The sequence below is a fragment of the Bacillus cereus group sp. MYBK79-1 genome (assembly GCF_051915365.1).
In the GTDB taxonomy this organism is placed as follows: Bacteria; Bacillota; Bacilli; order Bacillales; family Bacillaceae_G; genus Bacillus_A.
Genome location: NZ_JBQAEO010000025.1, coordinates 1 through 56886, shown reverse-complemented (window position 1 = coordinate 56886; position 56886 = coordinate 1). Strand labels below are relative to the sequence as shown.

Here is a 56886-nt window from a genome sequence, read left to right as displayed (position 1 = left end):
AATAAAAAACGGATAAAGGCAAAATTAAAAATGAGCCCGGTGCAATACCGGACTCGTTTGGATCAAGTAGCCTAATGAAATAACCGTGTCTAACTTTTAGGGGTCACTTCAGAAGATTGGCTTTTTTTATTATTGATAAATCTCTTTATATTTCTTATACTCTGCTTCAGAACATAATACGAAATGTCCTGGGCGAATTTCACGCATTGTTGGTGCTTCACTACCATAATCATGTTGAGATGGATCGTATACGATACGTTTACGATTGCGTTCATAATCTGGATCTGGAAGCGGAATTGCTGATAATAGTGATTTCGTATATGGATGAATTGGATTCGCATATAACTCTTCACTTGTTGTTAGCTCAACGATTTGACCACGGTACATTACGCCGATGCGATCACTAATGTATTTTACCATTGATAAATCATGGGCAATGAATAAGTATGTTAAACCTTTTTCTTTTTGTAACTTTTTCAGTAAGTTTACAACTTGCGCCTGGATTGAAACATCAAGTGCTGAGATTGGCTCATCTGCAATGATAAATTCAGGTTCTACAGCAAGTGCGCGAGCGATACCGATACGTTGACGTTGTCCACCTGAGAATTCATGAGGGAAACGGTTTGCGTGCTCTTTATTTAAACCAACTGTGTTTAATAATTCATGAACACGGTCCATACGCTCTTTTTTTCCTTTTGCTAGTCCGTGAATATCAATACCTTCTGCAATAATATCCCCTACTGTCATACGAGGATTTAATGATGCATATGGATCCTGGAAAATCATTTGCATTTTACGGTTGAATTTCTTCAGTTGTGCGCGTGATTTTTTACCATGTACATTTTCACCATCGAACAATACTTCACCAGCAGTTGCATCATATAAACGAATAATCGTTCTTCCAGTTGTCGATTTACCACAACCTGATTCTCCTACAAGACCAAATGTTTCTCCGCGGTAAATATCAAATGAAATATCATTAACCGCTTTGACAACACCACCACTCACGTCGAAGTGCTGTTTTACATTTTTTACTTCAATTAATTTCTCACGTTGTTTAGTCATGTTGTTCACCTGCTTTCATTTGAAGAATGCGTTTTTCAACGACTGCCGGCGGTTTTACTTCTGGAGCTTGCTCATGAAGTAACCAAGTTGCCGCATAGTGTGTATCACTTACTTTAAATAAAGGTGGGTCCATTTCAAAATCAATTTTCAATGCCTGCGGGTTACGTGGTGCAAAAGCATCACCCTTTGGCGGTTTTAATAAATCTGGAGGCGTTCCAGGAATTGCATATAACTCTTCTTCTGAACCATCTAAACTTGGCATAGATGCGATTAAGCCCCAAGTGTACGGATGTTTTGGATTGTAGAAAATTTCATCTACTGTTCCAATTTCAACAACTTTACCTGCGTACATAACTGCTACGCGGTCCGCAACGTTTGCCACTACACCTAAGTCATGCGTAATGAAAATAATTGCCGCTTCTGTTTTTTGCTGAATGTCTTTCATAAGCTCTAAAATTTGCGCCTGAATTGTAACGTCTAGCGCTGTTGTCGGCTCATCGGCAATTAATAATTTTGGGTTACAAGCTAACGCCATCGCAATAACTACACGCTGTCTCATACCACCTGAGAATTGGTGAGGATATTGTTTTAAGCGCGCTTCTGGATTTGGAATACCTACAAGGTCGATTAATTCTAACGCAACTTTACGTGCATCTGCTTTACTCATCCCTTGGTGTTTAATAAGGCCTTCCATAATTTGATTTCCAATTGTCATCGTTGGGTTTAATGATGTCATTGGATCTTGGAAAATCATCGCGATATCTTTACCGCGCACTTGTTGCATTTCTTTTTCTGTTAATTTCGTTAAGTCACGACCTTCAAATACGATTTCACCGTTTTTAATACGTCCTGGAGGATTCGGAATTAATCCCATTAACGCTTTAGAAGTAACTGATTTACCAGAACCAGATTCTCCTACAATCGCTAATGTTTCTCCTTTTTTCAAATCAAAAGTAACGCCGCGTACAGCTTGTACTTCACCTGCATGTGTATCAAAGGAGACTTGCAAATCTTTTACCTCTAGCAATGTTTTCATTTTTACTTCTCCCCTCTTTTACTTACGCATTTTTGGATCTAACGCGTCGCGTAATCCGTCTGCCATTAAGTTGAATGCTAAGATTAACATACTGATGACAACCGCTGGGATGAACATCATATGTGGATACGTTTGAATTGATTTATAACCATCGTTTACAAGAGAACCAAGTGATGCGAATGGTGGCTGAATACCTAAACCGATGAAGCTTAAGAACGCCTCACCAAACACTGCTGTTGGAATTGTAAACATTGTCATTACGATAATTGGTCCCATTACGTTCGGAATTAAATGTTTTACAATTAATTGTGTATTTGTTGCACCTAATGTACGAGATGCTAATACGTATTCTTGATTTTTTAATTTCAGGATTTGTCCACGAACGATACGCGACATCCCTATCCAACCTGTAATTGCCATTGCGAGTGTAATTGACCATATACCAGATCCCATAATGATTACCATTAAAATAACGATGATTAAGTATGGAATACCATTAATAATCTCCATAATACGTTGCATAATATTATCTACTCTACCGCCATAGAACGCTGAAATACCTCCATATGCAACCCCAATTACTAAGTCAATTGCTGCTGCTAAAAGAGCGATATATAATGATACGCGCGTACCTTCCCATGTTCTTGTCCATAAATCGCGTCCAAGATCATCTGTACCGAACCAGAAATACTCTTTAATATCACGTTTTTCATATTGGTCAACACCATATTGATCTGTACCGTCAAATGGTAGCCAATGAACATTTTCAATAACAGGAATTTTCGGTGGTAATTTCGCACGACCTAAATCTTGCTCTTTATACGAGTGCTTACTTACCATCGGTCCTAAAATTGCTAGTAATATAATAAGCGCTAATAAAATGAATCCGAACATTGCTCCTTTATGTTGGAACAAACGTCTTCTTACATCTTGCCAAAACGTTAAGCTTGGACGGGCAATGACTTCATTATCCACATTATTTTGATTGGCTTGTTGAAATAAGTCTGGAGATAATTTTTGTACATCTTTCATCATTTTTTCCCTCCCGCTAAACGAATTCGAGGATCAATAATTCCGTATAAAATATCGACAATGAAAATAACTAAGATGAAGATCGCACTATAGAAAATTGTAGTTCCCATAATAACTGTATAGTCATTTACTGTAATAGATTTAACGAACTGTTCCCCTAGTCCTGGTACAGCATAAATTTGCTCAATAACTAATGTACCTGTAATTAACCCTGCAACCATTGGTCCTAAAATTGTTACAACTGGAATTAACGCGTTACGAAGTGCGTGCTTGATAATGATAACGCCTTGGCTAATTCCTTTCGCTTTCGCTGTTAAAATGTAGTCAGCTTGCATAACTTCAATTAACTCTGCACGAGCAAAACGTGCGATTGTTGCGATAACTGCCATCGATAAAGCGATTGTAGGCATGACTGTAAACTCTGGTCCTTTCCAGAATGCTACTGGGAACCATCCAAGTTTTACCCCTACGAAATATTGTAGTAATGCGGCGAATACGAACGATGGTACCGACATCCCGAGTACGGAAATAATTGTCGCCCCATAATCGACCCACGTATTGTTACGAAGCGCCGCAACGATTCCTAAAATTAAACCGATAAATGTACCTAATATAATCGCTTGTAAACCAAGTTGTGCTGATGGTCCAATGCGATCCACAATCATATCTGTTACTGGACGGTTATCATATTGGAATGATACCCCTAAATCACCTTTTGCTAAGTTACCTAAGTAACGTGCATATTGAACTGGTACTGGATCATTTAAACCATATTTTTCAAGAATGATTTCTTTTTGTGCCGGTGATAGCTTCTCCTGGTTTTTAAGCGGAGAACCCGGAAGTAATTTCATCAAAAAGAAAGTCAGTGTAGTAATTAAAAATAATGTCAAAGCCATGTACACGAAACGTTTTAATACATAACGTCCCATAGTCAAGCACCTCCCCGTTTTTCTCAAAAGCAATAAGATAGTTTAAAATATTCTTACTTTTATTTTTTTAAAATAAGAGCATATGCCCATCATAGGCATATACCCTTATTCATGATGGAAACCATTTTTAGTTTTTGAGTTCAACCCACTTGTAGCTAAATTCCCCGCCATATTTATGTTCTAATAGGCCAGTAATTGAACCGCGTTGTAAATATGCTTTTCCAGGTTGATATACTGGAGCAATCGCTGCATCTTCAAGCAATTGTTTTTCTGCCTTTAATAGCGCATCCCAACGAGCTTGTACATCAACTTCTGTTTTCGCTTTTTTAATTAAATCATCATATGCTGCATTTGCATAATTTACTTTGTTTTGCGCATTACCTGTCGTATACATTTCAAGGAATGACATTGGGTCCATATAGTCTGGGCTCCATCCCGCATACGACATCGCATAATCTCCACTTGCTTCAAGTTTTAATTTCTGTGCAAATGGCTGCATTTTTGTTGAAACTGTTAAACCTGGTAAGTTCTTTTCAAATTGGCCTTTTAAATACTCTCCGATTTTTTTCGCATCATCAGTATCAAAGTTTAATAGCTCTAACTCTACTTTGTCTACACCAAGTTCTTTTTTACCAGCTTCCCAGTATTTTTGCGCTTCTTTAATATCCTCTTTTATAAGCTTTCCGTTTTCTTCACGGAAGTCTTTTCCATTCGGACCTTTTGCTAAGCCTTTCGGAACAAAACCATATATTCCTTCTGAACCATCGTTTAAGATCACTTTCCCGATGTTTTCACGTTCAAAGGACATTGCAATTGCTTTTCGGATATTTTTATTTGCTAAAAATTTATTCTTTTCATTTAAGCGAATAAATTGTGTAGATGGTCTCTTAATCGTTTTAAAGTCAGCATCTGATTTGTATTTATCTACAAACTCTGATGTTAAGACTACACGATCAATTGCTTTCGTTTCATATAAATTTATAGCAGTTGAACGATCCTTAACAATATTGAAGTTTATTTCCTCAAGTTTTACTTCTTTATTTTCCCAATACGTTGGATTCTTCTTCAGTTGGAAACTTTGTTCATGCTTCCATTCATTTAATACGAATGGACCATTATAAAGTGTCGTATTGGATTCTAATCCAAATTTTGCGCCTTGTTCTGTTACAAACTTCTCATTCAAAGGATACAACGTTGGATAGACTGTTAAACTTACAAAATAAGGAACAGGGTTATCTAATTCCACTTCAAGTGTATGATCATCAATTGCCTTCACACCAAGTTCTTCAACTGGCAATTCTTTTTTGTTAACTTTCTCCGCATTTTTAACATCAAATAGTATGTAAGCAAACTTGGCACCCGTATTTGAATCTACAGCTCTTCTCCAAGAATAAACGAAGTCCTTCGCTGTTACAGGTTCACCATTAGACCATTTCGCATCTTCACGTAACTTAAACACATACTTTTTGCCATCCTCTGATTTCTCATAAGATTTAGCGACACCTGGAACAAGTTTATCGTCTTTCCCCAGACGATACAATCCTTCCATTGTGTTATTCATGATGTTAGAAGATGTTGCATCTGTTGATAATGTCGTATCCATAGTTGGAATTTCAGCTGTCTCAGTTAAATTTAACACTTGCTTGTTTGAGGATTTTTCTTTTGCGCCTGCTTTATTATCCTCTTTTTGGTAACTACAAGCTCCTAACATACTGACAGTCAGCGTCGATGCAAGTAATAACGGTATCTTTTTCTTCATGTTGTGTTACCTCCCCTAATTGCACTTCCTGTACCCTCACTTGTAAAAAAGTAGAATTGAAAGAATAATCTCCAAGTTTCTACAATTTTCATTATACATATAATATAACAATTGTGAATATAGTTTTTTGTTTTTTTGTTAAAATTTTTAATAAAATGTTTATTTTTTTATTTTTTTGTAAAGGGATACGTTAACATTGCTACTATCATCTTGAAATCAGACCTTTAATTGCGTATAATTTTCAAAAAATTAATTCTAGTACATATTATAGCTTTTATAGTATAATAATTCTAGTAATATTTTGACGGAGGGGAATATTTTGAATAAAGTTTTTTTTCATACTTGTATACTAATTTTCATAGCGATAATCGCTTCTAGTATTGGCGCATTCCTCGTTTCATCGCAATTTTTGTTGAATTTTGTCAATATATCGTTTTATGTCGCACTATTTTTTATTCTTGTTGGCGGTTTTTTATTCATATTTCAAAATGGATTTTTCAATGTAACAATTTACGCCTTCCAAAGAGTATTTGGTACGAACAAAAAAATTGAGTCTTTAATTGAAGAAGTAGAGGAACCTGTCGATAAGAAAGAACGTATTTATAAAACATATTCATTCAAATGGACGTATCCAATTTGTATTACCGGTATCGTTCTTGGGTTGTTCTCGACCCTCATTAGCTTTACTATTTTGATGTAGTTTGCAAACACTATCCCATATGATATAATAATCAGCAAAACATTTTGTTATAAAACTTTAGTTCTTTCATATTAAAAGAGCTCAGGTAACAATAAATAAATTTATATGTATGCGATGATAAAGAAGAGTACATATTGAGGCAATTTCAGAGAGCTTGTGGCTGGTGTGAACAAGTAATTGTACAGTATGGAATGGGCTTTTGAGCACCAAACCGAACCGAAAGTAGTAGGCTTTGGCGTTATATCCAAACGTTATTATGGATTAGAGAGATTTCACAGTAGTGAAATAATTAGGGTGGTACCGCGGTCCATTCGTCCCTATAGTTTTTTGGGATGAATGGGCTTTTTTGTTTGCCTTCTCTTCCCCATCACGCATTCAAATTTAGGAGGAATTACTTATGTCAGTTATCTTTTCTGGTATTCAGCCGAGTGGAACGATTACACTTGGAAACTATTTAGGAGCTATGAAGCAATTTACAGAGCTTCAAAATGAACACGACTGTTATTTCTGTATTGTAAACCAACATGCGATTACAGTACCTCAAGATCCCGTACAACTTCGTAAAAACATCCGCAGTCTTGCTGCACTTTATGTAGCATGTGGCATCGACCCTGAAAAAGCTACTTTATTTGTACAATCAGAAGTACCAGCACACGCTCAACTAGGATGGATTATGCAATCAGTTGCTTACGTTGGAGAATTAGAACGTATGACGCAATATAAAGATAAAGCATCGGGTAGAGATTCAGTTCCAGCTGGATTACTAACGTATCCACCATTAATGGCTGCTGATATTTTACTTTACAACACTGAAATCGTACCTGTTGGTGATGATCAAAAACAACATATGGAATTAACACGCGACCTAGCAGAGCGTTTCAACAAACGCTTCCGTGAAGTATTCACTGTTCCTGAAATTCGCATTCCAAAAGTAGGAGCTCGCGTTATGTCATTAACAGAACCTACGAAAAAAATGAGTAAATCTGATTCGAATCCAAAATCAATGATCAGCATGCTTGATGAACCAAAAACAATTGAAAAGAAAATTAAAAGTGCTGTAACTGATTCTGAAGGTATTGTGAAATTTGATAAAGAAAACAAACCTGGCATCTCTAACTTATTAACAATCTACTCTTCATTCTCTGGAAAAACAGTTGAAGAAATCGAAGCAATGTATGAAGGAAAAGGATACGGAGACTTCAAAGGCGACCTAGCACAAGTAGTCGTAGAAGCAATTCGTCCAATCCAAGACAAATATAACGAACTAATCAACTCACCAGAACTAGACGAAATTCTAGACAAAGGTGCCGAAAAAGCCAACCGCGTTGCATTCAAACAACTACGCAAAGTAGAAAACGCAATGGGACTAAGTAGAAAACGTAGGTAACATATAAAGCGGAAGCGGCTCGCTTAGAATGTGAGGGGGATGGAGCTCCTGACGTAGAGGCGCTTTTGCCTCGCAGGAAGGCGCGAAGCCACCGAACATTCTTGCCGCCGAAGCTAAGCTATAACAAATTAAAAAAACCGCCAATCGGCGGTTTTTTTAATTTACCTTTTGCTCGTTTTCCATTTCCCATAACTTTTCAAAAAATGGCTGTCCTTTTACGAGGCGCTCGCATAATTGTTCGTGCTTTTCAGACCAGCCTGTTTTCGCTTCATCGTACAGTTTAGCCCAAATATCTTCAAATTCCATATGTTGAACCATTCCGTATGCTGATGGATCCCACTCTGTGAACCAATAGCGAATTTCTGCTGTGTTTTTCGTTGTATGTAATTGATCTAACGCCATAAATAGTAATTGTTTAAGCTGTCTTTCTTTACGAGTTAAGCCATTCATAATGAAAGGTGATGGTGATAAAATATGATGTTCTTTTTCCATTTCTTCTACTTGGAACTCATACTTTTCTGCTTGTACGCTTTCTACCATCTCATATACCATCTGCTCTTGGCGCGGTATAAGTCTGCTCTTTCGAATTGGTACATTGTAACCAATTGTGTCGATCGCAATAATTCCTTTTCCATCTGTAACTACAAAGCAATACTCTTGCTGCAAACGTTCATGATTTTTACGAATATAAGCCTTATGATGTACGTCTTCCAACAATTTTTGCGGAAGCTCTAACAATTCGTCCTCGATGTAATGATATAATGTGGAATCTACTTTTAATAATGGCACTTGATCTAATAGCTCAATCGTATCATCTTTTCGCCATTCGTAAAAATGACAAACGTTATACCCATTCTCTTCACCTTCAAACCAATTTACCCATACATCATGTAGATATAACATTCACTACCCCTCACTTCACTACTGTTTGTATCAATCATTATGTTCAATTTTGCTAAACTTTATTCCACCTAAGGAAATATATTCTAATTATTATTTTTTCTTCTATTAATACTAAAAAAACAGGAAATAGAGCTCCTGTTTTTTATATATGAAATGTATTTGCTTTATTCAATATTTCTTTCGCATCTATAGATAATAAAGAAAGTGTATCTATAGATGCGGAAGCTACACAATCTTTGACAATATGAAATCCAATTGCGTAGCCAAGCATCTTCGGATAAGAGTGAAATCCATTTAATAAGATGTCATGCTCCCTTGTTCCTCGTTTTATACTTATTCTTTCATGCACAACGTTTTTCCAATAATAAATAGCCTCTTCTTTTGAAAGATACGTCGTCCACGGTGCATTGTTTTTTTCTGAATATCTTTCCGTTACCGCTTGCTCAGCTAGCCCTTCCATAATCATCGTATCAAGTAATGTATATTCTGTTTCTTTCGTCTCAATTTGATGTAACCTGCATATGTGATGATATTCATGTGCCAATAACACTTTTAATTCTTCCACCGAATTCCGTCCACATACGAATAAGAAAATAACGTGACGCATAGATAATCCAGCTCTACCGTTATACTCTTCTTGTACAGTTCGATTATAGGAATCTGATAATAAAATAAAGACAGGGACATCCGGACCTTTTAACCAATTTTTCAGTTTCTCATACTCCATACGTAACTCTTTCCAAATTCCCTTCTTCTCTAACTCTTTAATTTCTTGTTCTCCTCGCATAACCGGGCGATACATACCTTTAGAAATTAAAAAGCGATACAACCTTTCTTTTGGCAGCGGGACATACTTCGTAAACTTCTCACACAGCTTTTCTGGCCGTCCATAATATAGGTGTAACCACTCAGCAGTTTCAACAATCCCCATCTTTATCCCTCCTTTTTCTTATGTATATGCAAAAAGAGAAAAAGGCGTAAAAATAAATAAGGAGTTTTTTCGCAATATAGTGCGAAAAAACTCCTTATTTTATCTATTATTTATACGATTTAAATACTAATACTGCGTTATGACCACCGAATCCTAGTGAGTTACTTAATACTGCATTTACTTCTTGTTGTCTCGCTTTATTCGGTACGTAATCTAAGTCACATTCTGGATCTGGTGTTTCATAGTTAATTGTTGGAGGAATTACTCCGTCTGTAATTGATTTAATTGAGAAGATCGCTTCAACAGCACCAGCTGCTCCTAATAAGTGACCTGTCATTGATTTCGTTGAGCTAATCGCTACTTTATACGCGTGCTCACCGAACGTTTCTTTAATTGCCATCGTTTCATACTTTTCATTCGCATCCGTACTTGTACCGTGCGCATTAATGTAATCAATATCTTCTGGCTGTAGACCTGCGTCCGCTAAAGCTTGACGCATTGCACGCACGCCACCTTCACCGCCAGGAGCCGGCATTGTAATATGGAATGCATCACCAGTTGCACCGTAACCAGCGATTTCCGCATAAATGTGAGCACCACGAGCTAATGCGTGCTCTAATTCTTCAAGAATTAAAATACCTGAACCTTCACCCATTACGAAACCGCTACGGTTTTTATCAAATGGACGGCAAGCTGTTGCTGGATCTTCATTAAATGTTAATGCTTTCGCTGAACTAAATCCGGCAAATGCCATACTTGTCAACGGCGCTTCTGCTCCGCCTGTTATCATTGCATCAGCATCACCGCGCTGAATTGCTTTAAACGCATCACCAATTGAGTTTGCACCAGATGCACAAGCTGTTACTGAACAAGTGTTAATTCCTTTTGCACCTGTTGCGATCGATACTTGACCTGCTGCCATATCTGGAATCATCATCGGTACGAAGAATGGACTCACGCGGCGCGGACCTTTCTCAGTAAAAATCTTAAATTGTTCTTCGTATGTTTCCATACCGCCAATACCAGAACCAATCCATACACCAATTCGAGGTCCGTTTTCTTCTGTAATTTCAAGCTTTGCATCTGCAACCGCCATTTTCGCTGCTGCTACTGCATATTGTGTAAAGCGATCCATACGGCGCGCTTCTTTTTTATCAATATATTTCTCGACTTCAAAGTCGTTAATTTCTGCTGCTACTTTTGCTGGAAATAGTTCCGGATCAATTCTTGTAAGTCGTCCGATTCCAGATACACCCTTTTTAATGTTTTCCCACGCTGTTTCAACATCTGTTCCGATCGGTGTAACAGCTCCTAGTCCTGTAATTACGACCCTCTTTTTTTCCATACAAAATACACTCCTTTTTTTCTCTCAGTCCTTATTTACCCCAACGAAGAGCAACTGCTCCCCATGTTAATCCGCCGCCGAAACCAACAAGTATAATTAAATCACCATCTTGAATACGTCCATTTTGCAATTCCTCTACCATTGCAATTGGAATTGAAGAAGCTGATGTATTACCAAACTTTTCAATTGTCATACTCATTTTTTCTTGTGGTAAATTTAATCTCTCTCTTGCAGATTCCATAATACGAATATTCGCTTGATGCGGTACTAAGAAATCCACATCCTCTTTCGTAAGACCAGCTTTATCCAGCACGCGAAGACAAGATTCACCAAGTTGACGAACAGCAAATTTAAAGACTTCTCTGCCATTCATCATAACATACTCGTCTTGATAAAGATGCTTACCGCCACTTCCGTCTGCTCCTAATTCGAAAGATAGAACGCCTCTTCCTTCTGAAACAGCTCCCATTACAATAGCACCGGCTCCGTCTCCAAATAGTACTGCTGTATTGCGATCATTCCAGTCTACAATTTTAGATAGTTTATCACTACCAACTACTAATACATTTTTATAAGTTCCCGTTTGAATAAATTGCTGCGCTGTAATCATTCCGTACATAAAACCAGCACATGCTGCACCTACATCCATTGCAGCTGCATGTTTCGCTCCAATCGCTTCTTGAATGACACAAGCTACCGCTGGAAATGCACGATCTGGTGTTACTGTTGCCACTAAAATAAGATCGATTTCCTCTCCGCTAACCCCTGCATCTTCAAGTGCTTTTTTAGCAGCCTCTACGGCCATATATGAAGTATCTATTGTATCATCGGCAATGCGTCTTTCTGCAATTCCCGTTCTCGTACGTATCCATTCATCGGATGTATCCATTATTTTCTCTAAATCGTGATTTGTGACTACTTTTTCTGGCACATATCTTCCGATCCCTAAAATGCCCACGTTCACATCGCAGCCCTCCGTTTTATATCAATTATTATGACTTGGTACTAATTTTAAAACATAAATGTATTTTTGTCTAGAATATATTTCAGCTAAAACATAAAGCTAGGCATTATTCACTTTATTGTTTATTAAAAGAAACAGAAACATACCTTTCCCTGTTTCTTTCGAAATATAAAAAAGCCCGAACCGCTTCTATTTGCGTTTCGGGCCTCTCTTCCACCTAAAAAGATGCTTTTTATTCTTGATCTGCTTTCCTTCTAAACTAAGGAGTTCTCCTCACTACTTTTCCTTTATCCTCTTCATATCTCTGGTTTTGCCCCAGTCGAGAATAAAAAAAGGCCCTGACCGCTTCTATCCACGGTTCGAGCCTTTCTTCCATCTAAAAAGATGCTTTAGCTTTTTATTCTTTTTCTGCTTTCCCAAGCTCATATGCTTCGTTCATAACTTTCATCAATAACTCTAATACTGGTTGTGCTTTCTCCATATCAAGCGCAATTCCATTCGAATCTAAGATGGCCTTTGCTTCTGGTAAATGCTTCATTGCGATTTGTAAAAATTGCATGCTTTTCTCATTCATATTACGTTCTTCCTCTCCATTAAAACTTTCACATACATAGTGTAACACGCTCGTTACCCTTCGTATAACTCTTTATATTTTTTCATATGTGCCAATTGTTTATTTAAACCGTATTCTAACGGGGTATTTCTTTTTATCGAAATAACCTCTACAGTTTCATCTCTTTCTCCCTCATTCTCTTTATTCACTTTATCCTCTGCACGTAAAAGGTTCATACCTTTTTTCCATAATGATTTTTTACCACTAAGTAAATTGTATATGCCAAAATGCTCCTCGTTCAATCCATTTTCCCATAAGTATTCACATACATCTTCCACGTACAGTAGATCACTTCCGTCTTCTTCGCTCACATAATGGCACTCTTTCTCATCCAGTTCTGATAAAATGAGCTGATGATATATCATAAAAGATGGTTGCCATGGTCCATATAATGTAGGAACTCGAAATACACTATATTGTGCCTCTCCTTTTTTCAATCCTTCTTCCACTTTCGAAAATAGACGTTTATTTTCAGATTCATCTGCGTTCCCTATTTCAATAGAGGAAATTAGATTTAACTTCAATTTCTGTTCTGCACACAGCCTTATAATCCGCTTTAAATACTGTAATATAACTCTTTCATTCCGAAAGCCATTTTGTTGATTTGGCTCATACAAGCAAAAGTAAACCGTATCGAACTTCTCTTCTTCTACTGATCTCCATCCATCTTCATCTCTTATCGAATAATACGTAAATAACGCATTTCGCCCAATTAACAATAACTTCTCTTCATTAATTTTTGTCATATTCTCGAATTCATCAAAATCAAGACCGTACACTTCTACTTCCTCTGCAATCATTTTATTCACAAGGTGATAACCTACAAACGTAAGTGCACCTATAATTAGCACGCGCTCCATACCACCAACCCTTTCTCCTTGAAACAAATAGCTCCTCATTTATGTATATGGGAGCTTCACAATTCTTCTTCATATTTTTTAAAGAAATCAGTCGTTTGCCTAACCATTTTATATTTCACATCTTGCAGATGGAATAGGACAGAAGTATCGCATTGATTGAATTGCCTCATTTTCTCATATTTACGTAACAACTGTTTTCTCCCTCTTTTTTCTTGTGTTGATACGAAAACTTTAACAGGTACACAAGATGGAAGAAGCGTAAATGTTTTCTTATTTATTTTGGACTCCAATTCTTCTTCTTTGGAATCATACGCCAAACTTAATTCCTTCACTAATCTTTTGTAAAAAAACTTATGCTCTTTCTCAAACTCCACATATTCTGGTAAATCTAAACACGGATTTAACATAATGACAGAGCGTATACATTCAGGGTATTTGTTCATCATTTCAAGTGCTACAAGTGCCCCCATACCATCTGCCATAATGTGCATTTTCGCATTTAATGTCTCTTTTCTCAAAACAACATCATATAAGCGTTTTGCTAAACGAACAGATTGGTCGTTTCCCCAATGCCTTCCGTATAAATTAGAAGAAAAGACCGTGTAGCCTTCCTCAATAAGGCCATGTAAAAAATAAGATCTTCCTGCATGCTGTGTCCATAAACTTGTACCATTCTCAATAAAGTAGTTGTAATCACCAAGAAGCATTACAGAAAATCCATTTGGCTTCTCCGGTAAATAAATGACACATGGTTCTTTTTCTAAGTAAAAAAAACGTTCCGTAATACTCATTTTTCCCCCGCCTTATTTTCTAAACGTATAAAAGTACTCTTCTATAATGTATGAACGGAATGCAAATTTGCGTTGAAAAATCTACAAATATTTTTCTATATTCTTTTTTCAATTGTGTTACAATAAGGACAGATTGAACGAATAGAGGTGTAAAATATGCGTTTCATTTGGGCATTAATTTGGTCGTTCGCGCTTGTACATATGATGAGCTACGTAATTGGCTCTATGACTGGCGGTACATACGATTTTAACCAAGCGTCTATTTTCTCAGTTGTTCTTGCGGTATTAGTACTAGCAATTTCAGCTGCAATTCCAAACGAGCCAGTAGAACAACACTAAAAAAAGAGTCCGGATTTTATCCGAACTCTTTTTTATTTTACTTTACATGAACGACTAATTCGTTATTTTCTACATCAACCACTACATGACTATTGTCAGTAATCGTTCCTGCAATTAATTCTCTCGCTAATTTCGTCTCAACTTGACGCTGTACATATCGTTTTAATGGACGAGCTCCGTACATCGGATCAAAGCCAGCTTCTACAACAAATTCTTTCGCTGCGTTTGTTAATTCTACTGTAATATGACGGTCAGCTAAACGACCTTGTAATTCTTTTACAATTTTATCAACAATACCTTTAATTTCATTCGTTGTAAGAGGTTTGAATAAAATAATTTCATCGACACGGTTTAAAAACTCTGGTCGGAAATGTCCTCTTAATTGTCCCATTACAAGTTCCCTTGATTCCTCTTTAATTGAGCCATCTGCTTCTAATCCATCTAACAAATGAGCAGATCCAATATTTGAAGTCATAATAATAACCGTGTTTTTAAAGTCTACTGTACGTCCTTGCGAATCTGTAATGCGTCCATCATCTAACATTTGTAATAAAATGTTAAATACTTCTGGATGTGCTTTTTCGATTTCGTCTAACAAAATAACTGAATACGGTTTACGTCTTACTGCTTCTGTTAATTGACCGCCCTCTTCATATCCAACATATCCAGGAGGCGCACCAATTAAGCGTGACACAGCGTGTTTCTCCATATACTCAGACATGTCGATACGAATCATTTGCTCTTCACTATCGAATAAAGACTGCGCTAACGTTTTTGCAAGTTCTGTTTTACCAACACCTGTCGGTCCTAAGAAAATGAAGGAACCAATTGGACGGTTCGGGTCTTTAATACCAGCGCGTGCACGAAGAACTGCGTCTGATACTAAGCTTACCGCTTCCTCTTGTCCGATGACACGCTCTGATAAAATTTGCTCTAAGCGTAGTAATTTCTCACGCTCCCCTTCAACAAGTTTTGCGACAGGAATACCAGTCCAGCGTGAAACAATATCAGCAATCTCTTCTTCACTGACTTCCTCACGTAATAAACGATTTTCTTGTTTATTATGCGCGCCCATTTCTTCCGCTTCTTTTAACTCTTTTTCAATCGCAGGAATTTTCCCATGGCGAAGTTCCGCTGCTTTATTTAAATCGTAATTACCTTCTGCCTCTTCTAATTCGCGGCGCAGACGCTCTAAATGTTCACGTAAGTCACGAACTTTGTGAATATCTTCTTTTTCTTTCTCCCATTTCGCTCTCATACCACTTGCAACTTCTTTTAAATCCGATAATTCACGTTGCAACGTTTTTAGACGTTCTTGGCTACCAAAGTCCTTCTCTTTTCCAAGAGCTGCTTCTTCAATTTCCAGCTGCATAATGCGGCGCGTTACTTCATCTAATTCTGTTGGCATAGAATCAATCTCTGTTCGAATCGTTGCACACGCTTCGTCAACAAGATCAATTGCTTTATCTGGTAAGAAACGATCTGAAATATATCGATCTGATAAAACAGATGCTGCTACAATCGCGCGGTCATGAATATTTACACCGTGATAAATTTCAAAACGCTCTTTTAAGCCGCGTAAAATAGAAATTGTATCTTCAACAGTTGGTTCCTCTGCTAATACTTGTTGGAAACGTCTTTCTAGCGCCGGATCTTTCTCAATATATTTACGATATTCGTCTAACGTTGTCGCCCCAATGCAATGCAGTTCACCACGCGCAAGCATCGGTTTTAACATATTTCCTGCGTCCATCGCACCTTCTGTTTTACCAGCACCGACGATTGTGTGAAGTTCATCAATGAATAATAAAATGCGGCCTTCGCTCTTTTTAATTTCATTTAATACAGCTTGCAGGCGTTCTTCAAACTCACCACGGAATTTCGCTCCAGCTACAAGTGCACTCATATCTAATGCAAAGATGGTTCTATCTTTTAAGCCTTCTGGTACATCCTTTTTCACAATACGCTGTGCTAACCCTTCAACGATTGCTGTTTTACCAACACCTGGTTCACCAATTAAAACAGGGTTGTTTTTCGTTTTACGTGAAAGAATGCGAATTACACGGCGAATTTCACTATCACGGCCGATAACAGGGTCAATTTTCCCCGCTCTTACTTCCGCCACTAAATCACGGCCGTATTTCTCTAACGCTTCATAAGTTGCTTCTGGATTTTGACTAGTCACTCTTTGATTCCCCCGAACTGTCATTAAAGACTGTAATAAGTTATCTTTCGTAATATGAAACCTTGTAAGTAATTGATTTATATCGCCTTTTTCTTCAGAAAAAGCAAGCAATACATGTTCAACCGAAATGTAGTCATCTTGCAATTTCTCTGCTTCTTTTCCTGCTCTTACAAGTAGTTGTTGCAGAGCACCTGTTATATATAATTTGCCTGTTTCTGCACCGCTCCCCGTTACAGAAGGCTTTTTCTTAATTAAACTTTCGGCACCTTGCTTTAACGCTTCTATATCGACATTCATTTTTTGAAAAATACGTACTGCTAGCCCATCTTGCTCTTCTAATAATGTAAACAAGAGATGAACAGTATCTACTTCTTGATGATGATGAGATACCGCTAAAGACTGGGCACTCATAATCGCCTCTTGTGTTTTTGTTGTCATTTGATTTAAGTCCATCTTTACAGTCCTCCAAATGTTTGACTTTCTTTGACCTTTGATTTGATTATACGCCAACCTACTTTTTTATACAATAATTTTGCTTATGTATTTTCAAACTTATTATCGGAAAAAGAAAACAGGAACATTCATTATAGAAGTGGTAAATGAATTATAATATGCAACGACAAAAAAGCCGCAATAATGATTGCGGCTTCTGTTACGGTTTTCTTTTATATGTCCACTGACGGTTATGATTCGTGTTATCTGGAAACTTTTCACCCGCAGTTAATTTCACCATTTGCGGGTCTTTCACCATACTTCCTGTTTCACCAATTTCTACATAAATGCCATCATTCGGCGCTTTTTGCCCAGAACGAAACCTGCGATTTTGTCCCATTTCCATTCTCCTTCCATGACGTCTTTGCCTCATTAGTATATCCATTTTAAACGAAAGCTTTTCTGTCATGTTTAGGAAACAAGTACTACATTTCGTTCTTGTACATATACATGAATGACACAAACTTAGGAAGGGATTTCTTTCCTGTTTGTAGAAAAAAAAGAAACCAACCTACTATAGGCCAGCTTCAAAGGAGAGTCAAACATATACGAGAAGATTACATGTTCATTATAAGCTTCTTCATACGAGCAATGTAACCCTTTTCACAATTTGTACATAATGAAAGAAACATTGTTTGAACTTTCTAAAAAGATGTTGACTTTTCTTAATTTCCAGCGAGAAATAGTAGACACCGTAGCACTTTGCGACGTAAGATGGATATATAGTGAACTTTCCATCTTTGGTGTTCTCATCCAGTTTAACCTCTTATTTCTGCATATTAAAACGGAAATACAGATAAAAACAAAAAAATTATTATAAGAGGTGAAATTATGAACAAACAGCATTTAATCGCATTAGACTTAGACGGTACTTTATTAACAGACAACAAAATAATTTCCACTCGAACAAAACATACAATTGCAAAGGCAAAGGAACAAGGACATATTGTCGTTATTTCAACAGGACGTCCATTCCGAGCTAGCTATGATTACTATAAAGAACTTGGCCTTAATACACCAATCGTAAACTTTAATGGCGCTTACGTACATCATCCTCTTGATTCAAAGTGGGGCACACATCACTCTCCTCTTGAGCTAGCAACAGCCCAAGAAATTGTCCGAGCTTGCTTTGATTTTGGCGTAAGAAATATATACGCTGAAGTAATGGACGATGTGTATGTTCGTGAAATTGATGAAGATAAAAAACATATTTTCGAATTCGGCTCTCCAAAGATTTTTACAGGAGACTTATTAAATATTTTAAACGACCATCCAACTTGCTTATTAATTGACGCACATGACGAGCATTCTAGTGCAATTCGTCAACATTTAACTGATATGCATGCTGAAGTGATCGACCATAGAAAATGGGGCGCACCTTGGCCGATTATTGAAATTGTAAAAAGCGGGTTAAATAAAGCTGTCGGATTACAAAAAATTTCTAGTCATTACAACATTCCACAAGAGCGAATTATCGCTTTCGGTGATGAAGATAACGACTTTGAAATGATTGAATTTGCTGGTCACGGCATCGCAATGGGTAATGCAATTCCTGAATTAAAATCACTCGCAAACCATACGACATTAACGAATGAAGAAGATGGTATTGCACTATATTTAGAAGAGGTTCTTGGATTGTAATCTAAAAATTCCCTGCTTATAGTTTCTCGCCAAACGCTCATACTATTATTAGACGCAAAAGTCAGCGCGTCGATTGTTTTCAGCTAAATAAAGGGGGTTTTTCGAATGGGTAAAAAGAACAAATCAAAACGTTTTATCCAACAAGGAGCCGATGCTGTAATGAAGCATGATGCAAGATTCCCATACCGTGGTACATTAGCTGAGGCAGAAAAAGCGAGAAGTAACTCTTCTTTTGGAGGGGTCTAAATGGGGAACTTACTATTCCAACAAGCTAGAGATGCTGTTGCAAATGCCGTATCTTGTTCAAGTGGCACCGAACAACAAGATCTCGTTTATAGAGCAAAAAACGCTTTGCACTCTGCTTATGCAAACTCTTCAACAGCTGAAAAAGTTCAGCTACGTGAAATGCAGGAGCAGTTGCAAAACATTACGAATTTACATTAAAAAAGAGGACCAACTTTGGTCCTCTTTAATCTTTTCGAAACAATCCAAACACCCCAACCGTTTGCAGTACGTTTGTAAATGCACCCGGGTCCACTTGTTTAATAACCCTCTCTAATTCATATAACTCGTAACGCGTAATAACAATCATTAACATTTCCTTATTTTCATTCGTATACGCACCTATTGCTGGTATAGTTGTAATCCCCCTCACTAAGCGCGAATGAATCGCCTTTCGTACATCCGCCCCATTCTTCGTAACGATTAATGCAGTAATTTTCACATGACGCGTATGAATTGCATCGATGATTCGCGTTGACACATACAAAGTTACCAAAGTATACAATGCTTTTTCCCATCCATACACATAGCCAGCAGCGATAATAATCAGTGCATTAAAGAAGAAAAAATACGTACCGACAGGCTTATCTTTAATCTTTGATAAAATCATGGCGATAATATCTAAACCACCTGTAGAAGCCCCCCACTTCAACGCAATCCCCACACCTATTGCCGAAATAATCCCGCCAAAAATCGCATTTAATATGATGTCGTTCGAAACTGCTCTAACTGGGATAATTTCTAGAAACAAAGTCATAAATATAACGCAAAGAAAACTGAAGAAAGTAAAAGCCTTTCCAACCTTTTTCCACGCTAAAATAACGACGGGAATATTAAATAAGCTAAACAATACCCCCGTTGATATATGAATAGATAAAAAGTCACCTAATATTTGTGATAACAATTGAGACAATCCAGCAAAGCCACTCGCGTACACTTTCGCTGGCGTCAAAAATAAATTCATTCCAATCGCATTCAACAAACCTGCGATGATTACAACGATTAACTTCTTTATAAGTTCAGCATAATTCAACTTCAAATCCATTTCTAATCCACCCTTATTATTCATGAATGCACTGCTATACATAGTCTTTACGAAAAAGGAAATGATAAACGTACAACGTTTAGAAATGGAGTTGATACATATGCCACATACGAGTGATAACGACAAAAAAGCACGCGATAATAATGCAAAGCGTACACAAAAAAATGAACAAGAACAAAAAAATATTCAGCAAGGTAAGCGTGCCTATTCTAAAAAGACCGATCACCTTTGATCCCATCGTACATCAACAATATTGTTGATGTACTTTTTTTACATTTCTCAGGAAAAAACATTAAAAATTCACTTCATGTTCACTTCTATATTCTACAATAGCGATAACATATTCGGATGAGGTGTTAGCATGAGAGGGAAACACATTTTCATTATTACTGCACTAATAAGTATATTAATGCTAGCTGCTTGTGGACAAAAAAACAGCTCAGCTACAGTCGCTACAGCAACAGACTCAACCATTAAGAAGAGCGACTTCGAAAAACAGTTGAAAGATCGTTACGGAAAAGACATGCTATACGAAATGATGGCACAAGACGTTATCACAAAAAAATATAAAGTATCTGACGATGATGTAGATAAAGAAGTACAAAAAGCGAAAAATCAATACGGAGACCAATTTAAAAACGTATTGAAAAACAACGGTTTAAAAGATGAAGCTGATTTTAAAAATCAAATTAAATTCAAACTCGCTATGAATGAAGCAATTAAGAAAAGTGTTACAGAAAAAGACGTGAAAGACCACTATAAACCAGAAATTAAAGCGAGCCATATTTTAGTAAGCGATGAAAACGAAGCGAAAGAAATAAAGAAAAAATTAGATGCTGGTGCTTCATTTGAAGAATTAGCAAAGCAAGAATCACAAGATCTACTATCAAAAGAAAAAGGCGGAGACCTTGGATATTTCCATTCAGGCAGAATGACACCTGAATTTGAAACAGCTGCCTATAAACTAAAGGTCGGACAAATTAGCAATCCCGTTAAATCACCAAACGGTTATCATATTATTAAATTAACTGATAAAAAAGAGTTAGAACCCTATGATGAAGTGAAAGACTCTATTCGCAAAAACTTAGAAGAAGAACGTATTGCTGACCCTACATTCGGTCAAAAATTGATACAAAAGGAATTAAAAAAGGCAAATATTAAAATAACTGATAGTGACTTGGAAGATACATTTACTTTTGTGCATGAGCAAGGAAATTAAAAAAGCACGATCTTATTGGAAAAATAAGATCGTGCTTTTTAATCTTTCATCAATATTTTTAACTTTTTCTTCAAGCTTTTATAATGCCAATTGATATGATCTAATTCTATCTCTACTTCAATTAGCGTATCTATTAAGTCTTCTTTAGATTGATGAGAGTTTATAATATTTTCAAGTAATTTTTCAAAACTTTTACTACTCTCATATATATCATTTAAATCGACCGCTACTATTTCACGTTCTTTTTCAGGGGATAATACGGAAAGTCGTTTTATTAATTGTTCTAGTACATTATCTGGCATTATCATACCTCCTTTTCTCTAACACATTATATGCACCTCACAATTAACCACGGATACCATAAGATTTCTTCTGCTTCAATTTCTCTATTATCAATTAAATGGATAATTTGTTTTGCATCTTCATAATTATCAACGAGTGATAAGTCATTTAATTTCTTGCCAAACACTTTAAAGTCCGCTTGTAAATTATTGAAAATAAATGAGTAAAATCCATTAGACTCATAACCGCATATATCAAATCCTAATATCCCATCATTCTTAACATCAGTAGGTAATGAACTTTTGAGAAAACCATATATGGAAACTTTACAGTCATTTTCTTCCCGCTCATTCATTAAAAAGTCCATCCGATACTCTTCTGAAAGATTTAAGCCGATAACTTCTAAGTTTTCTATCCCCTTTAAATAATTTTTCTTAAAGAATCTCGCATCCTCTAAATTTTTAAAAACATTCGGCCAGACAAACCTTTCTTCTTCCGTTAGTGTATCTAAAAAAGTTTGAGCACTTTCATGCCCTTCTTTACTAATCTCTAACCTTCTATTTATTATCTGAGCAATAGGATCATTTTTATTTGAATTACACCAAGGAAAAAACCAATAATCTGGAAATGTAGGGCGAACCCCATTACATATCGTTAAAATTGTTTGTGATAGCCCCTCGATATTACATTCTTTATAGATAAGCTCCCTTTCGTAGGAAATTATGAGGTATCCAGCACTATAATACTTCATTTACATACCTCTTTTCTTTTCAATTAAATTTAAATTCACACTCTCTTTCATATAGATGTAACTATCTATCCTTTCTATATTTTTTAAAATATCCCTCTTCCAATGATTCTCTTGTGGTAAACAAAAAAGAACTATCACTTCCCTAATAAACCTAGAGAAAAGATAGTTCTTTGTAGTCTCATTTTACTTCTTAAAGTACGTCCAACCTTCTTCTTGATAAACTTTTTCTTCTTTCATCAACTTACCAAGCGCACGCTTAAACGCAGCTTTACTCATATTGAAGCGTTCTTTAATGTCTTCTGGGTGGCTCTTATCCCAAAACGGCATTGCTCCGCCTCGTTCTTCCATATATGCATAAATTACAGCAGCATCATCTTCCATTCCTTCTTCTTTACGAGGAAGAAGTGAAATGTTAATTGTACCGTCATCTTTTACATCAATAATACGACCCGTTACACGTTCACCAATGCGTACTTGTTCTTTTCTTTCCGTATGGTGTAAGAAAGCACGGAAATGCTCATCAGTTAGTATGAATGAACCAACTTGAAGTGAACGATACACACGTCCATTTACGTTTTTATTACGCATAGATGGCGTCGCATCTACGATAATCTCTTGCATATCACTGTCTCTTGCCGGAAGAGCAATAAGTCGATCACGATTCGTTAATTTTAACGTACAATATAATTCGTCTCCAACTTCAGGCCATACTGGCATATAAATTGGGAACTCATCAGCTGGGATTAGTATATCTTTTGATACACCAATATTAACAAACACGCCTAAACTAGGAATAACTTCTACAACCTTTACCCAGTTCCAATCAAAAGTTGTAATAAGTGGCTCCTTCATTGTTGCTGAAACACGATTTTGATGATCAAGGTATAAGAATACATCAATCGTATCGCCTTCTTCAATTTCTCCAACTAATTCGTTTTTATGTAGGAAAATTTCTTCTTCTTCATTCCCAACCATATATCCGATTTCCGTTTCACGTAAAACAGTTACCTGTTCAATCGCTCCTAATTGTAAATACATATTTTTAATTCCCTTCTCTATATAAAGTGAAACTTTAATCAGTGGGGGTTTTGTTCCTTCCCACTGATTATCAACCCTCACCAATCGGGCGTTTACGGCAGTGGATCTCCCACTTAACTTCTTTGCTCTAACTGAATGCCCGTTAATGCGGGATAACATTATCTTTTTTATCATTCCAAACAAAAGTTAATTATAACACGATTTCCCCTTTATTTGTCCAACAGCCCAAAATTCACTATAATAAAATGAGGTTACATGATTATAAGTATGAAAACACTTAAGTCTAAGCTCGTTTTCAGCTATACTTTAGTATGTACAGTACATAAAAAGATTAGAAATTTATTTGGAGGTGCTAACTATGGCAAAAGAGAGTTCTTTTGACATCGTTTCGAAAGTAGAATTACCTGAAGTAACAAACGCAATTAACATCGCATTAAAGGAAATCCAAAACCGATATGACTTTAAAGGAAGTAAAAGTGATATTAAATTAGAAAAAGAAGTATTAGTTTTAACTTCTGACGACGAGTTCAAATTAGACCAAGTAAAAGACGTTCTAATTGCTAAACTTGTAAAACGTAACGTTCCAATTAAAAACTTGGATTATGGAAAAGTTGAAGCTGCGACTGGTAACACTGTTCGCCAACGCGCAACACTTCAACAAGGTATCGATAAAGATAACGCAAAAAAAATTAACAACATTATTAAAGAAATGAAATTAAAAGTAAAAACACAAGTACAAGATGACCAAGTACGTGTTACAGCGAAAAGCCGTGATGACTTACAAGCAGTCATCGCAGCAGTTCGCAGTGCTGATTTACCGATTGACGTACAATTCATTAACTACCGCTAAAAAGAAAAACATCCTCTACACAGAGGATGTTTTTCTTTTTAGCGAGTAGGGAAACTCACAATCGGATAGTTTGCATAAAGTGAAACTTTAATCAGTGGGGTTTTCCTCATCCCCACTGATTATTAGCCCTCACCAATCGGACTTTTATGGGCAGCCCGCCCCCCACCTAACTTCTTTACTTTCGCTGAATTTTGAGGTGGGGGTCTTACTGCCCATTAAAGCGGGATAAATCAAGGAAGCCCTTTTGAAAATCGATGCAAGATCATCCTCCCGGCTCAAATGTAACAAATTATGAGTATAAGAATATTTTCCACCCTTTCATGTAATGTAAAATGAGTAAGGAATTTGTTTTATGAAAAATATTCATTAAAAAAGAGTTAGAAGTGGTTATTTGAAAAAATTAATACTATGGTTTTTATTAACTACATTCTGTCTACATATTGCAGGATGTTCTAATAATATGACTACACTCAAGGATAAATCTAAAACTTCAACACCAGCGAAGTGCAAACACATCAACAAAGCTTGGTATAAGAAACATATGTAATGCAATGCTCGAATTACTTTAATTTTAATACTATATAGACGGAAATATAAATTATCAACAAGGATACAAACTTCAAAAATGATTTTAGAATCAAGTGTATAGAAAATAATAAGATGTTTATAAGCGTAAAACCTACAGCAATTTCCCCTGTGGGTTTTGTTCTATGTATAAGTAATTTTCAAGAATTTATAAATGTTTTTTTAAATATTTTTCTTTAATCCTTTTTATATAATGCTCTTTTTCTGTTAGTTCAAATATAAATAATGCTTTTTTCATGTTATCAACAATATCTTCTTCATTATGTTCTTTAATCCTTAATAAATTCCAGCCCTTTAAATAGTATAGTTCACCTAATAGGTATAACGTGTTTAAATTAATAGCTAATTTGATGCCCTTATCAAGGTATTTCATTGCCTCTTCATGTTGATATGCCTGACCTAAACAGTTCGCTAAATTAAAAATGATTTTTAATTTAATTTCTCTATCTCTAGGAAAATCTAACTTATTAAAGTTAGTTAAACATTTTCTTAATATATCAATACTTTTTTCATATTCTTTGTTTTCCGCATAAAATATAGACATTGTCTGCATAATATCTATTTCTCTTTCTGATAAAAAATCAGCATTGGTTAACGTTAGTTTTAATGCATTATTTAAAAGATCTAACGCCGTTTTTGTTGATCTATCAACCATAAATATAGCAATTGCTTCATGCCATAGTAGAAATTGTTTATCTTCTTTCGTCTGGAAAGCATTTTCATCTTTTTCTTTTTTTACTATCTCATAAAGTTCTGTATATTGTTTTTGCTTTATGCAATCTCTTATTACACATTTTACATTTTCTACATATTTCAATCTTTTATTTTGAGTTAGTGCAAATATATTATTCGGATCAATACCAAGTCTTTCAGATAGTTGATATAACAATATACTTGATGGAAAAATCATACCTTTTTCTATTTTGCTAATTTGACTTTGCGAACATATTCCATGACACAATTCAGATTGTGATATATTCTTTTTCACTCTAAGTTCTTTAATGGTAATACCCAAATCGTAAAATTCCATTTTTCCTCCTCAAATGTGCAAACCTTAATGAGTATAAGACTATTTTTCATCCTTTAATGTAATGTAAAATTCATATAGTTGCAATTATTGTTTGTTCTAACGGGCTTTTCACTTCTTTGCTCAGCTACATTTCGAGGTGAGAGTCTTACTTCACAGAAAAACAGACTAGGGAGAAAGTTTTCTCCTTAGCCTGTCCCACCAAGATTTCGCATTTATTAAGAGCAACACCATATTGCTTTATCAAATGATTTTTTAGGAATGTATACTTTATCATTTTCAATTTTGTATTTTATATCATTTCTCTTCAGAACTGCCGTATCAACAGAATGAACACTATCGCCCCACCGAACAAATTCTCCATCATCACGGTTGTCCCAAAGATAAAAACTTATGAATATGATAAAAACACATAAGCATAGAGCGAACCACTTCTTTTTCCGCAAATACCTCACCACCTTAAACTAAAGAAGAACTACTAAAAAAACGCTACTCATTTCCGTCTTTTTTTAACCGCAAGTAAAAACGCAATAAACAATACGTTCACACCAACGATTAAAGAGATAAATAGCCAATTCACACCTGTTTCCCCGTTAACTTTATACACATTTGACTCTTCACGCTTTAAAACGAGATAAAACTTTCCGTTTTCTTCTCTTATAATTTCATCTTCTAACAACCCTCGTAACTCTTGTTTTTCACCAATCGTACTTACAGGTAAAGCAACTTTTTGTGTTTCTTTCGTATTATTAATCGCTACTACTGTCACTTCATCTTTATACTTTCGTTTTAGTACACTCATTCCATCTTTATCATATAAAAGCTCAAACGTTCCGCGTCGCAAAGACGGTCTCGTTTGTCTCAGTTCACCGAGTTTCGTTATATGCTGCATAAATTTTTCATCTGATTTAAAATCCATTAATCGCCTATTATCTGGGGTATCCCCTCCATCTAATGCAATTTCAGTCCCGTAATAAAAATTCGGAATACCTGGTGCTGTCAATAAATATGTAAGAGCTAGTTTCAAACGAGACGGCGGATAATTCATATTATCTTTTGCAATACGGGCAAATCTTTTTGTATCTTGATTATCTAAAAATGTAACGAATTCCCCTTCTTTTTTACTCACATCATATAAAGGTTCCACCGATACATCGACTTTGGAAAACGATTCTACTATTTTTTTGTTATATTCACTATCTTCCTCTGTCATAATACGAAAATCTTTCTTTATCGCTTGCATATCTTTTTGCACGTCATCCCAGAAAGAACGCGATTTTTTTTCACCATGTATCACATAACTTCCATCTAAATCGACTTCTTTGATCCACCATTTCATCGCGTCGATGACTTGTTGTTCGTTTTCTCCAAGTGGAAATTGAAGTACAACTTTCATTCCTTTTGCGTGCGCTTCTTGTACAAGTTCTTTCACATCATTTTCTGTTCCGAAATGTTCATTTACCTTTTGAAAATTGTGCACGTCTAACCCATCGTACTTTCCACTTTCAAAAAGTGGAGAAAGTATAACAGCGGTAAAGCCCATTTCTTTTATGTAATCCAGTCTTTTTATAATCCCTCTTATATCTCCACCCTGATATCCTTCTAAATTGCCAACTTCTAACTGTTTGTCATTTTTTGGTTCTCCATTATTAAAGCGATCAATCATAACGGAATATATAACTTCATCTCGCCACTCTCTTTTTTCATCTGCAAACGTATGTATTGGTACAAACAAAACGACAGCTAAACAAAAACAAATAAATAGTTTCCTAGTCCGTATTTTCCTCACACGCATCCCCCATGTTTTTTAATTGTAAGAATATTATACCAATTATTCAAACGAATCGCATACGTTGATTTCATTCTCCTCAAAATACTTCATGTTAGATTTCCTTACATGAAGTATAAAGTTTTCTGAATTTTTAGTTGATTTTTCTTTTCGTTTCGAATATGATATGAAACATAACATATTGATGTTATTTTTTCTAACATTATAGGAGGAGAGAGAATGAATACAGGCGATACGGTTTTTATGTTTGTAACGACAGTAATGGTCATGTTAATGACACCAGGATTGGCACTTTTTTATGGGGGCATGGTTCGCAGTAAAAACGTACTCAGTACGACAATGCATAGTTATAGTGCAATGGCTATCGTTTCGATTCAGTGGATTGTGATCGGATATTCTTTATCATTCGGACCAGATTGGCACGGACTTATCGGTACACTCGATTGGTTCGGTTTAAACGGAGTTACCTACGCACCAAATCCAGACTACTCATCTACTATTCCTCACAACTTATTTATGATGTTCCAACTCATGTTCGCCATTTTAACTCCCGCTTTAATTTCAGGTGCATTCGCCGAAAGAATGCGATTTTCTGCTTTCCTTATTTTCATACTTCTATGGACAACAATCGTTTACAATCCTGTCGCTCATTGGGTATGGGGCGTTGGTGGGTGGCTAAGAGAACTTGGCGCGTTAGACTTCGCTGGTGGTAACGTCGTTCATATTACATCTGGCGTGGCCGGCCTTGTATTAGCTATTTTTCTTGGAAAACGAAAAAACATAAACGGTACTTCTCCTCACCATTTACCATTCACAATGTTAGGCGCCGGTCTACTATGGTTCGGCTGGTTCGGTTTTAACGTTGGTAGCGCATTATCTTTAAATGATATAGCTTTAACTGCATTTATTAATACAAATATAGCCGCTGCTGCCTCCGCATTAACTTGGATGCTTTCAGAATGGCTCTTCCAATCAAAACCGACTGCGATGGGAGCTGCTTGCGGAGTTGTTTCCGGTTTAGTCGCTATTACACCAGCTTGCGGGTTCGTTACACCTTTCTCCGCTCTTCTTATTGGAGCCATCGGCGGCGTATTATGCTTCGGAGCAGTCTTTTTCTTAAAAACAAAATTTGGATACGACGATACACTCGATGCATTCGGATGCCACGGTATCGGCGGCACTTGGGGTGGTATTGCGACAGGTCTATTTGCAACTACTACTGTAAACAGTGATGGCGCAAACGGATTATTTTACGGAAACGCCGCTTTACTGTTTAAACAACTGATAGCAATCGGCGCAACATATGCATTCACGATCATCATGACGTATGCCATTATTAAAATAATTAACTTCTTCCTCCCTGTTCGAGTAGATGAGCATGAGGAACATATGGGACTTGATATTTCGATGCACGGGGAGAAAGCTTATGAGTATACGGAGCGGGTGAACTAAAAAAGAGATGCAATCTATTGGTAGTAGATTGCATCTCTTTTTATTGTAGTTGTTGGCGTTGTATACCTCCTATGGTATTTAGGCGGATATATCAGCGATTATTCGGATATATCGACGATTTTTTAAATATATCAGCGATTATTTCAATATATCGATTTACCAACAAATTCCGACATAACGAAACTGAAGAATACCCCGGCGTAATTTTATGCAAAAAAAAGACGACCGTTTAACAGTCGTCTTTTCCTACTTATTTCGGAGCATTTCCTACATATTGCGTAATATCAACATTTAAAGCTTGCGCTAAACGCATTCCGTAATCGTGATCTGCACGGAAGAAGTTACAAATAGCTAATAATTTCGTGCGTTCATTTACGTCTTTTAAGTCATTTGTTAAATTCGCAATTAAGTTGTCTTGCTCTTCTTTAGAGAATGAACGATAACGCTCACCTGCTTGTTTGAAGTCATTTGGTTTTTCAATTTTTTCACGAGATACATAGCCTTCAACTTTCATAGTTGAATCGCGGTAAGTTGGGTCTTCAACTGGATTTTCAGCATGACGGCTCGGTTCGTAGTTGATTGTAGATGGGTTTTGATTGATTTGCATCGCACCATCACGTTGTTGGTTATGAACAGCTGCGTATGGGCAGTTTACAGGAATTTGTAAGTAGTTTGCACCAAGACGATAACGCTGTGTATCTGGGTAAGAGAATAAACGACCTTGTAATAATTTATCTTCAGATGGTTCAATACCATTTACAGTTGCACTTGGAGAGAACGCCACTTGCTCTACTTCTGCGAAGAAGTTTTTCGGGTTACGATTTAAAGTCATCGTCCCTACTTCAATTAATGGGAAGCGATCTTCTGGCCATACTTTCGTTGGGTCTAGTGGATCAAAGTCTAAAGAATCTGTTTCATCTAGTTGCATCACTTGTACGTGTAAATCCCACTTCGGATAATTTCCTTTTTCGATTGCATCGAACAAGTCACGAGTTGCATGATTGAAATCTTTTCCTTGTACTTCTTGCACCTCTTTTGCACTTAAGTTACGTACACTTTGCTGTGGTTTCCAGTGATATTTAATGTAGACGATTTTACCTTCTGCATTAATCCATTTAAATGAATGGACACCGAAACCTTCCATTTCGCGATAGCTCGCTGGTGTACCATAATCAGAAAACACCCATGTCATCATATGTGTAGATTCCGGACTTAACGTCATGAAATCCCAGTAACGATCTGGCGTTTGAATATTTGTATCAGGTGCTGGTTTTAAAGAATGCACCATATCAGGGAATTTAATTGCATCACGAATGAAGAAGACCGGTAAATGGTTACCTACGATATCGTAATTCCCTTCTTCTGTATAAAATTTAACAGCGAACCCACGTGGGTCACGAGCTGTTTCCGGAGAACCTTGACCATGGATAACCGTTGAGAAACGAACAAATACAGGCGTTTCAGTTCCTTCATTTTGTAAAAATGCTGCTTTCGTATATTGCTTCATGCTGTTTTTCGTTACGAATACACCGTGAGCACCTGCACCACGTGCATGTACAACACGCTCTGGAATACGTTCACGATCAAAGTGAGCCAGTTTTTCTACTAAATGATAGTCTTCTAATAATACCGGTCCACGGCGACCAGCTGTACGAGAATTTTGGTTGTCTCCAACTGGAGCACCTTGGTTTGTTGTTAAGCGATTATTTGGATTCATCTAGGGGGATCCTCCTCTTTCTTTCATAGTAATTATTACTTATTTAAAATTATTATAAACTAATTATTATTCAAAATTAAGTTCTTGTCAACTATTTCCTTCATTTTTTTGGAAACAATTTCAGCTAAGCAATCAATAAATACAGATTGTGAATTTGGCATATTCGGTCTAAAATATGTCACGTTTAATTCATCAGTTACAACTTTACATTCGTAATCGTTGTCATATAAAACTTCTAAATGCTCTGCCACAAAGCCAATTGGGCAATATACAAAAGATTCATATCCATGCTTTTCAAATAAATCTCTCGTTAAATCTTGTACATCCGGTCCAATCCATGGATCCTTTGTATTTCCAGCACTTTGCCAACCAATTGTATAGTTCTGAATATTTGCAGCTGCTGCGATTAAATCCGCTGTATGTTGCACTTGCTCCACATAAGGGTCCCCTGCTGCAATAATTTTTTCTGGTAAACTATGTGCTGAAAAAATTACGACTGCTTTCTCTTTATCTTCAATCTTTGTACATGTTTCTTTTATTTGATCTGCCCAATAGGAAATAAATTTCGGTTCCTCGTACCATTGTTCAATCGGTTCAATAACAGGGCCACCGATTTCTTTTGAAAGACGAATCGCACGGTCATTATACGCTTTAATACTAAATGTAGAATAATGCGGCGCTAATACGATACTAATCGCCTGCTCAATTCCATCGCGCTTCATCTCTTCTACTGCATCTTCTATAAATGGAGTAATATGTTTTAAACCTAAGTAACAAGTAAATTCATACTCTGTAAACATATTATTCATTGAATCTGTTAATTTATGCGCTTGCTCTTTCGTAATTTTTGCAAGTGGTGAAATTCCACCAATCGCTTTATAGCGCCCGATTAAGTCTTGGAGTGCTTCTTCGGAAGGTTTACGACCGTGGCGAATATGTGTGTAGTACGCTTCTACATCGTCTAATGATTCTGGCGTTCCATACGCCATTACGAGTAAACCTATTTTTTTCTTTGTCATCTATATAACACCTCAATTTTATAAATGAGAATCTTTTTCAAGAACATTTGTTTCCAATTATAACAACTAATAATAAGTACGTCAAAATAATTATTCTAAATAAATATTATTTCTAATATGATTTTGAATTTTATTTGACAATTTATTTAATAAAAAGCGACTTACATAAAAGTAAGCCGCTTTTCCCTTATTCTTTAATATTTACCCCATACTCTTTAAACCAAACATGAATTTGCGCTAAATGAGCTAAAAGTTGCGGCCCAGTCATTAATTGACCGAACCAAGGTTTTTGAAACGCACTACCGCCTGACTCAATTAATCCGCTCAGTTGCTCTTTATCAAATAGTTCGTGTAAAATTGATCCTTTATCCGTTAATAAATCCTGTAGCCATACTGTGACTGCGTTTGTATAGTGCGGATTATGCGTTTTCGGATACGGGCTCTTCTTTCTATATAAGATATCATTTGGAAGTAATCCTTCTAACGCTTTACGCAATAGACCTTTTTCGCGGTTTTTATACATTTTCATTTCCCAAGGAATATTCCACGCATATTCGACAAGTCGATGATCCGCAAACGGAACGCGCACTTCTAAGCTTGCCCCCATGCTCATACGGTCTTTTCTGTCTAATAATGTTGTCATAAACCATACCATGTTCAAGTAAAATAATTGTCGTCTCTTTGCTTCAATTGGGCTTTCTCCCTCTAAAATAGGAACTTCTTGAATGGATTCTTCATAACGCTGCTGTACATATTGTTGTAAGTTTAATTTATTTCTCCATTCTTTCTTTAGCAATTGTTCACGCGCTTCTGTAGAGCGCATCCACGGAAACGCACTCGATTGCAAATCATCTTCTCTATAAAACCAAGGATAACCACCAAATATTTCATCTGCACATTCCCCAGATAAACCTACGACAAAATCTTGTTTAATTTCACGACAAAACCATAATAATGACGAATCAATATCTGCCATACCAGGTAAATCACGAACGAGTACGGCTTCTGTTAAATACTGCGCTAATTGTTCATTTGAAATGACGCAGCGATGATGAATCGTTTCAAACGTATCCGTCATCAAATTAATAAATGGTGCATCTGAATTTGGCTGGAACGCATTCGCTTTAAAGTATTTGTCATTATCTTCATAATCAACAGAGTATGTGTGTAATTGCCCTTTTCCTGACCTTGCATATTCTTTCGCAGCAATTGCTGTTATAGCGCTCGAATCTACACCGCCTGATAGAAAAGTACATAGTGGTACATCAGAAACGAGCTGCCTTGTAATCGCATCTTGTAATAAAAAGCGTGTTTTCTCCACTGTTTCTTCAAAGGAGTCTTCGTGCTTTTTGCTTTCCACATTCCAATATCTCCATATACATAAACCGTTCTTTGAAAATGTCATCGCATGCCCTGGACGTAATTCTTTTATACCAGCATAAATACCATGACCAGGCGTTCTAGATGGACCAAGGCCGAATATTTCAGATAACCCTTCTAACGTTACTTCTGCCTTCACATCTGGATGCGCCAGTATCGCTTTTAACTCTGAACCAAATAGTAATCGCCCGCTGTCATATTTATAAAATAGCGGTTTTACACCTAAACGATCTCTTGCAATAAATACTTGTTCTTTCTGTTCATCCCATACAGCAAACGCATATATACCGTTTAAATGATCGACGCATTCTTCTTTCCATTCGATATACGACGCTAATAGCACCTCCGTATCAGAATGACCTTTGAACGTATATCCTCTTCTTAATAATTCCTTTCGAATATCTTCTGTATTATACAATTCACCGTTATAGCAAATTGCATAATTTGTTTCGTTCTTTAAACAAGTCATCGGCTGTTTGCCACCTTCAGGATCAACAACGATTAACCGTTTATGCCCAAATGCGACATTGCCTTTAATCCAAACTTTATTATCATCTGGGCCGCGCTTTGCTAACGTCTCAGCCATCTTCGTAACGACGTCCCGTTCTCCTTCTAATGAGCGTTTATAATCCACCCATCCTGTAATCCCGCACATACGAATCATCCTTCCATCTTATTTCTTTTCTTGAACGTGCAGTAATCCCCACCCTTAGAGGTGCGGATTAAAAAATGAAAAACTTGACGATAACCTACTATCCACATACGGAATAGCATTTTCACTCAGTAAAACGTGTTTTATTGTATGCCCACCTATGTCTAGATGTGTCTAGTTATAAAGAATGCGCGAACTGTCTATAACAGAAATAACTACTTTTCATAAAGGAGAAATCGTGTATGATACAACGTAACCATATTTTATATAACCAGCCTCGTGCTCATACGGTCGGTAATGTAGAATATATAAACAATGAATGGGTATTCTTTGATGATGAAAATGATGAAGCATTTTTATTAGAAGATGTTGCCGAAGATGGCTTTGAGATTTTATATAACAACAACTGGCTACCAGCTCGTTTCTATGAACAAGATGTATTACAAATCGCCAACGAGCAGCACCATTTGCAAAACGGGGAAATGATACGAATTCGAAAAAAATTACTACTTAGCTATACGGAATGGCTTGAGGAATTGCCTGACTCTGTCTTTACATTATTAACGGAATCATTGCAATCCCTTCATTACTCTTTATATGATTGCATGTATTGTCATAATTATTTATCTTTCTTACCAAAAGAGGAAGCATGCGAAGGAGTAAATATTCTTTTATTCGATAACGAAGAAATGATTTGCACATTGCAGCACCATTTCGTTCGTCACGCTACGTCAAATAAAAATATGTTTCGTTTTACGAAAGTAAACGGAGAAGAGTTGCATATCGATGCAATATAAAATGAAACTTTAATCAGCGGGGCATCCCCCACTGATTATTAGCCTTCACCAATCAGGTATTTACGGGCAGTTGATCTCCCACCTAACATCTTTGCTTAAACTGAATTTTGAGGTGGAAGTTTTACTGCCCGTTAATACGGGATAAAAATAAAAAACCACCTTATCTCCCAAATATTTGAGATTATAAGGTGGTTTTATTTTTATTTGAATACGTACCAGCCAATTGGTAATTTTAGTCCTAAGTATATTACCGCTACTAACGCAACAATAAATAAGCCCCAAACCGCCCCTGTTGGTTTGTTTTTGCTCATTTTTACAAGAACCATTTCCATTCCACCGATAACTAAAATACCGGCTAACATTTTCATGCCGTACCACATGTGCATGCTACCTGTTGCCGTTTTCATAATACTCATGTACAACATGAAGCCTGTCACAATAATGAAGATATACATTAGGCGAAGCCCCATATGTACACCTTTCCCTTTTCTTCCTGCTGAATAAAGTGAATACGCAACGAAGAATAAAATTAAACCTAACGCCCATGCTGTAATATGCATATGTACCATCGTATCCCTTACCTCCTCTTTTCACACTTTTTCACTCTATATGATAACATGTTCATTTATTTTCAGGAAATGTTTCGCTTTTTTACATTTAAATGCTATAATATTTAGAGTATTTACAAACTTCTTGTAATAACAAAAGGGGGAACAATCATGATTCAAACTAAGGATATTATCGAACTTACAGACACATACGGAGCAAATAACTATCACCCACTTCCAATCGTTATTTCTAAAGCAGAAGGCGTTTGGGTAGAAGATCCTGAAGGAAACCGCTATATGGACTTATTAAGTGCATATTCTGCAGTAAACCAAGGTCATCGTCACCCAAAAATTATTAACGCTTTAATTGACCAAGCTAATCGTGTTACGTTAACTTCTCGTGCTTTCCATAGCGATCAATTAGGTCCTTGGTACGAAAAAGTTGCGAAACTAACTAATAAAGAAATGGTACTTCCAATGAATACAGGTGCAGAAGCTGTTGAAACTGCAATTAAAACAGCTCGCCGCTGGGCTTATGATGTAAAGAAAGTAGAAGCAAACCGTGCTGAAATTATCGTTTGTGAAGATAACTTCCACGGACGTACGATGGGTGCTGTTTCTATGTCTTCAAACGAAGAGTACAAGCGTGGATTCGGTCCAATGCTTCCTGGCATTATCGTAATTCCTTACGGTGATTTAGAAGCGTTAAAAGCTGCAATTACACCAAATACAGCTGCATTCATTTTAGAGCCAATCCAAGGTGAAGCAGGAATTAACATTCCACCAGCTGGTTACTTAAAAGAAGCTCTTGAAGTATGTAAAAAAGAAAACGTTTTATTTGTAGCAGATGAAATCCAAACAGGTTTAGGCCGTACTGGTAAAGTATTTGCTTGTGACTGGGACAATGTAACTCCTGACATGTACATACTTGGTAAAGCACTTGGCGGCGGCGTATTCCCAATCTCTTGCGTAGCAGCAAACCGCGACATTTTAGGCGTATTCGAGCCAGGTTCTCACGGTTCTACATTCGGTGGTAATCCACTTGCATGTGCTGTTTCTATCGCAGCTCTTGAAGTGTTAGAAGAAGAAAAATTAACAGAGCGTTCTCTTCAATTAGGTGAAAAATTAGTTGGGCAATTAAAAGCAATTGATAACCCAATGATTACTGACGTTCGCGGTAAAGGTTTATTCATCGGTATCGAATTAAACGAGCCAGCTCGTCCTTACTGTGAACAACTAAAAGCGGCTGGTCTGTTATGTAAAGAAACACACGAAAATGTAATTCGTATCGCACCACCTCTAGTAATCTCTGAAGAAGATTTAGAGTGGGCGTTCCAAAAAATTAAAGCTGTATTATCGTAATAATAGAGAGGTTGTCCTACATGTTGGGACAACCTCTTTCTTTTTATATTGATTTATACTAAAATAAAATTGTAATTTTCTGTATTTTAAAACAACAAAGGAGGTGCAATATGTTATTAAGATACGGTAAACATATTAACTATTTAGCTACATCTTTTCTTTTAGTTACATTCTTTGGCTTCCTACTTTCCGTAACATTGCTTAGTCAATACTCAACTCCCACTTCATTCACACTACTGAAAGCATCATTTTGGACTACTGTTATTCTTACTATCATTGGCTTTGGACGAGAAAAAAGCGCACTTACGGTTATACTATTTGGCATTTGTACACTTGCATTCATTGGTCTTTACACTTTTTCCGCTATCGATTACCTCTATCACCCAAGACCATAGAAAAGAGCTATCTTTTAATAAGATAGCTCTTTTCTTCACTTCACTACATTTCGCAATGTACCAATTCCTTCTACTGTAATGACCACCTCATCACCCGCATGTAAAAACTTCGGTGGTGTGAAACCTTTTCCGACACCAGCTGGCGTTCCTGTTGCGATTATATCTCCTGGCTCTAATGTCATACCTTTACTTATCGTTGAAATAATTTCTTCTATTGAAAAAATCATTTTATTTGTATTTGAAGTTTGCCTTACTTCCCCGTTTACTACCGTTTCAATGTGTAACGCATTTGGCGTACTCACCATTGATTTATGAATTAAATATGGTCCCATTGGACAAAATGTATCGAAACTTTTTCCAAGGAAAAATTGTTTATGCTTTCTTTGAATATCCCGAGCAGTTATATCATTTATAATGGTATAACCAAAAACATGCTCAAGCGCTTTTTCTTTTTTTATTTGTTTCCCTCGCTTACCGATGATGATAGCTAGTTCTCCTTCATAGTCTAATTCATTCGTTGCGTGGGGATGACTATTAATTTTTTCATCCATTCCAATAACTGTCGTTGGCGCTTTCGTAAAGATCATTATATTTTCTGGAATTGACTCTACTCCGCCCATTTCTATCGCATGCTCACGATAGTTTTTTCCAACGCAAAGAATATTCTTCCTTGGCCTTGGAATCGGTGCTAATATTTTCACCTCAGTTAACGGATAATACGCCGTCCCTTCATTTTCCTTCGCCCAATTTACAATATCACATATTTTTTCAAAGCATTCGGTTCCTCTTTCAATACACTCTAACATTGTAATTGGAATCGTAACCTTTTCCCCTTTTTGTCTTTGCGCTTCTCTTACATGCAATACCTTTTCTTCCTCTTCATCCACAACGCCTACAAATACCTTTTCATCTTTTTTCGCCGTTACCAAACGCAATATTTCCACTCTCCATCCTAAAACTCATACCCTTTAATTGTATTCGCATCCGTAAGAAAAAAACCTTCTCATACACGCTAATTTTTACAATATTCTTCTCATATCTTATTCGTTACTCCTTTACATTTGACATAAAATGTAGAAATTTTACTTTTTTTAGCGAAGGTGTTTCTTTTTTATGGGATTTTTGTATAATATGTACTACATATATACTAAAAATTTCATTTAGAGATGGAGCCGATTTCAATGTTTGAGCAAGCGATTGAAAAAAAACGTGAAAAAATGATTTATTTTGCTGAACGCTACGGAATGACTTCTCAAAAAACAGTGGATTGTAGCCAAGAACTGGACAGGCTCTTAAATGCAATTTGGCATGTACATACGGATTTTCACCCTAATCAAACACTCGATACACACACGCAATAACGTGTGTGTTTCTTTTATTTCAAAAAAATACACATTTTATTGAAAACGCCCATACAATAGTAGAAAAGAAAATTTTAAAAACGAAAGGTGTTTTGTATGCCAGCTATGGTCGGACATATTCGTATCGTCAATATTGGATCAAGTGGTATTTTTCATATTGGAGATGTATTTGCGATTAGGCCTATTAGTTATTCACGTGCTTTCGCCGGAGCCGGCTCTTTTAATGTTGGAGATAACGTTTCTGTCTACAATTATCAAAACGCTACGACTGTTAATGATTCAGATGTCGTTGATCAAGCGATAATTGGTTCAACTTAAAGGGGGCGATTGTATTGAATTTTTACGTAAACCAAAGCATCATTATTAACAGCATTAAAATTGATAGCATTACAACCTCTTCTGTATTCCAAATCGGTACTGCTGGAAGTATTAAAGCTCTATCTAAATTCTCAAATAGTGGTGGATTTACAGAACCCCTTCGCCCATTACAGGCGAAAGGACAAATTATTTCTATCAAACCATCAACTAGTTCTTCTTAAGACATCCTTGTCATAAATATATAGCAGGAATATATTTACCCTCCCTATTGAAAAGGAGGTTTCACAAATGAATCAAGATATATACGCTTACTTACACCAACTTCACCAAGCTCTTCAAACACAACAAGCAGCCATCCTGAACCTAGAAGATCAAGTGCGCCTATTACAAGAAGAGCTTAACGAATTAAAAAATCGCCCCTCCTCTTCTGTAGGAAAAGTGGAATACAAATTCGATCAATTAAAAGTCGAAAATTTAAATGGCACTTTAAATATTGGTTTAAACCCGTTTTCAGCAAAAGGACAACAAATTGAAGATTTTCAAGTTGATACAGAAACTTTGAAGGTCAATCCTGAAACCGATACAAATCCAGACTTTTACCAAGGCATCCTTCAAGAAATGCATCGTTACTTAGATGAAGAAGCATATAATCGAATTCTCCATTTTGAACAAGAAGAGAGAACGCCGCTCGATGAAATGTATCGACAAATGATGGTTGATGACATAAAAAAACAGATGGAACATAGACTTCCATATTATTTGTCACAAGTTCAATCGTATGAGGGTATTTCCACAGATCCCGATTATTTACGAGACGTTATTATTCAAGCAATGAAACAAGATATTGATAAAGCCTTTCTTTCCTTTATTCAACACATACCGGGCAATTTCCGAAAGGAGTAAGTAATATATGAATTTAAATGTTGTGAACCGTGAGTTAAAAGTAGGGCAGATTAAAATGAACGGGGTTTCTTCTTCCGCATTATTTTTAATTGGGGATGCGAACCTCCTCATACTATCTTCTATTCTTGATACACCATTTGAAACTGTTACAGAGGGGCCATTTGTACCGTTAGTCACAGATGTCCCTCCTACTCCAGGTTAAGGAGACTGAGAAATTATGTTGCATCATGTGTCCGTTGTCCAAAATGTTTCTATTATTTCTTTAGGGATTACTGCCGTATTTCAAGTTGGGGATGCCAATCAAATGGAATTAAAAAGTAGAGCTCTTGCTGTCCACCGGGAGATTCCTTTTTATATAAAGGGAGAAGGTCGCTTCGATGCATTTGAAATCTTTACAGATGAACACATTACAATTCCAAAACGAACAACAGATGTAAAATTAAATATTATAAATGAATGTCCTTTTATTGAAGTTGATAACGTTGAATTACGAACACTTTTAAATTCTGCTTGCTTTCAAATTGGAAATGTTGATTACGGTTTTAATAACTCTCGTATTATGCAAATCCGCCAATATATTACGGATGAACCTTCCGCTCCATAATTCATATAGTAATTAAAAAGCTTAGAAAAGTAGGTGGATGGTATGCCCTCTGTTGTTGGAAATCTTGTCGTTCAAAACAGTAATGGCTCTTTCAATTTAGGGGATTTCTATAACGTATCTCCGAAAGAAAATACGAAAGCTTATAATGGATCTGGCGCTTCCAATGTTGGATTTGTCGTGAATACGTTTAGCGGCGTTAGTGCAACAAATACGTTTGATTCTGATGTGGCGGATCAAGATCAGATTGGAACAGCGTAAAAAAAGTAGGAGATATTCTCCTACTTTTTTCTTATTACAATTTCATTTTATTTAAACGATAACCCAGCTTCCTCCAAAGCCTTTCTAAGCTTCGGCATAGATGCAGGACCCATACCATGCAGTTTTAAAATTTCTTTTTCACTATACTTTGAGAGTTCTTCTATCGTGTGTATTCCATGATGCTCTAGCGCATTTCGTGCTGGTGATGAAAGAAGTGAAAGAAATCCTGTTTTTGGTTTCTTTTCTTTCTCACAAGTTGGGCAAGTTGGACAATCGCTACTTTTGTAGTATTCATGCCCTTTTTCACACGTTCTTAACGTTTTTTCTGTTGCCATTTTCAAGTCCCTCTATTCTTCAATTTTTACAACATGATTGCCATCAAAGAAGTATAAGCACTTCTCTTTCACAGGATGTTGTAAGCTTTTCTCAAGTGCCTTTGCATATAACGAAAGCTGTACTTTGTATCGATCTTCTAAAATTGGCTTCGCTTGATCGAATCCGCCTGGGAACTTCCCTTCAATCGTATCCGTTTTAAAGTCGATTAAAGTGATGCCGTCTTCCTCTTCAATCATGCAGTCAATAACCCCTTGGACAAGAATTGATTCTCCGCTCTTCCCTTGCCAATCTTGATATGCTTCTTCTGCTGCAAGCATCATCGTAAATGGTACTTCTCGCTCCACACTTTTCGCCGCCAATACCCTTTTACCTAGGTCACTATCAAAGAATGAAATGACTTTTTCGATGGCTATTTCTTCAGCTTGTTCGAATGTTAATAGTTCTTTATTAACCATGCCACTAATTTGCTCCCGAATCACTTCTTCTGTAATCGGCTTCTTCAAATCAACATGCTGCATAACAGCATGAACTGCCGTACCTCTTTCAGCGTATGTTAATCCTTTTTTCTCCATAAAACGAGGACGTGTTTTAATTGGCGCACGCATTTTTTTAATAAAGGCGTTATCGCTACCTTCTTCAGATTGATAATTCCTCTTTATTTCCGTAACAGACTGTTTCGCACGATGAGATGTTGCTTCCTCATATCCGTACTTCCACATTAATCTGTCATACACTTCTTCTTTTCGTTCACTTTGCAGGGGAACAGCTTTTTTCTCACGAAGTGCTTCTAGTAATTCTTGTTTCTCTTCTTGAACTGGTTCTGGCGCAAGTAACGTGTTACCGTCAACAACTTCTACTTTCCAGCTCGCACTATATCCATAAATTTCACCTGGAATGCTCCCTTGTCCTAATTCAAGAAGCATTTCACTATCACGATGTCTATATAATGAAGGTGCAATCCAGTCTAAATAACAAGACGCTCCGGCACGAATGTGATCTGGTAATAACCATTCACTATGCTCTCTTGCATCAAGCCATTTTTCCATTTCCTTATTTGCATCCTTAACTGTACCAATTAAAATTAACTTCTCTTTTGCACGCGTTAACGCTACGTATAATACGCGCATTTCTTCCGCGATTAATTCCATTTTCATTTTACGCTTAATCGCAAGTTGCGATAATGTCGTATATTTAATTCGTTTACGAGGATCAATGAACTGCGAACCGAAACCGAAGTCTTTATGCAGTAAGAAACGTTTCATTAAGTCTTGTGTATTAAAACGGCGCCCAAGTCCAGCTACAAATACGACTGGGAACTCAAGCCCTTTACTCTTATGAATTGTCATAATGCGAACGACATCTTCTTGTTCACCTAAAGCTCTCGCCGTCCCCATATCATCACCGCGTTCTAAAATACGTTCAATAAAACGTAAGAAGCGGAATAATCCTCTAAACGATGTTGCTTCGTATTGTCTTGCGCGGTCATAAAGTACACGCAAGTTTGCTTGCCTTTGCTTTCCAGCTGGTAAACCGCCAACAAAGTCGTAATAACCTGTCTCACCGTACACTTTCCAAATTAAATCAGAAAGTGATTGTTGGCGCGCGAATTCACGCCATCCTTGTAGTAAGTTATAGAACCACTCTAATTTATCATGTAGTTCTTTTTCTTCTTCAAGCGGTGCCCCCTTTAAGAACGAGCTCATTACTTCATAAAACGTGCCTTTTTTCCCGTGAGCACGAAGCGTCGCAAGTTCTTCATCATTTAATCCAACGATCGGTGAACGAAGTACGGCTGCAAGCGGAATATCTTGCATCGGATTATCGATAACGCGGAATACGTTCATCATAATATTTACTTCTGTCGCTTCAAAGTAACCAGTCGCAAGATCAGCGTATACTGGAATTCCTTGCAATTTTAACTCTTCCATAATTTGCGGCGCCCACGGCATCGAGCGCAGTAAAATAACGAAATCACGGTATTGTACAGGGCGCATAGTATCATTTTTACGGTCATACACTTCATAACCTGAATCAACCATCGCTTTAATACGCTGCGCCATAAGACGAGCTTCAAGCTGTGCTTTTTCGACTTCAGCACCTTCTTCACCGTCTATTACTTCTTCTTCTGTTTGCTGAATGCATAGTAGTTCAGCCGCTACATCTTCACCTTCTGGATAGCTGGCACCTAACTTCAATTCAGCGTCAGCATCGTAGTCGATTTCTCCGACTTCTTCGCCCATAATTTGTTTGAAAATGAAGTTCGTACCCGCTAACACTTCATGACGACTACGGAAGTTTTTCGCTAAGTCTATTTTCATTCCGCCGCCCGATCCTTCTTGTGTGAAGCGTTTATATTTTCCTAGGAACAGACCTGGTTCTGCTAGTCGGAAACGATAAATCGATTGCTTCACATCACCAACCATGAATAAGTTTCCTTCACTCTCAGAATCTTTCGTTACGAATTTAATAATCGATTCTTGTACGAAGTTCGTATCTTGATATTCATCGACTAATACTTCAGCAAATTTATTGCGATATTGAAGCGCTACTGCTGACGGCTTCATCTCACCATTTTCACTTTGTTCACTTAAAATTTGTAAACAGAAATGCTCTAAATCTGTGAAATCAACCATCCCTTTATCTCGCTTCATCGCTTGGAAACGCTCTGTAAATATTTTTACAAGTTGAACAAGCTTTTCTAATACAGGGTGCATATCTTGAAAATCTCGTAAGAAACTTTCAGGTTTGCGGCTAAATAACTCTTCTTGTAATTTCTTCACTTCATCTTTCGCTTTATTACGAAGAGAGTCTACTTGTTTTACAACATCCTCGTTGTAATCACTTTTCTTAATACGCTTTAACGTTTGCCACGATACATTTTGCATCGCTTCGTAAACGCTTGTCCACGATTCACGAGCTGCTGATGATAACATTCCAAGTAAAGCTGCGTCAGCTTGCAGAGTTTCAACGCGAGGCGCTGGACCGTCAGGAAGCATTGCGAGTTCAGTCGCTTTACGAATATGCACCTCCGCTGTTTCAAGCTGGAATTTCACATCTTCTAATAAGTACGAAGCGTATACTAAATCTTCAATTGTCTTTCCTTCTACGTCGTATGCTTCTACTAATTTATCGAGCCATTTTTCCGGATTTGGATGCGCTCTTGATTCTGTATGAAGAGCTAATATCATACGCTGTAAGTCATCATCACTACGATCACTCGTATAACGATCAACGAGTTCAAAGAATATCGTATTATCTTCAATTCCATACTCTGCTTCTAATATGTCATCTAACACTTCTTCTTTTAATAATTCGTTTTCTGTTTGATTCGCAATGCGAAAACGAGGATCAACATCAAGCATGTAATAATATCCTCTAATAACTTGTAAACAAAATGAATGGATCGTTGAAATAGAGGCTTTATTTAATAAGCTAAGCTGCTTTCTAATGTGCTGAGAGCCTGGCTCATCAATTAATACTTTTTCTAACGCTTCCCCAATTCTGTTTTTCATCTCTTGCGCCGCTGCATTCGTAAATGTTACAACGAGCAGGCGATCGACATCGACTGGATTTTCTTCACTTATAATCTTTTTAATAATACGTTCAACTAATACTGCTGTTTTCCCTGATCCAGCTGCTGCTGCGACTAAAATATCACGTCCGTTCGCTACAACCGCTTTCCACTGGTCATCTGTCCACTGACTACCTTCTGGTTTTTTAGGCCAATTTTCAATCATTCTCCGCCAACCTCCTCTCTAATTTTCTCCATCGCTTCGCTATCTTTCATATCTTTTAACGTACGGAATTGATTATCTTCAAGTGATTCATCGAACTGACAAACAGATTTGAAGTTACAGAACGTACATGCCGCTTTATTCCCTTTTTTGTAAGGAGCAATATCGATCACGCCTTCTGTAATGTCTTTTCCGATATTTTCAAACGTATGGTGTACATATTTTTGCAATACGTTAAACTCTTGTTCACTTGCAATGCTTGAACGCGCACTAAAGCTACCGTCTTTTTTCAGACCAGCAGAAATAATATCAGAGCTTCCTGTTGAAAGTTTATTATCCATTAAACGAACAACGTCAGCATCGCCTAGCACGAGTCCTTTCATTTTAAATTTCTTTAAAATCTCTTTCTCAATTTCTGCTTCAGATGCGTCACCTTTCATCTCAACGATTGGATTATGAATATGGAAGTACAGTACACCAGCCGGTGATGCCGTGCCACCTTTTTTCATCCACGTATGTGCATTTGAAGTAACAACATCTAAATACGTTAACATTTGAAGTGCTAATCCGTAGTACACTTCCGTTAAATCTAACGCCTTTGAGCTTGATTTATAGTCAATAATACGGAGGAACGTCCCGTTTTCATCTTCTGCCTTATCAACACGATCAATACGGCCGACAACTTCCATCTTCACACCATTTGGTAATGAGAATTCCATTGGCGGAAGCGATCCTGTACCGCCCATACCGAATGGTACTTCTAAATCAACTGGTACGAAACCGCTAGACTTCGCATGCTCACGAAGAATAATGGACGTACGGAAAATGATTTGTTGTAGTTTTTGTTTTAAATAGAAATGACGATTTGAACTTAATAAAATTTGTCTTTGTAATAACGGTGCAATCTCTTCTATTACTACAGCCGAAAGATGCTCACACTCTTTTATTGATAAATCTGCCCAAGTACGGTTTTCACGTAATAGCCTGTCTGCAATTCTCTTCAGCGCTGCATGGAATAGTTCTCCAATATCTGGCGCATCAAGTTTGAAAATATCACGCTCTCTTAATGATAAACCGTGCTGCGCGAAATGAGCGTACGCGCAACGGTTAAATAATTCCATACGAGAGACGCTTCCTTTTATTGTGTCTCCGTATAAATCTCTACTTACAACTGTACTTAGCTTTTGCGCACGATTTCGGTAGAATAAGCTTGATAATACGCGGCTACTTTTTTGCTTCCATTCATCTGAAGTAACGTAGAAGTTATATACATCCCACCAAAAATCTAAATTCCCTTCAAATCCGTATCGCTTCCACGTTTGAAGTTGCTGCATAACGTAAGATAACGTTACTTCTGGCGTTGCTACGTATGAAATTTGTTCCGAACGGGATAAATCATTTACGTCATTCGTAATAAATGTATCTTTCACATCAGGGAACATTCTTTTTATTTTCTTAATAAAGCTAGAAGCAAGTAACGTCTTCCCTTCCTCATCTGCTAGCGGGCATGAAATGTATAACTTCTCGGTTGCTCTCGTTACCATTTGATACATAACGAACTGTTCTTCTAATAAAGTTTGTCTCGTCGTTGGTGCTAATTCGATACCTGCGGCGCTAAGAACATCTCTTTCCTCATCAGAAAGCATACCTTCATCCATCGGTGCTGCTGGAATCACACCTTCATTCACGCCAATGACAAATGTTGCTTTCACATTTGATAATCTAGAACGATCAATATTCGCAATTAACACTTGGTCTAATGACGGCGGAATGTTGGCGAATTGAAGCGCCTCAAGACCTGTCGACATAACGTCTGTGAACATAGAAAGTGACATTTTTTCTTGGCCAAGCATCTCTACGAACGTATCAAGAAGACTCATTACTTCTTCCCATACTTGTTCATGATCTGTCGCAAATAAGAAATCTCCACTCTCTTCTGCACGAATACGTAATGCTTCTAGTTTTTTCGGAACGTCAAGCTCTTCTAAAAATAAGTACACAGCTTCGCACATTTGCATAACTGTTCCCGCACGCTTCAGTCTTTTTTGCATACGAATAACTGGCGTCCTTACAACGTCACGCAATCGATTTATTTTCTCTTCCATTTCACGTTCACTGTCTGTAATCATCCCGTTTGTATCATCAAGAGAACGATAGCGGCGATACATCCACGGATCTTCAGAAGTCCATCTCTTCCCTTGTACACCGTACGCTAAACAGTAGTTTTCAAACTCATCCATCTCTTCACGCATCGTTTCTTTTCTTACGTCTAATGGATATAAAAGCTCTGTTTTCACGCAGCGAAACACTGCATCATAACGCCAATTCCCGCTAATAATCTCGAGTGCAGAACGAATACATTCTACTAGCGGATGATGTGACATCGGGCGTTTTTCATCGATGAAATGCGGGATATTATAATCTGTAAATAACGTTCGCATTACATCGTAATAACTTTCCCCGTTACGAAGAAGAACCGCGATATCTCGGTAACGATAGTCTTCATCTGCCACAAGTCTACGAATTTCACGGGCAACGCCTTCTACTTCCGCTCGTAAATTCGCTGCTGTACGAATCGTTACACTTGCTTCTCCGTGAAACTTTTCATTTGGACGAGCTTCGTAATGCGCTTCTAAATGCGCTAATGCTTGCGACTGAAAACGCGGTTGTTCCATAAGTGGAATCGTTTTTTCAATTTCTATCTTCTCTTCACGTGCTACTTGTTTTATTTTTTCATACGTTAACGTCGTTTCATAAAATAAATCTAGTTCATTTACTGGCTGCGCTAACGTTTTTTCATCTAGTGTTAACGTAATTGTAACTCTCGCGCCGCAAATCATAAGCTGTCTTACAATTTCTAGCTCTTGCGGTGAAAACGAATGAAATCCATCTATATAAATTTCAGCTCCTTTTACATATTCAGACTGCGGAAGCTTTTCCACTAGCAATTGCAGATAGTCTTCTGAATCTAAATACTTTCCGATTAAAGCACGTTCAAAATCATCATATAATAACTGTAAATCATACACTTTATTCGCTAATAGCTTTTGTTCGGCACTGCTACTATGCGCATCTAATTGTTGCCACATTTCATATACGTTTGATGGCGTCACGTTGTAACGTTTAAACTCCGCAATCATACTACCAAGATGTTCAAAAAAACCGTTTTGCTCCGCTGCTTTTTGGAACACTGATAATCCATCTTTACGAGACTCTACAATTTTACGAAGTAACATATGTACGCCCGCTTCATCAATGTGAAGGCGACTCGCTCCGCCAACTTCTTGCAGTACCTTCCATGCTAACCGTGAAAAACTAAAAACTTGTGCCCGAATAGAACCTCTAACATCCTCACTACCAATTAACGCCTGCTGCGTTTGGAATGTCATCTGTTCTGGCACAAGATATAATATTGTTTCCCCTCTTGGACGTTGCTTTAACTCTTCCTGCACTTCGTGTAAACAAAGTGTACTTTTTCCACTTCCCGCTCTACCAATCACAAATCGAAGTGACATGTAACCCCACCTTTCACTTACATAACGAACGTTAGTTTGCTACTATAATTGTATTATAGTACACGAAAAAAGACAAACGGAGTAGTTTGTCTTTTTCTATACTTCTATCTATTATATCAACCTTTTGAAAAATTCGTTTGCACCTCTTTAATTGGCCAATATCGTAAATCAACTTTACCGACAACTGTATCAGCTTTTACAAACCCAAAGTGTCTGCTATCCCAGCTTCCGAGGCGATTATCACCTACTACAAAAATATATCCAGGCGGCACCGAATTTTCTTTCGTTAACTCTTCTAGTTTAAAATCACCCGTTAGTTGTCGTCCATTTATCTCTTTCTTATATGTCTCTAAATAAGGTTCATCCACGAATTGTCCGTTTATATACAGTTTATCATGCTTATATTCAATTTGATCCCCAGGTAGACCGATAATTCGTTTTACGTAGTCCTCTTTTTTATTCGCATGAAACACAACAACATCAAACCTGTTCAAGTCCCCTACTTGATAACTCACCTTATTTACAACGAGCATATTGCCATCTTGCAATGTCGGCATCATTGACTTCCCCTCTACAACATACGTTGAAAAGAAAAACGTTCGAAAAAATACAGCTAATAATACACCAATTAAAATTGTTCGTATCCACTCTATGCCTTCTTTTTTCAAAGTTTTCTTCATCCGCTTCTCCCCTTACCCTTTAATAATGAAGCCTGCATTTATAAAGAAGACTATTCTTAATGTAGTTCTAACTTTACTTCGATTTTCTTACCAACATACCATAAAATAAAAATACCAATTGCTACAATGACTGATTTCACCGGATTATGAATAAATGACATTAAATCATGACCGATATACGTTAAAATAAAAATCATCACAAGCTTGCCGAACGCGAGCGCAAGTCCAAACTGCTTTACACTAATGCGAGATAAACCAGCGACAACATTTATAAGCGCAGACGGTGTAAACGGAAAACAAAATATGACGAAAATTGGCGCAAACCCTTTCCTTTCAATCCACCCCATTGCCTTTCGCACTCTCTCATGTTTATTTACAAAAGAAAAGAAACGACTTCGGCCAAAATGACGGATAATGAAAAAGACAAGTAAGGCGCCCATTACTGATCCAAGCCAAGAATAAAGAAAACCGAGCCAAAATCCAAATGCAACAGCATTCGCCAGTACAAATACGATGAGTGGCAATGCCGGAATCAACGCTTCTATCATTGGTAAACCAATACCAAGCAGTGGTCCGAACGCCTTATAACTTTCAACAATATGATCCATATTTTCTGGTGAAAAATACTCTTTGATTGTCTGAAAATCCATTCTACACTTTACCCCTTTACTCTAAGTACTACCTCTACTGTATCATTGCTTATATGAAAGAGGAAATGGTAGATACGACATATGGAGATGTAATTATTAAGTTTCCATATCTTTCATTAGAATTCCTTCATTATTACGCTATGATAATCTATCAATATTCGACAAGACGTGAAGTTGATTTAAACAACGTGACCAGATTATCAATCCATGGTGATTATAAAAAGAAGAAAATATAGAAAGTAATAATTAGTCTTTTTCATAAGAATAACCCTACTGCATGTAAGGTTATTTCTACCTATATGAAAATAAATAGCAGCGGATCATTATTTTACCTTCAAACAATTACCCTTTTCTATTGGCTATTTCTTACAAGCAATTTTTTTAGCAAACGTATACTGTCAATCACAATAAGTATTAACATATATATAAAAGATAGTATTAATACTGTACTCCGAATAGGTAACATTCGAAATTTGTATAGAAACTTATCAACCATATATATATCTTGCTCATTCGTTATAGTTGCAGGAGTAAATATAAGATAATCTTTCCAATTATCTATCCAAGTTAAACTAACTGCAGAAAATTGTGTTATCCCTAACCATAAGTAAATAAAAATTGGTATAAGAATCATATATTGCAAACTATGCAATATCTTTCTTTGCTTCTTGCATTCAATAATTTGAAAAACAAGAAGTGTCAGTACGTACACGATCGATAGAAGAAATACTATGGTGACAACTGGTTGAATTGAAAAAGAAAATAGTAATTTATCAATTTCACTAATTTGACTATATTCTGTTGCATTTTGAGGCGTAAAAATAAAATATTGTTTGTCAGCCCCTATCATTAACTGACTACCAACAAAACCAGTAAACATAAAGGTAAGCAATAATATAGGCAAAACAAGAATATATTGCGCCCAAAATAACATAGTCCTTTTCAACATACCATCTCCTTTTTATACAATAAGATAAGCAATATCATGTATGCCACTAATGTAAAATGATGCATATTAACAGTGCAATAAATAAATGAAGTAAAATTACACTTATAATGTAGTTTTACACCTTTTTAAACTGATAAAGAACAAAAGTTTTCGAATTTTATTTATGAAGCTTACAGTGTGACGGTATATATAATAAAATCAAAAAAGGATGAGTTCCCCCATCCCTTTTCTTCTCACGCATCCTCTTCTCTAACACAATAGACTTTCTCATAAGCTGGTCTTAATGTCGATTCATCCCTTTGATCTATCTCTTTAAAACAAGGGCTCCCTTGTTTTTTCCTACGATCTTCATATTCAGTACGCAATTTTGCCGTACGATTTAGTTGATTTTCAAAACTACTTTTGGATATTTCTAATTTCACAGCAAAGCCATTTATAAATCTAACAATGACATTTCCATCTTTTGACTCTTTATTACTTTCAATATAAAAATGAGACAACCAAGCGCACTCTTTTCTCGAGTAAGAATACGTAGGAAAAAAATAAAGTTGATCTGCCGGACTAATTGCAATCGGTGCTTTATGTGTAATATGAGTTAACTCTTTCGTTCCTTCTTTTCTACCTAAGAAACTAGAGCCATGCTTGCGGCAACTTCTTTCTATAATATCTAGGGGCTTTTGAAATACGAAAAAAGAATCTTCCATCTCAACAACTCGTGTAACAATTTTCTTCTCACTCAGAATAACCGGAAGTAAGGCCATTGTATTTTTATTTACTACATAGTTTTCGACATAACGTTCTACTTTACTTTCCATATTCTACTGTCTCCTTTTTTCCATTTATATTAGCAGCTGCATATATAATTTTAGCATCAATGAAAAGGAAATGGTTTACAGATTCCGCTTTTTTACAATACTTTATCATTTATCAAACATCTTTTAAATTACAAAATAAACATATAGTGATTTCGTAATAAAAAACCTACACAAAATGCATTTATACTACCTATAAATATTTACAACCGCTTCCCTATTTCGCATCATTACGACAATTAACTTTGCTATAATTAAAAGAAAAATCCAATATATGGGGGTCCACTATGGAAGAAAAAGAAATGCAACCAACGATTCAAATGAAAAATAGCAGCATTGTGATCGTGAAAAACTCATCCAGCATTATATTCGGTTTGTTTTTCATTCTACTATTCTTCGCAAAACCTTTTCGTAAATCGAAATGCCCTGAATGTAAGAAACGCGCGAAGAAAAAGGTTGAAATAGAAGAGTAAAAGGCCTTCCATTTTGGAAAGCCTTTTACTCTTTTTCGTCCTCAAAAAAACCGACTATTTTTTCTTCTTCATATTCATATTTTCTTCCAAGATTCTTTGTATCTCTTTCGACTTGTAATAGAACTATATATCGCTCCTCATCTAAAACAGGAGCATGAGATTTCTTCAATTCAATTAACGTCACTTTATCATGTTCATACGTTTTCGCATACGCTTTTATCTCTTCAATCGTATTGTGTAAGTCTTCTTTATTTCCCCTACGAACATCGAGTATTACTTCATTTGTATACTTTTCCATCATATATATTCCCCGCCAATATAATCATTATGCTCGTATATTACAACAAAAAAAGGGATGGCAGCAGCCATCCCTTTTTTTCATAATAAACTATAAAATTATAGTTTGATTACGTTTTTAGCTTGAGGTCCACGGTTACCTTCTTCGATTTCGAAGCTAACTTTTTGACCCTCTTCTAAAGATTTGAAACCTTCAGTTTCGATTGCAGAGAAATGTACGAATACATCGTTTTCGCCTGGAACTTCGATGAAACCGAAGCCTTTTTCGTTGTTAAACCATTTTACTTGTCCTGTTACTGCCATGATTATTTCCTCCTAAGAAAATACAAATTTTATTTTTTTAGTCTTCCTGTCTAAAAAAAGAATCCACACATTATCAAATACGAAACATAAACTAGTTCTCACATACTTTTTCTCGTTCGTTTTCAGCACTTGATAACATATGGATTGCTTAATTTAACTATTCAACTGGGACTATCATAGCACATTAAAATAAAATGTACAATCTTTTTTGAAAATAACTGACAAATTAAATTGATTGTACATTCGTAAATATTTGATTTTAACATGTGCAAAATTCACTATAAAATGAACATACACATCATTTGAATACGATTACATCCCTTGTTCTGAGGTGTTACAATATAATCATGCGGTCGCGATGATGGAGGGGATTATATGTCAAACTATACAAACGAAGAAAAGCTTACAGGGGGAAATGTTTCAAACGTATATCGTTCTGAAAATACTGTCCGGCGAGAATTAAAGCCTGGCAGTGCAGAAATTCATACATTATTACAGCACTTAGAAAACAAAGGGTTTCATCATGCCCCAAAGTTTTTAGGTATAGATGAAAAAGATAGAGAGATTTTATCCTTTGTTGAAGGAGAAGCTGGGAATTATCCGTTAAAAGAATATATGTGGTCTAATGATGTTTTAAAAGAAATAGCAAAGATGCTCCGCCTTTATCATGATGCGGTAAGTGACTTTCCGTTATTAGATGACTGGAAACCGATGGATCGTACTCCAAATGATATTGAAGTTGTATGCCATAACGATTTTGCGATATACAATATTATTTTTCATGACGAGAGACCAGTAGGTATTATTGATTTCGATGTTGCTGCTCCTGGCCCAAGAATTTGGGATATCGCTTATACACTTTATACTTATGTACCTTTAAGTAGAGTGTATTATACAGAATCAGGCGAGGCAGTTCATTATGAATCGGCAGAACATGCTGATTGTATAAAAGAAAGAGTGCAATTGTTTGTCCAGTCCTACGGTAAAAGTATGGACGAAGATTACTTAGGAATGGTGTTACTACGATTAGAAGCGTTATGTATATATATGAAAAGAAAAGCACAAGAAGGCGACTTAAACTTCCAAAGAATGATTGATGAAGGACATTTAGAGCATTATGAGAAAGATATAGAGTTTATTCGTGATCATGGAGCTGAATGGATTTAATCACATTGTCTTTTTTTGTCGGTAAGTCGATATCCTTTGTCGAATCGTCGATATATTTGAAAAACCGTTGATATATTTTAAGTTATGATAGATATATCGAAAAAATCGTCGATATATTTTCATTTACTCCTCGAATCGTTCAAAAAAATAATAAGGGGCACCCTTCAAACAGGTGCCCCTTCCTTTTATTTCGTAAACTGCGCTTCTTCTGTAGATCCTTTTAGCGCTGTCGTTGATGAAGTACCGCCTGTAATAACTTGTGCTACTTCATCAAAGTAACCTGTTCCTACTTCGCGTTGGTGACGAGTTGCAGAGTAGCCATGTTTTTCTGCTGCGAATTCTGCTTGTTGTAGTTCAGAGTACGCTGCCATGCCGCGCTCTTTATAGCCGCGTGCTAATTCGAACATGCCGTAGTTTAATGAGTGGAATCCAGCAAGTGTTACGAACTGGAACTTATAGCCGTAAGATGCGATTTCTTTTTGGAAGCTCGCAATTGTTTTTTCATCTAGTTTTTGTTTCCAGTTAAATGAAGGTGAACAGTTGTATGCAAGCAATTTCCCTGGATGCTCTTTATGAATTGCGTCCGCAAATCGTTTTGCATCTTCTAAATTCGGTTCCGACGTCTCGCACCAAACGAGGTCTGCGTATGGTGCGTATGCTAAACCACGTGCAATTGCTTGATCAAGACCTGCTTTCGTACGGTAAAATCCTTCTGGAGTTCTTTCTCCTGTAATAAATGCTTTATCAACCGGATCAATATCACTCGTAATTAAATCTGCTGCATCCGCATCTGTTCTTGCAACGATAATTGTCGGCACTCCCATTACATCTGCAGCAAGGCGTGCCGAAATTAAATTACGCACCGCTGTTTGCGTCGGTAGTAATACTTTTCCGCCTAAATGCCCGCATTTTTTCTCTGAAGATAATTGATCTTCAAAGTGCACACCTGATGCACCTGCTTCAATCATGCCTTTCATCAGTTCAAATACGTTTAATTGTCCGCCAAATCCAGCTTCTGCATCTGCTACAATCGGTACGAAATAATCTGTATCACCGCTTCCTTCCATATGCTGAATTTGATCCGCACGTTGCAGCGTTTGATTAATTCGTTTTACTACAGCAGGTACGCTGTTCGCTGGATATAAACTTTGGTCTGGATACATATGTCCAGAAAGGTTCGCATCAGCTGCTACTTGCCATCCACTTAAATAAATTGCTTTTAGCCCAGCTTTCACTTGTTGCATCGCTTGGTTTCCTGTTAATGCGCCAAGTGCGTTAATGTAATCTTCCGTATGAAGTGATGACCAAAGCTTTTCAGCACCGCGGCGCGCTAACGTATGTTCAATATCAATTGACCCGCGCAGGCGAATTACATCTTCTGCTGAATATGGACGTGTGATTCCTTTCCAACGCGTATCTAGTTCCCAGCTCTCTTGTAATTTCTCGATTCTTTCGTTTTTCATTTGTTCCATCCCCTTTTCATTTTTTATAAAATTTCATAACCCGGTAATGTTAAAAATGGTACGAATTCATCATTCCGAACGAGATTTGTAAACAACGTTGTCGCCTCTTGGAATCTCCCTTTCTTAAAGGCTTCTTTACCAATCTCTCTTTCTATTTTTGCTAGTTCTTCTTCTTTTAACTCTTCCATCCATTCAAGCGTAATATTACGTCCGTCATGTAGCTTTCCGCCTTCATGACGAATCCATTGCCATACTTGTGCTCTAGAAATTTCCGCTGTTGCCGCATCTTCCATTAAGTTATAAATTGGTGCTGCTCCCCGTCCGCTTAACCAAGATGCGATATATTGAATGCCTACGCTAATATTTAGGCGAAGTCCCTCTTCTGTAATCGTTCCCATTGGTACTTCTAATAAATCCTTTTCTGTAACATGTATCTCTTCACGTTTTCTAAAAATTTGATTCGGTGTTTTCATAATGTGATTAAATACTTCCATCGCGACTGGTACAAGTCCCGGGTGGGCAACCCAAGTCCCGTCATGACCGTCTAAAGCTTCGCGCTCTTTATCTGCACGCACTTTTTCAAAAGCTGCTTCATTCGCTTCTGGATTGTTTTTAATCGGAATTTGTGCTGCCATTCCTCCAATAGCTGGCGCATTACGGCGGTGACACGTTTGAATGACTTTCAAAGAATACGCGCGCATAAACGGCGCCGTCATCGTGACTTGCGCTCTATCTGGAAGTAAAAATTCATTATGATTACGGAAACCCTTTAAAAAACTGAAAATATAATCCCATCTTCCGCAATTTAATCCAGCAGAATGATCTTTAAGCTCATACAAAATTTCATCCATTTCAAACGAAGCGTGAATCGTTTCCAGTAGCACCGTTGCTTTGATCGTTCCGTTTGGAATACCGATATATTTTTGAGCAAATACGAAAACATCATTCCACAACCTTGCTTCTAAATGGCTTTCCATTTTCGGTAAGTAAAAGTATGGACCGCTTCCTTTTGCTAGAAGAGCTTTCGCATTATGGAAAAAATAAAGTCCGAAATCTACTAAGCTACCAGACATATCCTTCCCTTCAACTTGCATATGTTTTTCTTCTAAATGCCATCCTCTTGGACGCACAATTAATACAGCTGTTTTACTATTTAAACGATATTCTTTCCCGTTTTCATTTTTATGTGAAATCGTTCCCTGCACAGCATCTCGTAAGTTTATTTGACCTTCAATCGCATTCTCCCAAGTTGGTGAATTCGAATCTTCAAAATCCGCCATAAAAAGATGTGCTCCTGAATTTAAAGCATTAATAACCATCTTTCTATCTACTGGCCCGGTAATCTCTACGCGGCGATCCTCTAAATCTTTTGGCAATTTGGCAATTGTCCAATCTGCTTCACGTATGTGCTTCGTTTCTTCTAAAAACTTCGGAAACTCTCCTGCATCAATTCTCTTTTGTTTCTCCGCACGCTTTTGTAAAAGTTCTATGCGGCGCTCATTGAAATTTTCATGTAGTTTCTTTAAAAAACTAAGCGCCTCAGGTGTCAATATTTCGTTGTACGCTGGTAACATTTCTCCGGGCATTGTAACCCGTGAAGTTTGCGTCGACATATTAGCATCCCCTTCTTAAACTGTTTTATAACAGATTTGATTTTATGTTTTATATTATATAACAAATATTCAGAAAAGGAAGTTTTTTTTGAAAATTTAATCGTTTTTTTCTAAAACTGTATTCTTTCACCGGCATTTCACATAAAAAAAGAAGTTAGTGTTATACAACACTAACTCCTCAGAGTGTTGGGAAACCCTTTAGGGTTCCCAACACTCTGATATCTTTTTTGATTTTAATGAAAGCAAACAACATGAAATAATAGAATTTAGAAAAATAGCCCTCCACTA

General features: G+C 36.8%; 59 protein-coding genes and 1 other annotated feature. Of the genes, 22 read left to right on the top strand and 37 right to left on the bottom strand.

What is annotated here, in order from left to right; all coding sequences use genetic code 11:
• Positions 1-129: 129 nt before the first annotated feature.
• From ACTFOB_RS24905 to ACTFOB_RS24885, 5 genes are all read right to left on the bottom strand, one after another.
• On the bottom strand, positions 130-1065 hold the full coding sequence (locus ACTFOB_RS24905; RefSeq protein ID WP_144613526.1) for an ABC transporter ATP-binding protein: 936 nt from the start codon (positions 1063-1065) through the stop codon (positions 130-132).
• Entirely contained in the window at positions 1058-2101 is a 1044-nt protein-coding gene (locus ACTFOB_RS24900; RefSeq protein WP_000854346.1) for an ABC transporter ATP-binding protein, read from the bottom strand. Before ACTFOB_RS24900 ends, ACTFOB_RS24905 begins: the two co-directional genes overlap by 8 nt.
• An 18-nt stretch (positions 2102-2119) precedes the next feature.
• Positions 2120-3136 carry an oligopeptide ABC transporter permease gene (gene opp3C / locus ACTFOB_RS24895; RefSeq protein WP_048559566.1) on the bottom strand — a complete coding sequence of 339 codons (1017 nt, stop codon included), beginning with the start codon at positions 3134-3136 and terminating at the stop codon, positions 2120-2122.
• Positions 3133-4062, bottom strand: a complete 930-nt coding sequence (opp3b, locus tag ACTFOB_RS24890) for an oligopeptide ABC transporter permease (protein WP_000534165.1) — start codon at positions 4060-4062, stop codon at positions 3133-3135. The genes opp3C and opp3b overlap by 4 nt, the downstream gene beginning before the upstream one ends.
• A 127-nt stretch (positions 4063-4189) precedes the next feature.
• On the bottom strand, positions 4190-5821 hold the full coding sequence (locus ACTFOB_RS24885) for a peptide ABC transporter substrate-binding protein (protein WP_440029678.1): 1632 nt from the start codon (positions 5819-5821) through the stop codon (positions 4190-4192).
• Positions 5822-6140: 319 nt separating this feature from the next.
• Here ACTFOB_RS24885 and ACTFOB_RS24880 point away from each other — a divergent pair, with 319 nt between their 5' ends.
• Positions 6141-6521, top strand: a complete 381-nt coding sequence (locus ACTFOB_RS24880; RefSeq protein ID WP_001044993.1) for a DUF3899 domain-containing protein — start codon at positions 6141-6143, stop codon at positions 6519-6521.
• Positions 6522-6626: 105 nt separating this feature from the next.
• Positions 6627-6843 (top strand) — a binding site (T-box leader).
• A 75-nt stretch (positions 6844-6918) separates the two neighbouring features.
• The gene (gene trpS, locus ACTFOB_RS24875; protein ID WP_440029675.1) at positions 6919-7908 is read left to right on the top strand and encodes a tryptophan--tRNA ligase; all 990 of its coding nucleotides are present in this window, start codon (positions 6919-6921) and stop codon (positions 7906-7908) included.
• Between the two features lie 156 nt (positions 7909-8064).
• Here the strand turns inward: trpS and ACTFOB_RS24870 are convergent, their stop codons facing one another.
• From ACTFOB_RS24870 to ACTFOB_RS24840, 7 genes are all read right to left on the bottom strand, one after another.
• Positions 8065-8811, bottom strand: coding sequence for a YjbA family protein (locus ACTFOB_RS24870; RefSeq protein ID WP_440029673.1), 747 nt, complete (start codon positions 8809-8811; stop codon positions 8065-8067).
• Between the two features lie 142 nt (positions 8812-8953).
• Positions 8954-9742 (bottom strand): DUF2268 domain-containing protein, encoded by a 789-nt coding sequence (locus tag ACTFOB_RS24865; protein ID WP_440029671.1) that lies wholly within the window; start codon positions 9740-9742, stop codon positions 8954-8956.
• Between the two features lie 106 nt (positions 9743-9848).
• Complete coding sequence (gene fabF / locus ACTFOB_RS24860) at positions 9849-11087, bottom strand: beta-ketoacyl-ACP synthase II (RefSeq protein ID WP_000412643.1); 1239 nt, start codon at positions 11085-11087, stop codon at positions 9849-9851.
• A gap of 31 nt (positions 11088-11118) precedes the next feature.
• Positions 11119-12051 (bottom strand): beta-ketoacyl-ACP synthase III, encoded by a 933-nt coding sequence (fabH, locus tag ACTFOB_RS24855; RefSeq protein WP_001100534.1) that lies wholly within the window; start codon positions 12049-12051, stop codon positions 11119-11121.
• A 397-nt stretch (positions 12052-12448) separates the two neighbouring features.
• Positions 12449-12625: a ComZ family protein gene (locus ACTFOB_RS24850; protein ID WP_048559636.1), complete on the bottom strand. Its 177-nt coding sequence runs from the start codon at positions 12623-12625 to the stop codon at positions 12449-12451.
• A gap of 53 nt (positions 12626-12678) precedes the next feature.
• Complete coding sequence (locus ACTFOB_RS24845; RefSeq protein WP_440029667.1) at positions 12679-13551, bottom strand: NAD-dependent epimerase/dehydratase family protein; 873 nt, start codon at positions 13549-13551, stop codon at positions 12679-12681.
• A 29-nt stretch (positions 13552-13580) separates the two neighbouring features.
• On the bottom strand, positions 13581-14315 hold the full coding sequence (locus ACTFOB_RS24840; protein ID WP_061678725.1) for a hydrolase: 735 nt from the start codon (positions 14313-14315) through the stop codon (positions 13581-13583).
• A 156-nt stretch (positions 14316-14471) separates the two neighbouring features.
• Here ACTFOB_RS24840 and ACTFOB_RS24835 point away from each other — a divergent pair, with 156 nt between their 5' ends.
• On the top strand, positions 14472-14654 hold the full coding sequence (locus ACTFOB_RS24835; RefSeq protein ID WP_001211112.1) for a YjzD family protein: 183 nt from the start codon (positions 14472-14474) through the stop codon (positions 14652-14654).
• Positions 14655-14691: 37 nt separating this feature from the next.
• On the opposite strand, the gene clpB is transcribed toward ACTFOB_RS24835, so the two are convergent.
• Together clpB and ACTFOB_RS24825 are read right to left on the bottom strand one after the other, a co-directional pair.
• On the bottom strand, positions 14692-17292 hold the full coding sequence (clpB, locus tag ACTFOB_RS24830; protein ID WP_440029665.1) for an ATP-dependent chaperone ClpB: 2601 nt from the start codon (positions 17290-17292) through the stop codon (positions 14692-14694).
• A gap of 199 nt (positions 17293-17491) precedes the next feature.
• Complete coding sequence (locus ACTFOB_RS24825; protein WP_000531421.1) at positions 17492-17671, bottom strand: YjzC family protein; 180 nt, start codon at positions 17669-17671, stop codon at positions 17492-17494.
• Between the two features lie 491 nt (positions 17672-18162).
• On the opposite strand from ACTFOB_RS24825, the gene ACTFOB_RS24820 reads away from it, so the two are divergent.
• The 3 genes from ACTFOB_RS24820 to ACTFOB_RS24810 all read left to right on the top strand — a co-directional run bounded on the left by ACTFOB_RS24820 (position 18163) and on the right by ACTFOB_RS24810 (position 19416).
• Positions 18163-18972 carry a Cof-type HAD-IIB family hydrolase gene (locus ACTFOB_RS24820; protein ID WP_151631323.1) on the top strand — a complete coding sequence of 270 codons (810 nt, stop codon included), beginning with the start codon at positions 18163-18165 and terminating at the stop codon, positions 18970-18972.
• A gap of 105 nt (positions 18973-19077) precedes the next feature.
• Entirely contained in the window at positions 19078-19218 is a 141-nt protein-coding gene (locus tag ACTFOB_RS24815) for a hypothetical protein (RefSeq protein ID WP_000516816.1), read from the top strand.
• Positions 19219-19416 carry a DUF3813 domain-containing protein gene (locus tag ACTFOB_RS24810; protein ID WP_000527398.1) on the top strand — a complete coding sequence of 66 codons (198 nt, stop codon included), beginning with the start codon at positions 19219-19221 and terminating at the stop codon, positions 19414-19416.
• 25 nt (positions 19417-19441) lie between these two features.
• On the opposite strand, the gene ACTFOB_RS24805 is transcribed toward ACTFOB_RS24810, so the two are convergent.
• The gene (locus tag ACTFOB_RS24805) at positions 19442-20299 is read right to left on the bottom strand and encodes a YitT family protein (RefSeq protein ID WP_440029662.1); all 858 of its coding nucleotides are present in this window, start codon (positions 20297-20299) and stop codon (positions 19442-19444) included.
• A gap of 100 nt (positions 20300-20399) precedes the next feature.
• Here ACTFOB_RS24805 and ACTFOB_RS24800 point away from each other — a divergent pair, with 100 nt between their 5' ends.
• Both ACTFOB_RS24800 and prsA read left to right on the top strand, forming a co-directional pair.
• The gene (locus ACTFOB_RS24800) at positions 20400-20531 is read left to right on the top strand and encodes a DUF3941 domain-containing protein (protein WP_001120851.1); all 132 of its coding nucleotides are present in this window, start codon (positions 20400-20402) and stop codon (positions 20529-20531) included.
• A gap of 129 nt (positions 20532-20660) precedes the next feature.
• Entirely contained in the window at positions 20661-21518 is an 858-nt protein-coding gene (gene prsA, locus ACTFOB_RS24795) for a peptidylprolyl isomerase PrsA (protein WP_440029660.1), read from the top strand.
• Positions 21519-21556: 38 nt separating this feature from the next.
• Here prsA and ACTFOB_RS24790 read toward each other — a convergent pair whose 3' ends face one another.
• From ACTFOB_RS24790 to ACTFOB_RS24780, 3 genes are all read right to left on the bottom strand, one after another.
• Positions 21557-21820 (bottom strand): hypothetical protein, encoded by a 264-nt coding sequence (locus tag ACTFOB_RS24790; RefSeq protein ID WP_440029658.1) that lies wholly within the window; start codon positions 21818-21820, stop codon positions 21557-21559.
• A gap of 26 nt (positions 21821-21846) precedes the next feature.
• Positions 21847-22551 carry a hypothetical protein gene (locus tag ACTFOB_RS24785; RefSeq protein ID WP_440029656.1) on the bottom strand — a complete coding sequence of 235 codons (705 nt, stop codon included), beginning with the start codon at positions 22549-22551 and terminating at the stop codon, positions 21847-21849.
• 183 nt (positions 22552-22734) lie between these two features.
• Positions 22735-23589, bottom strand: a complete 855-nt coding sequence (locus ACTFOB_RS24780; protein ID WP_440029654.1) for a CvfB family protein — start codon at positions 23587-23589, stop codon at positions 22735-22737.
• A gap of 358 nt (positions 23590-23947) precedes the next feature.
• Between ACTFOB_RS24780 and ACTFOB_RS24775 the strand changes: the two genes are divergently transcribed.
• On the top strand, positions 23948-24439 hold the full coding sequence (locus ACTFOB_RS24775; RefSeq protein ID WP_061678717.1) for a YajQ family cyclic di-GMP-binding protein: 492 nt from the start codon (positions 23948-23950) through the stop codon (positions 24437-24439).
• A gap of 733 nt (positions 24440-25172) precedes the next feature.
• On the opposite strand, the gene ACTFOB_RS24770 is transcribed toward ACTFOB_RS24775, so the two are convergent.
• The 3 genes from ACTFOB_RS24770 to ACTFOB_RS24760 form a co-directional block, all read right to left on the bottom strand.
• On the bottom strand, positions 25173-26054 hold the full coding sequence (locus ACTFOB_RS24770) for a helix-turn-helix domain-containing protein (protein ID WP_440029651.1): 882 nt from the start codon (positions 26052-26054) through the stop codon (positions 25173-25175).
• Between the two features lie 215 nt (positions 26055-26269).
• Complete coding sequence (locus ACTFOB_RS24765; RefSeq protein WP_440029649.1) at positions 26270-26497, bottom strand: hypothetical protein; 228 nt, start codon at positions 26495-26497, stop codon at positions 26270-26272.
• A 47-nt stretch (positions 26498-26544) separates the two neighbouring features.
• Complete coding sequence (locus tag ACTFOB_RS24760) at positions 26545-27846, bottom strand: alpha-amylase family glycosyl hydrolase (protein ID WP_440029647.1); 1302 nt, start codon at positions 27844-27846, stop codon at positions 26545-26547.
• A gap of 213 nt (positions 27847-28059) precedes the next feature.
• Between ACTFOB_RS24760 and ACTFOB_RS24755 the strand changes: the two genes are divergently transcribed.
• A complete protein-coding gene (locus tag ACTFOB_RS24755; RefSeq protein WP_440029645.1) occupies positions 28060-29292 on the top strand; it encodes an ammonium transporter in 1233 nt (410 codons plus the stop codon).
• Between the two features lie 250 nt (positions 29293-29542).
• Here ACTFOB_RS24755 and katB read toward each other — a convergent pair whose 3' ends face one another.
• From katB to asnB, 3 genes are all read right to left on the bottom strand, one after another.
• Positions 29543-31009 (bottom strand): catalase KatB, encoded by a 1467-nt coding sequence (katB, locus tag ACTFOB_RS24750; RefSeq protein WP_440029643.1) that lies wholly within the window; start codon positions 31007-31009, stop codon positions 29543-29545.
• 59 nt (positions 31010-31068) lie between these two features.
• Positions 31069-32028 (bottom strand): ferrochelatase, encoded by a 960-nt coding sequence (gene hemH, locus ACTFOB_RS24745; protein ID WP_440029641.1) that lies wholly within the window; start codon positions 32026-32028, stop codon positions 31069-31071.
• Between the two features lie 187 nt (positions 32029-32215).
• Positions 32216-34063: an asparagine synthase (glutamine-hydrolyzing) gene (gene asnB / locus ACTFOB_RS24740; protein ID WP_440029640.1), complete on the bottom strand. Its 1848-nt coding sequence runs from the start codon at positions 34061-34063 to the stop codon at positions 32216-32218.
• A gap of 239 nt (positions 34064-34302) precedes the next feature.
• On the opposite strand from asnB, the gene ACTFOB_RS24735 reads away from it, so the two are divergent.
• Positions 34303-34857, top strand: coding sequence for a DUF2777 domain-containing protein (locus tag ACTFOB_RS24735; protein ID WP_440029638.1), 555 nt, complete (start codon positions 34303-34305; stop codon positions 34855-34857).
• Positions 34858-35057: 200 nt separating this feature from the next.
• Here the strand turns inward: ACTFOB_RS24735 and ACTFOB_RS24730 are convergent, their stop codons facing one another.
• Positions 35058-35426: a YisL family protein gene (locus tag ACTFOB_RS24730; RefSeq protein WP_440029636.1), complete on the bottom strand. Its 369-nt coding sequence runs from the start codon at positions 35424-35426 to the stop codon at positions 35058-35060.
• A gap of 150 nt (positions 35427-35576) precedes the next feature.
• Between ACTFOB_RS24730 and rocD the strand changes: the two genes are divergently transcribed.
• Complete coding sequence (rocD, locus tag ACTFOB_RS24725) at positions 35577-36767, top strand: ornithine aminotransferase (protein WP_440029634.1); 1191 nt, start codon at positions 35577-35579, stop codon at positions 36765-36767.
• 110 nt (positions 36768-36877) lie between these two features.
• Positions 36878-37162 (top strand): hypothetical protein, encoded by a 285-nt coding sequence (locus ACTFOB_RS24720; protein WP_440029633.1) that lies wholly within the window; start codon positions 36878-36880, stop codon positions 37160-37162.
• A 35-nt stretch (positions 37163-37197) separates the two neighbouring features.
• On the opposite strand, the gene ACTFOB_RS24715 is transcribed toward ACTFOB_RS24720, so the two are convergent.
• The gene (locus tag ACTFOB_RS24715) at positions 37198-38097 is read right to left on the bottom strand and encodes a fumarylacetoacetate hydrolase family protein (RefSeq protein ID WP_440029631.1); all 900 of its coding nucleotides are present in this window, start codon (positions 38095-38097) and stop codon (positions 37198-37200) included.
• A gap of 246 nt (positions 38098-38343) precedes the next feature.
• Between ACTFOB_RS24715 and ACTFOB_RS24710 the strand changes: the two genes are divergently transcribed.
• The 7 genes from ACTFOB_RS24710 to gerPF all read left to right on the top strand — a co-directional run bounded on the left by ACTFOB_RS24710 (position 38344) and on the right by gerPF (position 40606).
• Positions 38344-38523: an aspartyl-phosphate phosphatase Spo0E family protein gene (locus tag ACTFOB_RS24710; RefSeq protein WP_000462840.1), complete on the top strand. Its 180-nt coding sequence runs from the start codon at positions 38344-38346 to the stop codon at positions 38521-38523.
• Between the two features lie 96 nt (positions 38524-38619).
• Positions 38620-38841: a spore germination protein GerPA gene (gene gerPA, locus ACTFOB_RS24705; RefSeq protein ID WP_151631339.1), complete on the top strand. Its 222-nt coding sequence runs from the start codon at positions 38620-38622 to the stop codon at positions 38839-38841.
• 14 nt (positions 38842-38855) lie between these two features.
• Positions 38856-39062, top strand: a complete 207-nt coding sequence (gene gerPB, locus ACTFOB_RS24700; protein WP_001012506.1) for a spore germination protein GerPB — start codon at positions 38856-38858, stop codon at positions 39060-39062.
• Positions 39063-39129: 67 nt separating this feature from the next.
• A complete protein-coding gene (gene gerPC, locus ACTFOB_RS24695) occupies positions 39130-39744 on the top strand; it encodes a spore germination protein GerPC (RefSeq protein WP_440029629.1) in 615 nt (204 codons plus the stop codon).
• Between the two features lie 7 nt (positions 39745-39751).
• A complete protein-coding gene (gene gerPD, locus ACTFOB_RS24690) occupies positions 39752-39946 on the top strand; it encodes a spore germination protein GerPD (RefSeq protein WP_001052807.1) in 195 nt (64 codons plus the stop codon).
• 15 nt (positions 39947-39961) lie between these two features.
• The gene (locus tag ACTFOB_RS24685) at positions 39962-40348 is read left to right on the top strand and encodes a spore germination protein GerPE (RefSeq protein ID WP_440029627.1); all 387 of its coding nucleotides are present in this window, start codon (positions 39962-39964) and stop codon (positions 40346-40348) included.
• Between the two features lie 42 nt (positions 40349-40390).
• Positions 40391-40606: a spore germination protein GerPF gene (gerPF, locus tag ACTFOB_RS24680; protein WP_001141570.1), complete on the top strand. Its 216-nt coding sequence runs from the start codon at positions 40391-40393 to the stop codon at positions 40604-40606.
• A 47-nt stretch (positions 40607-40653) separates the two neighbouring features.
• On the opposite strand, the gene ACTFOB_RS24675 is transcribed toward gerPF, so the two are convergent.
• The 7 genes from ACTFOB_RS24675 to ACTFOB_RS24645 form a co-directional block, all read right to left on the bottom strand.
• Positions 40654-40941, bottom strand: a complete 288-nt coding sequence (locus ACTFOB_RS24675) for an RNA polymerase alpha subunit C-terminal domain-containing protein (RefSeq protein ID WP_000179951.1) — start codon at positions 40939-40941, stop codon at positions 40654-40656.
• Between the two features lie 12 nt (positions 40942-40953).
• Complete coding sequence (addA, locus tag ACTFOB_RS24670) at positions 40954-44679, bottom strand: helicase-exonuclease AddAB subunit AddA (protein WP_440029624.1); 3726 nt, start codon at positions 44677-44679, stop codon at positions 40954-40956.
• Entirely contained in the window at positions 44676-48191 is a 3516-nt protein-coding gene (gene addB / locus ACTFOB_RS24665) for a helicase-exonuclease AddAB subunit AddB (protein WP_440029623.1), read from the bottom strand. The genes addA and addB overlap by 4 nt, the downstream gene beginning before the upstream one ends.
• Before the next feature lie 116 nt (positions 48192-48307).
• Positions 48308-48871 (bottom strand): signal peptidase I, encoded by a 564-nt coding sequence (gene lepB, locus ACTFOB_RS24660; RefSeq protein WP_076535960.1) that lies wholly within the window; start codon positions 48869-48871, stop codon positions 48308-48310.
• 56 nt (positions 48872-48927) lie between these two features.
• Complete coding sequence (locus ACTFOB_RS24655) at positions 48928-49521, bottom strand: TVP38/TMEM64 family protein (RefSeq protein WP_000347517.1); 594 nt, start codon at positions 49519-49521, stop codon at positions 48928-48930.
• A gap of 352 nt (positions 49522-49873) precedes the next feature.
• Positions 49874-50470 carry a DUF4306 domain-containing protein gene (locus tag ACTFOB_RS24650; RefSeq protein WP_440029620.1) on the bottom strand — a complete coding sequence of 199 codons (597 nt, stop codon included), beginning with the start codon at positions 50468-50470 and terminating at the stop codon, positions 49874-49876.
• Positions 50471-50703: 233 nt separating this feature from the next.
• Entirely contained in the window at positions 50704-51285 is a 582-nt protein-coding gene (locus tag ACTFOB_RS24645) for a competence protein ComK (RefSeq protein WP_440029618.1), read from the bottom strand.
• 284 nt (positions 51286-51569) lie between these two features.
• Here ACTFOB_RS24645 and ACTFOB_RS24640 point away from each other — a divergent pair, with 284 nt between their 5' ends.
• Complete coding sequence (locus ACTFOB_RS24640) at positions 51570-51755, top strand: hypothetical protein (protein ID WP_440029616.1); 186 nt, start codon at positions 51570-51572, stop codon at positions 51753-51755.
• Between the two features lie 25 nt (positions 51756-51780).
• Here the strand turns inward: ACTFOB_RS24640 and ACTFOB_RS24635 are convergent, their stop codons facing one another.
• Positions 51781-52056, bottom strand: a complete 276-nt coding sequence (locus tag ACTFOB_RS24635; RefSeq protein WP_440029614.1) for a hypothetical protein — start codon at positions 52054-52056, stop codon at positions 51781-51783.
• 95 nt (positions 52057-52151) lie between these two features.
• The gene (gene cspA / locus ACTFOB_RS24630) at positions 52152-52355 is read right to left on the bottom strand and encodes an RNA chaperone/antiterminator CspA (protein WP_000301522.1); all 204 of its coding nucleotides are present in this window, start codon (positions 52353-52355) and stop codon (positions 52152-52154) included.
• Positions 52356-52730: 375 nt separating this feature from the next.
• On the opposite strand from cspA, the gene ACTFOB_RS24625 reads away from it, so the two are divergent.
• Positions 52731-53522: a phosphotransferase gene (locus tag ACTFOB_RS24625; RefSeq protein ID WP_440029612.1), complete on the top strand. Its 792-nt coding sequence runs from the start codon at positions 52731-52733 to the stop codon at positions 53520-53522.
• Positions 53523-53707: 185 nt separating this feature from the next.
• On the opposite strand, the gene aceA is transcribed toward ACTFOB_RS24625, so the two are convergent.
• Positions 53708-54985 (bottom strand): isocitrate lyase, encoded by a 1278-nt coding sequence (aceA, locus tag ACTFOB_RS24620; RefSeq protein ID WP_064476845.1) that lies wholly within the window; start codon positions 54983-54985, stop codon positions 53708-53710.
• A gap of 23 nt (positions 54986-55008) precedes the next feature.
• Positions 55009-56598 (bottom strand): malate synthase A, encoded by a 1590-nt coding sequence (gene aceB, locus ACTFOB_RS24615; protein ID WP_440029610.1) that lies wholly within the window; start codon positions 56596-56598, stop codon positions 55009-55011.
• Positions 56599-56886 lie beyond the last annotated feature (288 nt).

Coding starts and splice junctions, on each gene's coding strand:
- gerPA (WP_151631339.1), top strand. CDS start 38,620: ATGCCAGCTATGGTCGGACATATTCGTATCGTCAATATTGGATCAAGT.
- ACTFOB_RS24865 (WP_440029671.1), bottom strand. CDS start 9,742: ATGGGGATTGTTGAAACTGCTGAGTGGTTACACCTATATTATGGACGG.
- ACTFOB_RS24625 (WP_440029612.1), top strand. CDS start 52,731: ATGTCAAACTATACAAACGAAGAAAAGCTTACAGGGGGAAATGTTTCA.
- ACTFOB_RS24735 (WP_440029638.1), top strand. CDS start 34,303: ATGATACAACGTAACCATATTTTATATAACCAGCCTCGTGCTCATACG.
- ACTFOB_RS24780 (WP_440029654.1), bottom strand. CDS start 23,589: ATGTATTTACAATTAGGAGCGATTGAACAGGTAACTGTTTTACGTGAA.
- ACTFOB_RS24645 (WP_440029618.1), bottom strand. CDS start 51,285: ATGGAAAGTAAAGTAGAACGTTATGTCGAAAACTATGTAGTAAATAAA.
- ACTFOB_RS24730 (WP_440029636.1), bottom strand. CDS start 35,426: ATGGTACATATGCATATTACAGCATGGGCGTTAGGTTTAATTTTATTC.
- ACTFOB_RS24710 (WP_000462840.1), top strand. CDS start 38,344: ATGTTTGAGCAAGCGATTGAAAAAAAACGTGAAAAAATGATTTATTTT.
- ACTFOB_RS24805 (WP_440029662.1), bottom strand. CDS start 20,299: ATGGATTTGAAGTTGAATTATGCTGAACTTATAAAGAAGTTAATCGTT.
- ACTFOB_RS24760 (WP_440029647.1), bottom strand. CDS start 27,846: ATGCGTGTGAGGAAAATACGGACTAGGAAACTATTTATTTGTTTTTGT.
- ACTFOB_RS24650 (WP_440029620.1), bottom strand. CDS start 50,470: ATGTTGAAAAGGACTATGTTATTTTGGGCGCAATATATTCTTGTTTTG.
- ACTFOB_RS24640 (WP_440029616.1), top strand. CDS start 51,570: ATGGAAGAAAAAGAAATGCAACCAACGATTCAAATGAAAAATAGCAGC.
- gerPC (WP_440029629.1), top strand. CDS start 39,130: ATGAATCAAGATATATACGCTTACTTACACCAACTTCACCAAGCTCTT.
- lepB (WP_076535960.1), bottom strand. CDS start 48,871: ATGAAGAAAACTTTGAAAAAAGAAGGCATAGAGTGGATACGAACAATT.
- asnB (WP_440029640.1), bottom strand. CDS start 34,063: ATGTGCGGGATTACAGGATGGGTGGATTATAAACGCTCATTAGAAGGA.
- ACTFOB_RS24835 (WP_001211112.1), top strand. CDS start 14,472: ATGCGTTTCATTTGGGCATTAATTTGGTCGTTCGCGCTTGTACATATG.
- addB (WP_440029623.1), bottom strand. CDS start 48,191: ATGTCACTTCGATTTGTGATTGGTAGAGCGGGAAGTGGAAAAAGTACA.
- ACTFOB_RS24815 (WP_000516816.1), top strand. CDS start 19,078: ATGGGTAAAAAGAACAAATCAAAACGTTTTATCCAACAAGGAGCCGAT.
- hemH (WP_440029641.1), bottom strand. CDS start 32,028: ATGACAAAGAAAAAAATAGGTTTACTCGTAATGGCGTATGGAACGCCA.
- cspA (WP_000301522.1), bottom strand. CDS start 52,355: ATGGCAGTAACAGGACAAGTAAAATGGTTTAACAACGAAAAAGGCTTC.
- ACTFOB_RS24825 (WP_000531421.1), bottom strand. CDS start 17,671: ATGGGACAAAATCGCAGGTTTCGTTCTGGGCAAAAAGCGCCGAATGAT.
- clpB (WP_440029665.1), bottom strand. CDS start 17,292: ATGGACTTAAATCAAATGACAACAAAAACACAAGAGGCGATTATGAGT.
- ACTFOB_RS24820 (WP_151631323.1), top strand. CDS start 18,163: ATGAACAAACAGCATTTAATCGCATTAGACTTAGACGGTACTTTATTA.
- aceB (WP_440029610.1), bottom strand. CDS start 56,598: ATGTCGACGCAAACTTCACGGGTTACAATGCCCGGAGAAATGTTACCA.
- ACTFOB_RS24850 (WP_048559636.1), bottom strand. CDS start 12,625: ATGAATGAGAAAAGCATGCAATTTTTACAAATCGCAATGAAGCATTTA.
- opp3b (WP_000534165.1), bottom strand. CDS start 4,062: ATGGGACGTTATGTATTAAAACGTTTCGTGTACATGGCTTTGACATTA.
- ACTFOB_RS24800 (WP_001120851.1), top strand. CDS start 20,400: ATGCCACATACGAGTGATAACGACAAAAAAGCACGCGATAATAATGCA.
- rocD (WP_440029634.1), top strand. CDS start 35,577: ATGATTCAAACTAAGGATATTATCGAACTTACAGACACATACGGAGCA.
- ACTFOB_RS24810 (WP_000527398.1), top strand. CDS start 19,219: ATGGGGAACTTACTATTCCAACAAGCTAGAGATGCTGTTGCAAATGCC.
- fabF (WP_000412643.1), bottom strand. CDS start 11,087: ATGGAAAAAAAGAGGGTCGTAATTACAGGACTAGGAGCTGTTACACCG.
- ACTFOB_RS24790 (WP_440029658.1), bottom strand. CDS start 21,820: ATGCCAGATAATGTACTAGAACAATTAATAAAACGACTTTCCGTATTA.
- ACTFOB_RS24675 (WP_000179951.1), bottom strand. CDS start 40,941: ATGGCAACAGAAAAAACGTTAAGAACGTGTGAAAAAGGGCATGAATAC.
- ACTFOB_RS24720 (WP_440029633.1), top strand. CDS start 36,878: ATGTTATTAAGATACGGTAAACATATTAACTATTTAGCTACATCTTTT.
- ACTFOB_RS24685 (WP_440029627.1), top strand. CDS start 39,962: ATGTTGCATCATGTGTCCGTTGTCCAAAATGTTTCTATTATTTCTTTA.
- trpS (WP_440029675.1), top strand. CDS start 6,919: ATGTCAGTTATCTTTTCTGGTATTCAGCCGAGTGGAACGATTACACTT.
- opp3C (WP_048559566.1), bottom strand. CDS start 3,136: ATGATGAAAGATGTACAAAAATTATCTCCAGACTTATTTCAACAAGCC.
- ACTFOB_RS24770 (WP_440029651.1), bottom strand. CDS start 26,054: ATGGAATTTTACGATTTGGGTATTACCATTAAAGAACTTAGAGTGAAA.
- katB (WP_440029643.1), bottom strand. CDS start 31,009: ATGAATCCAAATAATCGCTTAACAACAAACCAAGGTGCTCCAGTTGGA.
- ACTFOB_RS24905 (WP_144613526.1), bottom strand. CDS start 1,065: ATGACTAAACAACGTGAGAAATTAATTGAAGTAAAAAATGTAAAACAG.
- ACTFOB_RS24870 (WP_440029673.1), bottom strand. CDS start 8,811: ATGTTATATCTACATGATGTATGGGTAAATTGGTTTGAAGGTGAAGAG.
- gerPF (WP_001141570.1), top strand. CDS start 40,391: ATGCCCTCTGTTGTTGGAAATCTTGTCGTTCAAAACAGTAATGGCTCT.
- ACTFOB_RS24775 (WP_061678717.1), top strand. CDS start 23,948: ATGGCAAAAGAGAGTTCTTTTGACATCGTTTCGAAAGTAGAATTACCT.
- gerPD (WP_001052807.1), top strand. CDS start 39,752: ATGAATTTAAATGTTGTGAACCGTGAGTTAAAAGTAGGGCAGATTAAA.
- ACTFOB_RS24755 (WP_440029645.1), top strand. CDS start 28,060: ATGAATACAGGCGATACGGTTTTTATGTTTGTAACGACAGTAATGGTC.
- ACTFOB_RS24885 (WP_440029678.1), bottom strand. CDS start 5,821: ATGAAGAAAAAGATACCGTTATTACTTGCATCGACGCTGACTGTCAGT.
- ACTFOB_RS24900 (WP_000854346.1), bottom strand. CDS start 2,101: ATGAAAACATTGCTAGAGGTAAAAGATTTGCAAGTCTCCTTTGATACA.
- addA (WP_440029624.1), bottom strand. CDS start 44,679: ATGATTGAAAATTGGCCTAAAAAACCAGAAGGTAGTCAGTGGACAGAT.
- prsA (WP_440029660.1), top strand. CDS start 20,661: ATGAGAGGGAAACACATTTTCATTATTACTGCACTAATAAGTATATTA.
- ACTFOB_RS24655 (WP_000347517.1), bottom strand. CDS start 49,521: ATGGATTTTCAGACAATCAAAGAGTATTTTTCACCAGAAAATATGGAT.
- ACTFOB_RS24840 (WP_061678725.1), bottom strand. CDS start 14,315: ATGAGTATTACGGAACGTTTTTTTTACTTAGAAAAAGAACCATGTGTC.
- ACTFOB_RS24635 (WP_440029614.1), bottom strand. CDS start 52,056: ATGATGGAAAAGTATACAAATGAAGTAATACTCGATGTTCGTAGGGGA.
- ACTFOB_RS24785 (WP_440029656.1), bottom strand. CDS start 22,551: ATGAAGTATTATAGTGCTGGATACCTCATAATTTCCTACGAAAGGGAG.
- aceA (WP_064476845.1), bottom strand. CDS start 54,985: ATGAAAAACGAAAGAATCGAGAAATTACAAGAGAGCTGGGAACTAGAT.